The 51,030-nt window shown below is 36.9% G+C and carries 51 protein-coding genes, 2 tRNA genes and 1 rRNA gene; 53 read left to right on the top strand and 1 reads right to left on the bottom strand.

All coding sequences use genetic code 11. From position 1 onward, the window contains the following. Nucleotides 1-382 precede the first annotated feature (382 nt). The 9 genes from ACFQZ1_RS05235 (at nt 383) to rsmI (ending at nt 6,901) form a co-directional block, all read left to right on the top strand. Nucleotides 383-568 carry a sigma factor G inhibitor Gin gene (locus tag ACFQZ1_RS05235; RefSeq protein ID WP_377881055.1) on the top strand — a complete coding sequence of 62 codons (186 nt, stop codon included), beginning with the start codon at nt 383-385 and terminating at the stop codon, nt 566-568. Nucleotides 569-648: 80 nt separating this feature from the next. Further along, nucleotides 649-2,058 carry an aminotransferase class I/II-fold pyridoxal phosphate-dependent enzyme gene (locus ACFQZ1_RS05240; RefSeq protein WP_377881056.1) on the top strand — a complete coding sequence of 470 codons (1,410 nt, stop codon included), beginning with the start codon at nt 649-651 and terminating at the stop codon, nt 2,056-2,058. A gap of 18 nt (nt 2,059-2,076) precedes the next feature. Beyond that, on the top strand, nt 2,077-2,703 hold the full coding sequence (gene tmk / locus ACFQZ1_RS05245; RefSeq protein WP_377881057.1) for a dTMP kinase: 627 nt from the start codon (nt 2,077-2,079) through the stop codon (nt 2,701-2,703). Nucleotides 2,704-2,735: 32 nt separating this feature from the next. Continuing rightward, complete coding sequence (gene holB, locus ACFQZ1_RS05250; RefSeq protein ID WP_377881058.1) at nt 2,736-3,719, top strand: DNA polymerase III subunit delta'; 984 nt, start codon at nt 2,736-2,738, stop codon at nt 3,717-3,719. Nucleotides 3,720-3,723: 4 nt separating this feature from the next. Next, nucleotides 3,724-4,551 (top strand): PSP1 domain-containing protein, encoded by an 828-nt coding sequence (locus ACFQZ1_RS05255; protein WP_377881059.1) that lies wholly within the window; start codon nt 3,724-3,726, stop codon nt 4,549-4,551. Between the two features lie 14 nt (nt 4,552-4,565). Then, nucleotides 4,566-4,916 carry a DNA replication initiation control protein YabA gene (gene yabA, locus ACFQZ1_RS05260; RefSeq protein ID WP_377881060.1) on the top strand — a complete coding sequence of 117 codons (351 nt, stop codon included), beginning with the start codon at nt 4,566-4,568 and terminating at the stop codon, nt 4,914-4,916. A 132-nt stretch (nt 4,917-5,048) separates the two neighbouring features. Beyond that, nucleotides 5,049-5,789: a tRNA1(Val) (adenine(37)-N6)-methyltransferase gene (locus ACFQZ1_RS05265; protein WP_377881061.1), complete on the top strand. Its 741-nt coding sequence runs from the start codon at nt 5,049-5,051 to the stop codon at nt 5,787-5,789. Beyond that, entirely contained in the window at nt 5,776-6,066 is a 291-nt protein-coding gene (locus tag ACFQZ1_RS05270) for a GIY-YIG nuclease family protein (protein ID WP_377881062.1), read from the top strand. Before ACFQZ1_RS05265 ends, ACFQZ1_RS05270 begins: the two co-directional genes overlap by 14 nt. Next, nucleotides 6,035-6,901, top strand: a complete 867-nt coding sequence (rsmI, locus tag ACFQZ1_RS05275; RefSeq protein ID WP_377881063.1) for a 16S rRNA (cytidine(1402)-2'-O)-methyltransferase — start codon at nt 6,035-6,037, stop codon at nt 6,899-6,901. The genes ACFQZ1_RS05270 and rsmI overlap by 32 nt, the downstream gene beginning before the upstream one ends. Before the next feature lie 30 nt (nt 6,902-6,931). On the opposite strand, the gene ACFQZ1_RS05280 is transcribed toward rsmI, so the two are convergent. Then, nucleotides 6,932-7,216 carry a transition state genes transcriptional regulator AbrB gene (locus tag ACFQZ1_RS05280; protein WP_098305010.1) on the bottom strand — a complete coding sequence of 95 codons (285 nt, stop codon included), beginning with the start codon at nt 7,214-7,216 and terminating at the stop codon, nt 6,932-6,934. 367 nt (nt 7,217-7,583) lie between these two features. Here ACFQZ1_RS05280 and metG point away from each other — a divergent pair, with 367 nt between their 5' ends. The 44 genes from metG to ACFQZ1_RS05500 all read left to right on the top strand — a co-directional run. Then, nucleotides 7,584-9,566 (top strand): methionine--tRNA ligase, encoded by a 1,983-nt coding sequence (metG, locus tag ACFQZ1_RS05285; RefSeq protein WP_377881064.1) that lies wholly within the window; start codon nt 7,584-7,586, stop codon nt 9,564-9,566. Between the two features lie 178 nt (nt 9,567-9,744). Continuing rightward, nucleotides 9,745-10,512, top strand: coding sequence for a TatD family hydrolase (locus ACFQZ1_RS05290; RefSeq protein WP_377881065.1), 768 nt, complete (start codon nt 9,745-9,747; stop codon nt 10,510-10,512). A gap of 142 nt (nt 10,513-10,654) precedes the next feature. Continuing rightward, nucleotides 10,655-11,851: a resuscitation-promoting factor gene (locus ACFQZ1_RS05295; RefSeq protein WP_377881066.1), complete on the top strand. Its 1,197-nt coding sequence runs from the start codon at nt 10,655-10,657 to the stop codon at nt 11,849-11,851. 125 nt (nt 11,852-11,976) lie between these two features. Beyond that, nucleotides 11,977-12,534 (top strand): ribonuclease M5, encoded by a 558-nt coding sequence (gene rnmV, locus ACFQZ1_RS05300; protein WP_377881067.1) that lies wholly within the window; start codon nt 11,977-11,979, stop codon nt 12,532-12,534. Then, nucleotides 12,531-13,406: a 16S rRNA (adenine(1518)-N(6)/adenine(1519)-N(6))-dimethyltransferase RsmA gene (rsmA, locus tag ACFQZ1_RS05305; RefSeq protein ID WP_377881068.1), complete on the top strand. Its 876-nt coding sequence runs from the start codon at nt 12,531-12,533 to the stop codon at nt 13,404-13,406. The genes rnmV and rsmA overlap by 4 nt, the downstream gene beginning before the upstream one ends. Before the next feature lie 109 nt (nt 13,407-13,515). Next, nucleotides 13,516-14,379 carry a sporulation peptidase YabG gene (gene yabG / locus ACFQZ1_RS05310; RefSeq protein WP_377881069.1) on the top strand — a complete coding sequence of 288 codons (864 nt, stop codon included), beginning with the start codon at nt 13,516-13,518 and terminating at the stop codon, nt 14,377-14,379. Between the two features lie 139 nt (nt 14,380-14,518). After that, nucleotides 14,519-14,794: a biofilm formation stimulator Veg gene (gene veg, locus ACFQZ1_RS05315; RefSeq protein ID WP_035433605.1), complete on the top strand. Its 276-nt coding sequence runs from the start codon at nt 14,519-14,521 to the stop codon at nt 14,792-14,794. A 95-nt stretch (nt 14,795-14,889) separates the two neighbouring features. Then, nucleotides 14,890-15,069 carry an acid-soluble spore protein SspF gene (sspF, locus tag ACFQZ1_RS05320; RefSeq protein ID WP_371932392.1) on the top strand — a complete coding sequence of 60 codons (180 nt, stop codon included), beginning with the start codon at nt 14,890-14,892 and terminating at the stop codon, nt 15,067-15,069. A gap of 185 nt (nt 15,070-15,254) precedes the next feature. Continuing rightward, complete coding sequence (gene ispE, locus ACFQZ1_RS05325) at nt 15,255-16,124, top strand: 4-(cytidine 5'-diphospho)-2-C-methyl-D-erythritol kinase (RefSeq protein ID WP_377881070.1); 870 nt, start codon at nt 15,255-15,257, stop codon at nt 16,122-16,124. Nucleotides 16,125-16,178: 54 nt separating this feature from the next. Continuing rightward, the gene (purR, locus tag ACFQZ1_RS05330) at nt 16,179-17,027 is read left to right on the top strand and encodes a pur operon repressor (RefSeq protein WP_377881072.1); all 849 of its coding nucleotides are present in this window, start codon (nt 16,179-16,181) and stop codon (nt 17,025-17,027) included. Nucleotides 17,028-17,402: 375 nt separating this feature from the next. Then, entirely contained in the window at nt 17,403-17,780 is a 378-nt protein-coding gene (locus ACFQZ1_RS05335; protein ID WP_377881074.1) for a RidA family protein, read from the top strand. A gap of 153 nt (nt 17,781-17,933) precedes the next feature. Continuing rightward, nucleotides 17,934-18,227: a septation regulator SpoVG gene (gene spoVG, locus ACFQZ1_RS05340; protein WP_000454042.1), complete on the top strand. Its 294-nt coding sequence runs from the start codon at nt 17,934-17,936 to the stop codon at nt 18,225-18,227. A gap of 362 nt (nt 18,228-18,589) precedes the next feature. After that, nucleotides 18,590-19,969 (top strand): bifunctional UDP-N-acetylglucosamine diphosphorylase/glucosamine-1-phosphate N-acetyltransferase GlmU, encoded by a 1,380-nt coding sequence (glmU, locus tag ACFQZ1_RS05345; protein ID WP_377881075.1) that lies wholly within the window; start codon nt 18,590-18,592, stop codon nt 19,967-19,969. A gap of 18 nt (nt 19,970-19,987) precedes the next feature. Then, nucleotides 19,988-20,941, top strand: a complete 954-nt coding sequence (locus ACFQZ1_RS05350) for a ribose-phosphate diphosphokinase (protein WP_377881076.1) — start codon at nt 19,988-19,990, stop codon at nt 20,939-20,941. Nucleotides 20,942-21,010: 69 nt separating this feature from the next. Beyond that, on the top strand, nt 21,011-21,571 hold the full coding sequence (gene pth, locus ACFQZ1_RS05355; RefSeq protein ID WP_377881077.1) for an aminoacyl-tRNA hydrolase: 561 nt from the start codon (nt 21,011-21,013) through the stop codon (nt 21,569-21,571). Between the two features lie 71 nt (nt 21,572-21,642). Further along, nucleotides 21,643-21,867: an anti-sigma-F factor Fin gene (locus ACFQZ1_RS05360; protein ID WP_377881078.1), complete on the top strand. Its 225-nt coding sequence runs from the start codon at nt 21,643-21,645 to the stop codon at nt 21,865-21,867. A gap of 385 nt (nt 21,868-22,252) precedes the next feature. Beyond that, complete coding sequence (gene mfd / locus ACFQZ1_RS05365) at nt 22,253-25,783, top strand: transcription-repair coupling factor (protein ID WP_377881079.1); 3,531 nt, start codon at nt 22,253-22,255, stop codon at nt 25,781-25,783. A gap of 135 nt (nt 25,784-25,918) precedes the next feature. Beyond that, nucleotides 25,919-26,455, top strand: coding sequence for a stage V sporulation protein T (gene spoVT / locus ACFQZ1_RS05370; protein ID WP_377881080.1), 537 nt, complete (start codon nt 25,919-25,921; stop codon nt 26,453-26,455). 226 nt (nt 26,456-26,681) lie between these two features. Next, nucleotides 26,682-28,283, top strand: a complete 1,602-nt coding sequence (locus ACFQZ1_RS05375; RefSeq protein WP_377881081.1) for a putative polysaccharide biosynthesis protein — start codon at nt 26,682-26,684, stop codon at nt 28,281-28,283. Between the two features lie 11 nt (nt 28,284-28,294). Further along, entirely contained in the window at nt 28,295-29,758 is a 1,464-nt protein-coding gene (gene yabN / locus ACFQZ1_RS05380) for a bifunctional methyltransferase/pyrophosphohydrolase YabN (protein ID WP_377881083.1), read from the top strand. Nucleotides 29,759-29,770: 12 nt separating this feature from the next. Further along, on the top strand, nt 29,771-30,052 hold the full coding sequence (locus ACFQZ1_RS05385) for an RNA-binding S4 domain-containing protein (RefSeq protein ID WP_336484613.1): 282 nt from the start codon (nt 29,771-29,773) through the stop codon (nt 30,050-30,052). Nucleotides 30,053-30,124: 72 nt separating this feature from the next. Beyond that, a complete protein-coding gene (gene yabP / locus ACFQZ1_RS05390) occupies nt 30,125-30,415 on the top strand; it encodes a sporulation protein YabP (protein ID WP_377881105.1) in 291 nt (96 codons plus the stop codon). Beyond that, nucleotides 30,412-31,065 (top strand): spore cortex biosynthesis protein YabQ, encoded by a 654-nt coding sequence (yabQ, locus tag ACFQZ1_RS05395; protein WP_377881085.1) that lies wholly within the window; start codon nt 30,412-30,414, stop codon nt 31,063-31,065. Before yabP ends, yabQ begins: the two co-directional genes overlap by 4 nt. Continuing rightward, a complete protein-coding gene (gene divIC, locus ACFQZ1_RS05400; protein ID WP_377881086.1) occupies nt 31,062-31,421 on the top strand; it encodes a cell division protein DivIC in 360 nt (119 codons plus the stop codon). The genes yabQ and divIC overlap by 4 nt, the downstream gene beginning before the upstream one ends. A gap of 87 nt (nt 31,422-31,508) precedes the next feature. Continuing rightward, a complete protein-coding gene (locus ACFQZ1_RS05405) occupies nt 31,509-31,982 on the top strand; it encodes a S1 domain-containing RNA-binding protein (protein ID WP_377881087.1) in 474 nt (157 codons plus the stop codon). 166 nt (nt 31,983-32,148) lie between these two features. Beyond that, nucleotides 32,149-32,222 (top strand) — tRNA-Met (locus ACFQZ1_RS05410). Nucleotides 32,223-32,234: 12 nt separating this feature from the next. Beyond that, a tRNA-Glu gene (locus ACFQZ1_RS05415) sits at nt 32,235-32,306 on the top strand. A 266-nt stretch (nt 32,307-32,572) separates the two neighbouring features. Continuing rightward, complete coding sequence (spoIIE, locus tag ACFQZ1_RS05420) at nt 32,573-35,050, top strand: stage II sporulation protein E (RefSeq protein WP_377881088.1); 2,478 nt, start codon at nt 32,573-32,575, stop codon at nt 35,048-35,050. 613 nt (nt 35,051-35,663) lie between these two features. Then, the gene (tilS, locus tag ACFQZ1_RS05425) at nt 35,664-37,094 is read left to right on the top strand and encodes a tRNA lysidine(34) synthetase TilS (protein WP_377881089.1); all 1,431 of its coding nucleotides are present in this window, start codon (nt 35,664-35,666) and stop codon (nt 37,092-37,094) included. Continuing rightward, the gene (gene hpt / locus ACFQZ1_RS05430) at nt 37,091-37,633 is read left to right on the top strand and encodes a hypoxanthine phosphoribosyltransferase (protein WP_377881090.1); all 543 of its coding nucleotides are present in this window, start codon (nt 37,091-37,093) and stop codon (nt 37,631-37,633) included. The genes tilS and hpt overlap by 4 nt, the downstream gene beginning before the upstream one ends. Before the next feature lie 85 nt (nt 37,634-37,718). Then, nucleotides 37,719-39,638, top strand: a complete 1,920-nt coding sequence (gene ftsH, locus ACFQZ1_RS05435) for an ATP-dependent zinc metalloprotease FtsH (protein ID WP_377881091.1) — start codon at nt 37,719-37,721, stop codon at nt 39,636-39,638. A 275-nt stretch (nt 39,639-39,913) separates the two neighbouring features. Next, entirely contained in the window at nt 39,914-40,702 is a 789-nt protein-coding gene (locus ACFQZ1_RS05440) for a type III pantothenate kinase (protein ID WP_377881092.1), read from the top strand. 6 nt (nt 40,703-40,708) lie between these two features. Then, a complete protein-coding gene (hslO, locus tag ACFQZ1_RS05445; protein ID WP_377881093.1) occupies nt 40,709-41,584 on the top strand; it encodes an Hsp33 family molecular chaperone HslO in 876 nt (291 codons plus the stop codon). Between the two features lie 116 nt (nt 41,585-41,700). Beyond that, on the top strand, nt 41,701-42,624 hold the full coding sequence (gene cysK, locus ACFQZ1_RS05450) for a cysteine synthase A (RefSeq protein WP_377881094.1): 924 nt from the start codon (nt 41,701-41,703) through the stop codon (nt 42,622-42,624). A gap of 189 nt (nt 42,625-42,813) precedes the next feature. Beyond that, nucleotides 42,814-44,211: an anthranilate synthase component I gene (trpE, locus tag ACFQZ1_RS05455; RefSeq protein WP_377881095.1), complete on the top strand. Its 1,398-nt coding sequence runs from the start codon at nt 42,814-42,816 to the stop codon at nt 44,209-44,211. Between the two features lie 5 nt (nt 44,212-44,216). Then, complete coding sequence (gene pabA / locus ACFQZ1_RS05460; protein WP_377881097.1) at nt 44,217-44,804, top strand: aminodeoxychorismate/anthranilate synthase component II; 588 nt, start codon at nt 44,217-44,219, stop codon at nt 44,802-44,804. Beyond that, on the top strand, nt 44,798-45,670 hold the full coding sequence (gene pabC / locus ACFQZ1_RS05465; RefSeq protein ID WP_377881098.1) for an aminodeoxychorismate lyase: 873 nt from the start codon (nt 44,798-44,800) through the stop codon (nt 45,668-45,670). The genes pabA and pabC overlap by 7 nt, the downstream gene beginning before the upstream one ends. Before the next feature lies 1 nt (nt 45,671). Beyond that, nucleotides 45,672-46,496: a dihydropteroate synthase gene (folP, locus tag ACFQZ1_RS05470; protein ID WP_377881099.1), complete on the top strand. Its 825-nt coding sequence runs from the start codon at nt 45,672-45,674 to the stop codon at nt 46,494-46,496. A gap of 5 nt (nt 46,497-46,501) precedes the next feature. Then, complete coding sequence (gene folB, locus ACFQZ1_RS05475; RefSeq protein WP_377881100.1) at nt 46,502-46,864, top strand: dihydroneopterin aldolase; 363 nt, start codon at nt 46,502-46,504, stop codon at nt 46,862-46,864. Beyond that, complete coding sequence (gene folK, locus ACFQZ1_RS05480) at nt 46,861-47,376, top strand: 2-amino-4-hydroxy-6-hydroxymethyldihydropteridine diphosphokinase (RefSeq protein ID WP_377881101.1); 516 nt, start codon at nt 46,861-46,863, stop codon at nt 47,374-47,376. The genes folB and folK overlap by 4 nt, the downstream gene beginning before the upstream one ends. Beyond that, entirely contained in the window at nt 47,328-47,531 is a 204-nt protein-coding gene (locus ACFQZ1_RS05485) for a helix-turn-helix domain-containing protein (RefSeq protein WP_154713024.1), read from the top strand. Before folK ends, ACFQZ1_RS05485 begins: the two co-directional genes overlap by 49 nt. A gap of 23 nt (nt 47,532-47,554) precedes the next feature. After that, on the top strand, nt 47,555-48,553 hold the full coding sequence (gene dusB, locus ACFQZ1_RS05490; protein ID WP_377881102.1) for a tRNA dihydrouridine synthase DusB: 999 nt from the start codon (nt 47,555-47,557) through the stop codon (nt 48,551-48,553). 164 nt (nt 48,554-48,717) lie between these two features. Then, nucleotides 48,718-50,217 (top strand): lysine--tRNA ligase, encoded by a 1,500-nt coding sequence (gene lysS / locus ACFQZ1_RS05495; RefSeq protein WP_377881104.1) that lies wholly within the window; start codon nt 48,718-48,720, stop codon nt 50,215-50,217. A 433-nt stretch (nt 50,218-50,650) separates the two neighbouring features. Beyond that, a 16S ribosomal RNA gene (locus tag ACFQZ1_RS05500) occupies nt 50,651-51,030 on the top strand; the annotation flags it as partial.

Genomic DNA, 51,030 nt, shown 5'->3' on the forward strand with positions numbered 1-51,030 from the left:
ACGGAAGTTAAGCTCTCTAGCGCCGATGGTAGTTGGGACTTTGTCCCTGTGAGAGTAGGACGTTGCCAGGCAAACGAAAGACGAGTCATTGGACTCGTCTTTTTATTTATACTCCGCTATTCTCGGATAGTAAGATTTACTTTTTAAGAAATAGATGGGATGTCGCCTATAAGGGCAGGTTAATTCAACTATTTCTCAGACAGACACTTCGCCTAGAAATGATTCATACACTAAAAGTGTAAAGGATGTATATATTTTTAAAAAATGTTAACGCTTATAAATGTATTGTTTCATTTCGTATAGAGGGGAGGAAAGGCTTAATTATCGTTTGTCTAGTTTTATATAATGATGGTTAGATAGACTACGATAACTAGGCGAATATATGGGATCTGTTACTACAAAAGAAGAGATTTGTATTGTATGTGAGCATAAGAAGGATAGTGGAATTCATTTGTATAGGAATTTCATATGTGAATCATGCGAGCGAGAAATGATAGAAACAAGTACAAATGATCCGAAGTATATGTTTTATTTACAACAACTGCGGAAAATACAAGTATTGCGTTAGAAAATAGGCAGATATGCCTATTATTTTTTTTTTTAATCCCGGTATAATGTAGAGAGAATGAATAGTAAGGAAGAGTGAGTATGGATCAAAGAAAAATGCCCTTATATGAAGCATTAAAAACTTTTGCAAGTAAGAAACCAGTATCCTTTCACGTTCCAGGTCATAAAAATGGAACGAATTTTCCACATGAAGCACAGGAGTATTTTCATGATATACTTTCTATTGACGTAACAGAGCTTACTGGACTTGATGATCTTCATAGTCCATTTGAATGTATAGAAGAAGCGCAACAATTATTAGCGGGGTTATATGAAGTACAAAAAAGCTATTTTTTAATTAATGGTTCAACGGTTGGAAATTTAGCTATGCTGTTAGCATGCTGTAATGAACATGATACCGTTCTTGTACAAAGAAATGCTCATAAATCCATTATGAATGGTCTTAAATTAGCTGGAGCACGTCCTGTCTTTCTAGAGCCGTGGATTGATGAAGAATATGGTGTACCTGTTGGTGTTCCTTATGAAGTGATTGAAGCTGCAATTCAAAAATATCCGCAAGCGAAAGCTCTTATTTTAACGCATCCAAATTACTATGGTATGGGCGTAGATTTAGAAAAGAGCATTACATTAGCACATGCACATCGTATTCCTGTTTTAGTAGATGAGGCGCATGGAGCGCATTTTTGTGTTGGAGAACCTTTTCCCAAATCGGCGCTTGCATATGGAGCTGATATTGTTGTCCATTCGGCACATAAAACGCTACCAGCAATGACAATGGGTTCATATTTACATATAAATAGTTCTATCGTGGATGAAGAAAAAGTTTCTTCTTATTTAAATATATTGCAATCTAGTAGTCCATCTTATCCAATAATGGCTTCATTAGATATAGCTCGTTTTGCATTAGCGAAGATAAAAGAAGAAGGATGTAAGGAACTTGCTGCATTTACTGAGCAGTTTCGTCAAGTGTTACATCGTATTCCACAACTTGCTGTTTTAGACTACCCAATACAAGATGTATTAAAAGTAACCGTACAAACACGGTGTAAGCTCTCTGGATATGAATTGCAACATGTATTTGAAGAAATCGGTATGTATGTTGAAATGGCAGATCCCTATAATGTTTTACTTATCTTACCGCTCCAAGTAAATGAGGATTATATAAAAGTAATCGATAGGCTACAAAGTGCACTATGCTCATATGATGTAGAAGATACTGGGCTGTGTATTCGTTATCCTGATAAAGAAAATTTATCTTCTTTGGCATTTACATATAAGGAATTGGAGAAGTATAAGAAGAAAGTTATACCTTTAGAAGAGGCGTTAGGTATGATTGCGGCCGATATGATTATACCGTATCCACCAGGAATCCCATTGCTCATGTATGGAGAAAAAATTACGTCAGAGCATATAAATCAAATTTCTTATTTAGAAGAGAGCGGCGCACGTTTTCAAGGAAATCCAAAAAATATTACTGTATATGATATATAGAGAAAGAGGTTTTTATAGATGAAGGGATTGTTTGTAACAATTGAAGGACCAGAAGGATCAGGAAAATCTACATTAATTACAAAATTATTGCCGTATTTTGAGAAGAAGGAACAAAAAGTAGTGGCAACACGCGAACCAGGCGGTATTAAGATTTCAGAAGAAATTCGTACCATTTTACATAAAAAAGAACATACAATGATGGAAGCACGTACAGAAGCATTATTATATGCTGCAGCACGCAGACAACATCTAGTAGAAAAAGTCATGCCAGCATTAGAAGATAATTATATTGTAATATGCGATCGTTTTATTGATAGCTCCCTTGCTTATCAAGGATATGCAAGAGGTCTGGGTGTTGATAAAGTATTTGAGATTAATCGTTTTGCGACAGAAGATTGTATGCCGGATATTACAATCTATTTAGATATTGAGCCAGAGGTTGGCTTAGAACGCATTAGAAAAGATGGTAATAGAGAAGTAAATCGCTTAGATTTAGAAAGTATCGAATTTCATAAACGTGTTCATGAAGGATATTTACAATTAGTAGATCGATTTGCAGATCGCATTGTCGTTGTAAATGCAGATCAACCAATGGAAGCCGTTGTAGAAGAAGTTACTCAGCTTATTGAACAAAAGTTGTTATAATAGAAGAAAGTATAAAAAGTGAGGTATGAAACATGACGAAGACGTGGGAACAACTGTCTCTTATACAACCCATTGGTGTAAAAATGTTAATGAATAGTATTGCAAAAGAGCGTATATCCCACGCTTATTTGTTAGAAGGGCCAAAAGGAACAGGGAAGCTTGAAACAGCTGTGCAAATGGCGAAAAGTTTTCTTTGTTTGCAGAGAAATGGTGTAGAGCCTTGTCATACATGTACGAATTGCCGGCGTATTCATTCGGGCAATCACCCAAACGTATATACCGTTACACCAGATGGATTATCAATTAAGAAACAGCAAATCAATGAATTACAAGAAGAATTTTCTAAAACGGGTCTAGAAGCAACTAAAAAAATATATATTATTGAGCATGCAGATAAGATGACGACAAATGCCGCGAATACATTGCTTAAATTTTTAGAAGAACCGAGCAGTGATACAACGGCTATTTTGTTAACTGAGCAAAGCCATCAAATTTTAAGTACCATTTTATCACGATGTCAAATTGTTACATTTCGACCTCTTCCAAAAGATGCCCTGGTAAACCGATTAGAAAGAGAAGAAGTAAGTGTTTCTTTAGGAAATCTTGCGGCTGAACTTACAAATAGTTTTGATGAGGCGTTATCGTTTTGCGGTGATGAATGGTTTGCACAAGCACGAACTTTAGTGATAAAATTATGTGAAGCCCTAGAGAAAGATACCACGTCTCTTTTTTTTGTACAGGAGAAGTGGGTGAAGCATTTTGGAGAGAAAGAACAATTACAGTTAGGATTAGATATGTTGCTCCTTATTTATAAGGATTTATTATATGTTCAATTGGGAGAAGAAGATCGTCTAGTTTTTCAGGACCAAAAAGGGTTATTCCAATCTTTTTCCTATTCTCAAAAGCGCATTGTATCGGCTCTTTTCAATATATTAGAAGCAAAAAATAGAATCAACGCTAATGTAAATGCGCAGCTTGTGTTCGAGCAGTTAGTGTTGCGGTTGCAGGAGGGATGACCGTTTGTATGATGTAGTAGGTGTTCGTTTTAAGAAGGCCGGAAAAGTGTATTACTTTGACCCAAATCAATTTGATATCTCGGAAAATGAATTTGCGATCGTGGAAACAGTACGGGGAATCGAATATGGGAAAGTTGTCATCACTAAGAAACAAGTCGATGAAAATGATGTTGTACTACCACTAAAGAAAGTCATTCGTATCGCAGATGAAAGTGATCGTACAATTGTTGAGGAAAATAAACGCGCAGCAAAAGAAGCATATCAAGTTTGCCAGCAGAAAGTGATCGAGCATGATCTTGATATGAAACTTGTTGACGTGGAATATACATTTGATCGCAATAAGGTTATTTTTTATTTTACGGCGGACGGTCGTATTGATTTTCGTGAGCTTGTAAAAGACTTAGCAGCTATCTTTCGGACAAGAATCGAGTTAAGACAGATTGGTGTTCGTGATGAAGCAAAAATGCTTGGCGGTATTGGTCCATGCGGCCGAATGCTGTGCTGTTCTACTTTTTTAGGGGATTTTGAACCTGTATCCATTAAAATGGCAAAAGATCAAAATTTATCGTTAAACCCTGCGAAAATCTCTGGGTTATGTGGTCGACTGATGTGTTGTTTAAAATATGAAAATGATGAATATGAAGCAGCAAAAGAACAGCTTCCAGATTTAGATGAAAAGATACAAACACCGCATGGTCTTGGTCGTGTAATCGGATTAAATATTTTAGAAAGATTAATTCAAGTGGAATTAGTAGACAAGGAACGGATAGTAGAATATACGTTAGATGAATTAATAAATAAAGGGGTCGTTTCGAGTCAAACCACAGATTAATGAGGTGGGTGCTTGTGGAGAAAAAAGATATTTTTGCAGCAGTTTCCAGTATGGAAGAGCAAATTGGACATCTCTATAAACAGTTGGGAGAATTAAAGCAGCATCTCGCAGAGCTACTTGAAGAAAACCAACATATTAAAATGGAAAATGAAAATTTGCGAAATCGTTTTGAAGAAGTTCAGAATAAGCAGAAACAAAAGTCGACTAAACGGAAAGAGATAAAGCCTAAAATAGATATCGGTGAAGGATATGATAATTTGGCACGCCTGTATCAAGAAGGTTTTCATATTTGCAATTTGCATTATGGAAGTGTACGTAAAGAAGGGGATTGTTTATTCTGTTTATCATTTTTAAATAAAAAATAAAATTACCTTTCCAATAAATTGGAAAGGTAATTTTTTGTACATATACCCAAAATATAAGTAAAGTAGATCAGGGCATAGATTGTCTTAACGTCTGTTAAAATAAGCTTGAATGATAAGGAAGGAAAGAAATATATGCAGTTATATGGAGATGAACGTTTAGATTATTTACTATCAAAAGATATGAAAATTATTCAAAGTCCGTCAGTATTTAATTTTTCATTAGATGCAGTGCTACTGGCGAATTTTGCGTGGATGCCGATTCAGAAAGGAAATATATTAGATTTGTGCACAGGAAATGCAGTGATTCCCCTTTTATTAAGTTCCCGTACGAAAGGAAGGATTACGGGGGTTGAAATACAAGAGCGTATTTACAACATGGGTGTTAGAAGTGTTCAATATAATGATTTAGAAGAGAGAATACGGCTTATTCACGGTGATTTAAAGGATATGCCAGAGCAAATAGGCCGACATCAGTTTGATGCTGTTACATGTAATCCGCCATACTTTCAAACACCAAAACCGTCTGAACAGAATTTAAATGAGCATTTAGCGATTGCTCGTCACGAAATTATGTGTACGCTAGAAGATGTTGTGCGTGTTAGCAGCCAACTTGTTAAGCAGGGAGGGAAGGTTGCCTTTGTACATCGTCCTGGTCGTTTACTTGATATTGTAACACTTATGCGAAAATATAAAATTGAACCAAAACGCCTCCAATTTGTATATCCAAAAGTAGGTAAAGAAGCCAATACGTTATTAATTGAAGGTATTAAAGATGGGAATGCTGATTTGAAAATTTTGCCACCCCTTTTTGTATATGAAGATAATAACGAATATACGAAAGAAATGAACACGATTTTATATGGAGCAGAATAGGCATTATTTTTATGTTGTTGAATGCGTTGATGGGAGCTACTATGCGGGATATACAAACCATTTAGAGAAGCGAATTGAAGCTCATAATAGCGGAAAAGGAGCCCGCTATACAAGAGCAAGGCGTCCTGTTAGGTTAAAATATTTTGAAACTTATGAAGAAAAAAGGACTGCAATGCAGGCAGAATATCGTTTTAAACAGTTAAAACGGAAACAAAAAGATGAGTATATACAAAAAGGAGACTATTATGTGGCAGCAAAAAAGCTTTCAGATGAATGAGAGAGGAACATTATATTTAGTTCCAACTCCAATTGGAAATTTAGAAGACATGACATTTCGCGCGATTCGTATATTAAAAGAAGCAGACTTTATTGCAGCAGAAGATACAAGGCAAACGAAAAAACTATGTAATTATTTTGAAATTGAAACACCAGTAATGAGTTATCATGAACATAATAAAGAAGTGAGTGGTCGAAAAATTTTAGATATGTTAGACCAAGGAAAAACGGTAGCACTTGTTAGTGACGCAGGTATGCCGTGTATCTCGGATCCTGGTTATGACATCGTTGTACAGGCAGTAGCGCAGCAGTATTCAGTTGTGCCCCTTCCTGGTCCAAATGCTGCGCTTACAGCATTAATTGCATCTGGATTAGAGACAAAGCACTTTTATTTCTATGGATTTTTACAGAGACATAAAAAAGAGCGTAAAGCAGAATTGGAGAAGTTGCGTTATATTCCAAATACAATGATGTTTTACGAAGCGCCACATCGATTAGGAGAAACATTAATTTCTATGAAAGATGTGTTAGGGAATAGAAATGTTGCATTGTGTCGCGAGCTTACGAAGAAATTTGAAGAATTTATTCGTGGTTCCTTAGAGGAAGTTATTCATTGGGCAAAGGAAAATGAAGTACGTGGAGAATTTTGTGTTCTAGTAGAAGGTTCTACGGAAGAAGCGGCAGATGAAGAAGTGTGGTGGGAAACGTTAACTGTTGAGGGACATGTCGAATACTACATAGAGGAGAAAGGTCTTTCTTCTAAAGAAGCAATTAAAATGGTTGCAAAAGATCGAAATATGTCGAAACGGGATGTATATCAAGCATACCATGTTTAAAAAATAAAAGCTTCTCTAATAGAGAAGCTTTTATTTTGCTGCTGCGATGAATTGTTGTAACTCTTTTAAGATTTGTTCTGCGCCTTCTGGGCTTAAAATGATTTTACCTTCAGCTAATGAAAGGTTACTATCAGAAACTTCACCAGTTACTTGGCAAGTCATGTTTGGCTTATATTTTTTTAAGATAATCTTCTCATCATCAACATAGATTTCAAGAGCATCCTTTTCTGCAATACCTAGTGTGCGGCGTAATTCAATTGGAATTACAACGCGGCCTAATTCATCAACTTTACGAACGATACCAGTAGATTTCATATTTGTTTCTCCTCCTCATATTTTGCAAGTTTGTACATCTATTTTAATTCGTCATTTTTCGACAAAATACCCTATGCACATATGATACCAATCATTGACATTTCCGTCAATTCCTTAATTGTAAAATTTATAAAAGTTTTGTAGATTTTCGCATCTACTTATTATATATACTAAAAAATAATAGATGTATAGAGAGATTTGTTTTATTATCTTAATTTTATCGACAATTCTGAGGTGCTAAAATGTATATTTTTTCTTAATATGAGTAATAGATGATAAAGATATAGAGCATTCACTCGTTTTTATACGTGAGTTTTTGATATACTGTTTATAAATACATATGAGGTCATTTGGGAGGTTCAAAACAATGACAGAGGAAAATAAGACCTTTTATATTACAACTCCGATTTATTATCCAAGTGGAAAGCTTCACATCGGACATGCTTATACGACGGTAGCGGGAGATGCGATGGCACGCTATAAACGTATGCAAGGATATGACGTTTACTATTTAACAGGCACTGATGAACATGGACAAAAGATTCAAAAAAAAGCAGAAGAATTAAATGTTACACCGCAAGCTTATGTCGATAATATTGTAGCAGGAATCAAAGATTTATGGAATAAAATGGATATTTCTTATGATGATTTTATCCGTACAACAGAAGATCGTCATAAAGAAGTTGTAGAAAAAATCTTTAAGCAACTTGTTGACCAAGGTGATATTTATCTTGATGAATATGAAGGTTGGTATTCTGTACAAGATGAAACATTCTATACAGAGCATCAACTTGTTGATCCAGTGATGGAAAATGGAAAAGTAATTGGTGGAAAGAGCCCAGATAGTGGTCATGCAGTAGAACTTGTTCGTGAAGAATCATATTTCTTTAGAATGGGGAAATATGTAGATCGACTATTAAAGTTTTATGAAGATAATCCACACTTCATTCAACCGGAATCACGCAAAAATGAAATGATTAATAATTTTATTAAACCAGGATTAGAAGATTTAGCTGTTTCTCGTACTTCTTTTGACTGGGGTGTCCGTGTGCCGGGTAATCCGAAGCATGTTATTTACGTATGGGTAGATGCATTATCTAACTATATTACGGCATTAGGCTATGGAACAGCGAATGAAGAAAAGTATAAAAAGTATTGGCCAGCAGATGTGCATTTAGTAGGAAAAGAAATTGTTCGTTTCCATACAATTTATTGGCCAATCATTTTAATGGCCCTTGATTTACCACTTCCGAAAAAAGTGTTTGCGCATGGTTGGATTTTAATGAAAGATGGAAAAATGAGTAAATCAAAAGGGAATGTAGTAGATCCTGTCACATTAATTGATCGCTACGGCTTAGATGCACTTCGTTACTATCTACTTCGTGAAGTACCATTTGGATCAGATGGAGTATTTACACCAGAAGGATTTGTTGAGCGTATTAATTTCGACCTTGCGAATGATTTGGGGAACCTATTAAATCGTACAGTAGCAATGATTGATAAGTATTTTGGCGGCGAAATTCCAGCTTACAAAGCAAATGTAACAGAATTTGATGAAGCTTTAGTAACATTTGCAAAAGATACATTGCAAAAAGTAGAAGCTTCAATGGAAAACATGGAGTTTTCGGTGGCACTAAGTACAATTTGGCAATTTGTTAGTCGTACAAATAAATATATCGATGAAACACAACCATGGGTATTAGCCAAAGATGAAAGTGATCGTGAGAAACTCGCTTCTGTTATGGCGCATCTTGCAGAAGCACTTCGTCAAACAGCGATTATGTTAATGCCATTTTTAACAGAAACACCAGGAAAAATCTTTGAACAAATTGGAATTACAGATGAAGAATATAAAACTTGGAATAGCCTTTCTGCAATTGGTTGTATTCCAACTGGTACCAAAGTTGCTAAGGGGCAGCCTGTATTCCCGCGTTTAGAAGTAGAAGTAGAAGTGGAATATATTAAAGAACAAATGAAGAGCTCTGCTCCAAAAGTAGAAGAAAAGAAAGAAGCGGAGCCAGAGGTAGAAGAAATTACAATTGATGATTTCTTTAAAGTAGATCTACGTGTAGCAGAAGTGTTAGATGCAGAACCTGTGAAAAAAGCAGATAAGTTGTTAAAGATACAACTTGATTTAGGTACAGAAAAAAGACAAGTCGTATCTGGAATTGCCAAATTTTATTCTCCAGAAGAATTAAGAGGGAAAAAGGTCATTTGTGTTACAAACTTAAAGCCAGTAAAATTACGTGGTGAGTTATCACAAGGTATGATTTTGGCAGGCGAAGAAAACGGAAAATTATCGTTAGCAACAGTCGACCAAAACTTACCAAATGGTACAAAAATTAAGTAATAATGACAAAATGAGAGATGTTTCACGTGTAACATTCGTGAAGCATCTTTTTTCTTGTCGAAAATCTTTCTAAAATTTCCTTTTTTGTATCAAAATTGTAATATGGTTGTTATTACGTTGTTAGGAAAGTAATTTTTACCTATGATAGAATTTATTTCAAATAAAAGGAGTTATTGTTATGTTGTTTGATACACATTCACATTTAAATGCAGAACAATTTGAAGAGGATTTACAGGAAGTAATTGCAAGAATGAAAGAAGCTGGCGTTTCTTATACAGTTGTGGTTGGCTTTGATGAAGGGACAATTAAAAAGGCAATTGAATTAGCAGAAACATATGACTTTATTTATGCAGCTGTTGGTTGGCATCCTGTTGATGCAATCGATATGACAGAAGAGCATCTAAAATGGTTAGAAGAATTAGCAAATCATCCAAAAGTTGTTGCACTTGGTGAAATGGGCTTAGATTATCACTGGGACAAATCTCCAAAGGATGTGCAAAAGGAAGTATTTCGTAAACAGATTAGACTAGCGAGAAAGGTGAAATTACCAATCATCATACATAATCGCGATGCAACGCAAGACATCGTAGATATTTTAAAAGAAGAAAACGCATCTGAAGTAGGAGGAATTATGCATTGTTTTAGCGGTAGTGTTGAAGTAGCAAAACAGTGTATTGATATGAATTTCCTTATTTCATTAGGTGGGCCAGTAACTTTTAAAAATGCAAAGAAGCCAAAAGAAGTTGCGATGGAAATTCCAATGGAACAACTTTTAATCGAAACAGATTGTCCGTATTTAACTCCTCATCCGTTTCGTGGCAAACGAAATGAACCAAGCTACGTAAAGCTTGTTGCGGAGGAAATTGCAAATTTAAAAGGACTATCTTATGAAGAAGTAGCAGTAAAAACAACAGAAAATGCAAAAAGACTATTCGGCATTCAATAATGAGAAGTAGAGGAGGAATTCCTCCTCTCACTTTTTCTTCCTTCACCTATGTTTATCTTCAGATGAGTAATACTACTTGAAAGAGTAGGAGAATGAGATTCAGTAATTCTGATCTAGACAGGGACAAAGGGGGCACTTTATTGTGATTGTAAATGCAAGGAACTTATTATCCAGGTTAGAAGCGGGCAAAAAATTAGCAGTGAGAGTTACAAGTGCATTAATTATTTCAGGATCTGTTGGGACCGTAGCTTATGCAGGGACAACGGACAAAATAGTTGTTGAAGTAGATGGAAAGAAACAAGAAATTTATACGCATGCAAATACTGTAAGTGAGTTGTTACAAGACGAAGGAATTCAAGTAACAAAAAAAGATCATATATATCCAGCACTTTCTACAAAAATTAATGGTGAAATGAAGGTAATTGTAGAAAAAGCGAGACCATTTACGATTATGGTGGATGGGAAAGAGAAACAAGTACAATCAACCGTAAAGACAGTAAAGGATTTGTTAGTAGAAGAACATATTGAAATTAATGAACATGATAAAATATATCCTAACTTGCATACAGATTTAGAGGATACGAAAAAAGTCATGATTCAAAAAGCATTCCCAGTTACATTACATGTTGGCGGCCAGGAGCAGCAAGTATGGTCAACTTCGACTACTGTCGCTGACTTTTTGAAAGAACAACAAGTGTCACTAAGTGAAATGGATAAAATAGAACCCGCTTTGCAGGAAGTGATGCAACAAAATATGAAGGTCAAAGTGATTCGAGTAGAAAAAGTCAGCGATGCAGTGGAAGAGCCAATTCCTTTTACGGAAGTGAGACAAGAAGATTCTTCACTCCTAAAAGGAACTGAAAAAGTGATTCAAGAAGGAATAGAAGGAAAAAAGAAGAAAATATTTGAGGTTATAAAAGAGGACGGAAATGAAGTCTCAAGAAACTTGCAAAAAGAAGAAGTGGCACAAGAAGAAAAAAATCGTATTGTAGCTGTTGGTACCAAAGAAGAAGAGGAGAATACTTTGGGTGATGGAGAAGGTGTAGCTGTCAAAGAATTTTATGTACAAGCAACGGCATATTCTCCGTACTGCGGAGGCTGCGAAGGCGTAAGTGCAGGTGGTTATAATTATAAGGCAAATCCCAATATGAAACTAATTGCAGTAGACCCGAATATTATTCCTCTTGGAACAAGAGTATGGGTGGAAGGATACGGATATGCAGTTGCTGGCGATACGGGCGGAGCAATTAAAGGATATCGTATCGATGTTCTTATGCCAACGGAATCACAAGCAGACTCTTGGGGAAGAAAACAGGTGAAAATTAAGGTGTTACAATAATATTGTAAGCAGAGGGATTTTTTCTCCTCTGCTTTTTAAATTGTATTAATAGGAAAATAATAATGGAAAAGTAGGCGTTTTTTTGTTTTACTAATTAGAGATGTGAAATGAGTGTGGAGGAAGTTATGAAGATTAAAGAAATAATTGTTGTAGAAGGTAAGGATGATACAGTTGCCATTAAGCGTGCAGTAGATGCAGATACAATTGAAACGAACGGTTCGGCAATTGGAGATCATGTTATTGAACAGGTAAAATTGGCACAGCAAACACGAGGTGTGATTATTTTTACAGATCCTGATTATCCAGGAGAGCGTATTCGTAAAATTATTTCTGAGAAAGTACCAGGGTGTAAACACGCCTTCTTACCGAAAGAAGAAGCGTTAGCGAAGCGGAAGAAGGGTGTTGGAATTGAGCATGCTTCTAATGAATCCATTCGACGCGCTTTAGAAAATTTACACGGAGAGATGGAAGCATACACGAGTGAAATTGATTGGATTGACTTAGTAGAAGCCGGACTCGTTGGCGGAGAAAAAGCAAAAAGTCGCAGGGAACGAATGGGTAAGCTATTAAAGATTGGTTATACAAATGCAAAACAGTTACATAAACGTTTGCAAATGTTTCAAATTTCAAAGCAGGATTTTGCAAAAGCGTATGAGCAAATATTACAGGAGGAAAAGAAATGAAAGATATTGCAACGCCAAATCGTACGAAAGATATTGTTGAAAAGTATGGGTTTTCATTTAAAAAGAGTTTAGGGCAAAACTTTTTAATTGATACAAATGTGTTAAATCGTATTGTGGATTATGCGGAAATTGGACCCGAGAGTGGGGCAATTGAGATTGGGCCTGGTATTGGAGCGTTAACAGAGCAATTGGCTAAACGTGCTAAGAAAGTTGTAGCGTTTGAAATTGATCAACGTCTTTTACCTATTTTGGAAGAGACATTAGCGCCTTATAATCACGTGACGGTAATTAATAAGGATATTTTAAAAGCTGATGTAATTGGAGTATTTCAAGAGCAGTTTACAGAAGGTCAAGATGTAATGGTTGTAGCAAATTTACCTTACTATGTGACAACACCAATTTTATTTAAGCTATTAGAAGAACAATTACCAGTGCGTGGTTTTGTGGTCATGATGCAAAAAGAAGTAGCAGATCGTTTAGCGGCTCGTCCAGGAACAAAAGATTATGGTTCGTTATCAATTGCGATTCAATATTATACAGAACCTGAAACAGTGATGACAGTTCCTCGTACAGTATTTGTACCACAGCCAAATGTAGATTCAGCAGTTATTCGTTTATTAAGACGTCCAAAGCCACTTGTAGAGGTAAAAGATGAAGCATTCTTCTTTGAAGTGGTGAGAGCTAGCTTTGCGCAGCGACGTAAAACATTAATGAATAACTTATCTAATAACTTAAATGGTTTTCCAAAGGATAAAATATTACTTGAGCGTATATTAGCGGAAGTTGAAATTGATCCGAAACGAAGAGGAGAAACATTATCAATTGAAGAGTTTGCAAAGCTAAGTAATGCTTTATTTTCATATAAAATGTAAAAGGTAGCTCGTTCTGAGCTGCCTTTTTTGTCACCCTTTTTTCTGTAAGTTCATAGGTTAAAACAGAACGTAGTGAGTTATATGTCCCTATGAGTTTGGAGGTAGAAAAATGGCTGTACACGTTGGAGATTTAGTAGAGAGGAAGTCCTATCAGCGCGACCTTCTTTTTCGAGTAACAGAAATAAAAGATACGATAGCGATTTTGTTTGGGGAAGAATTTCGGCTCGTAGCAGATGCACCAATAGACGATTTAGTTCTTGTCGATCAACGGGATTATACGAAAAGGGTGAAGCAGGAACGAGAAACAATGGAAAAGACATATCGTTTATTTCAACAAGATTATGTATTAATGAGACAGCGTCATGAATATCAATCAACAGGTGGTTATACAAATGAGGTAAATTACTTTCAAATGCCAGGTAAAGTGCTCCACCTTGATGGGGATCCTTTATATTTAAGAAAATGTTTAGATTTATATACAAAAATCGGTGTGCCAGTACAGGGGGTTCATTGTAAAGAAACGGAGATGCACGAAAAGGTTCTAGATTTAATTGAACATGTTCGTCCTGATATTTTAGTGATTACTGGGCATGACGCCTATACAAAGTCAAAAGGAGAAATGGGAAATTTAGCAGCCTACCGTCATTCTAAGCACTTTGTACAGGCCGTACGTACAGTACGAAAGAAGTATCCTTCATTAGATAACCTTGTTATTTTTGCCGGGGCGTGTCAATCGCATTTTGAAGCTCTTATTCGCGCTGGAGCCAATTTTGCAAGTTCTCCGTCTCGTATTAATATTCATGCATTAGATCCGGTATATGTTGTAGCAAAAGTGAGCTTTACTTCTTTTATGGAACGGGTCAATGTATGGGATGTAGTGCGTAACACGGTAACTGGCGAGAAGGGACTTGGCGGAGTTGAAACGAAAGGGATTTTGCGAACGGGAATGCCTTTTCAATATTATGAAGAATGAGCAAGGTAAGTATTTGCCTTGCTTTTTACCTGTTTGCTGTTAGGAATTTGGATAAAAAAGTATAAGAACGTACAGACTATACATATATGATTTATATTTTTATACGTTCCATACCAATTACAGCGAGGTGTAACACGATATGTCGAAACGTTTAGACGAAATCAAAAGTGCACTGGACCATCATCTTGGCCAGAGGCTTATGCTCAAAGCGAATAGTGGTCGAAGAAAAACGATAGAACGATCTGGTGTGTTAGCAGAAACATATCGTTCTGTTTTTGTAGTTCAACTTGATCAACAAGAAGATACATTTCAACGTGTTTCTTACAGCTATGCAGACGTATTAACAGAAACAGTTGAACTTACATTTTATGATGCACAAGATAATGAAATCATGTTAGGGGAACAGTCTGTTTAAGGATGATTTTTGCTTGATTACATATATTTTCCGGAATTGAAGAAAGTGGTGAAGTCACATACTAAATGTACCGTAGCTATAAAGGGGGGCTTGCATTGAGTAGACGAAAAGGAGTCATGTCAAACCAATTTAAAGAAGAGCTCGCAAAAGAGCTTGGATTTTATGATGTTGTGCAAAAAGAAGGATGGGGCGGAATTCGTGCGAAAGATGCTGGTAACATGGTTAAGCGTGCAATTGAAATTGCAGAGCAGCAATTGATGAAACAAAACCAGTAACGGTAAGATACTTCTATGCTACGGTGGCCGAGGAGATGCTCCTCGGCTTTTTGCACGCGAAAAAGTGGTATAAGTAGTTTCATTCTTGGTGCTTTTCGTTATAATTAGGGAAGTGTCATCGTTCTACTATAAATTTATGGTAAAATAAACGATAAAAGATTGAGTACATAGAGTAGGTGAATAGATTGAAGCTACTAGTTAAAGCACCAGCAAAAATTAATTTGTCGTTAGATGTACTAGGAAAAAGGTCAGACGGTTATCATGAAGTTAAAATGATTATGACAACAATTGATTTAGCAGATCGGTTAGAACTAACAGATTTATCTGAAGACCGGATTGAAATCGTATCTCATAATCGTTATGTCCCAGACGACCAAAGAAATTTAGCCTATCAAGCGGCAAAGCTGTTAAAGGAACGATTTCAAGTAAAAAGAGGAGTCTCTATTGCAATTGAGAAAACAATTCCAGTTGCAGCAGGACTAGCGGGTGGAAGCAGCGATGCGGCTGCAGCGTTACGCGGTTTGAATAAACTATGGAATCTTGGACTTACAATTGATGAACTTGCAGAATTAGGTGCCGAAATTGGATCAGATGTATCATTTTGTGTATATGGTGGAACTGCCATTGCAACAGGCCGTGGGGAGAAAATTGAACATATTAAGACACCGCCTTCTTTCTGGGTTATTTTAGCAAAACCGCATATTGGTGTATCAACAGCGGATGTATATGGAAATTTACGATTAGATCGTGTAAACCACCCAGATGTAGATTGTATGGTGGAAATGATTCAAACTGGTAACTATGAAGGGATTTGTCAGACGGTTGGTAATGTGTTAGAGGATGTAACATTTTCAATGCATCCTGAAGTTGCACATATTAAAGCGCAGATGAAACGTTTTGGTGCAGATGCAGTTTTAATGAGTGGTAGTGGGCCTACGGTCTTTGGTCTAGTTCGTCACGATTCACGCATGCACCGTATTTATAACGGACTAAAAGGATTTTGTGATCAAGTATATGCAGTACGTTTATTAGGAGAGCGAGAAAGTCTTGAATAAATACGTATAATAAGTTATGATTTGTTTAAAATATTCGTAATTTGAGGTGAGAGCGTGAAAATCAGACGAAGTACAAGGTTGGTCGATATGACTTATTATTTGCTTCAAAATCCTCGTCAGTTAGTTTCTCTCACTTTTTTTGCTGAGCGGTATCAATCTGCTAAATCTTCTATTAGTGAAGACTTAGTCATTATTAAACAAACGTTTGAACAACAAGGAGTCGGCACATTACAAACGGTACCAGGTGCAGCAGGAGGAGTGAAATATATCCCATATATAAGCCAGGAGGAAGCAACGCAAATTATTAATGAGCTTTGTAATTTATTTGAGAATCCTGATCGCATTCTTCCAGGCGGTTATTTATATATGACGGATCTTTTAAGTAACCCGCGCTACATTAATGGTGCAGGGAGACTCTTTGCTTCTGTATTTGCGAGACAGCCAATTGACGCTGTTATGACAGTTGCAACAAAAGGGATTCCTTTGGCATATGCAGTAGCCAATTACTTAGACGTCCCAGTTGTGATTGCTAGAAAAGATAATAAAGTAACAGAAGGCCCAACGGTAAGTATTAATTATGTATCAGGTTCTTCTAAGCGTATACAAACGATGACATTAGCAAAGCGCAGTCTTCCAGAAGGCGCGAATGTATTAATCATTGATGATTTTATGAAGGCTGGCGGAACTGTGCAAGGTATGATGAGCATGCTTGAGGAATTTAATGCTAATGTAGTGGGTATTGGTGTTTTAGTGGAATCAAGTGATATTGAGGAAAGACTTGTTGATAAGTTTGTTTCATTAATTCGCTTGTCTGAAGTAGATGTGAAAGAAAAGACGATTCAAGTGGAAAAAGGGAATTACTCTTTGAGTCCGTTTGCTGATATGATTGTAGATACTGAGTGAGGTAAAGTGAAATTTTTATAAGTAGAGGGTTTTTAGCCCTCACTGACGAAAAACTCTTACCAATCGGGTGGCAAGTAGCAGGATAAATAATCTTCTTAATAGAGTGGTTTAAAAAAGATGCTATGCGCTAGAGTAGAGAAAAGATAAAGCAACTGCTTTATCTTTTTTTATAAAGTGAAACATTTATCCTGCTATTTTAGGGTTGCAAGGCCCTTACCTGATTTTTGGTTTTAGGGATTCCAGATTCATTTCAATAGATATGTTTTAGCAGACGGTAGGCTCTCGATTCTGGGGGGCTTACCGCCTGCTAAAACTGCAGTTTTCCTGTAGGGGTTAGTTTGTAAAAGCGGGATAAAAAATATAAAAGGGTGAAAAATGATGAAAGTAGTTCAAACAAATGAAGCACCACAAGCAATTGGTCCATATTCACAAGGTATTATTGTAAATAATATGTTTTACAGCTCCGGACAAATTCCTTTAACAGTAACTGGTGAACTTTTGACTGGAGATGTAAAGGAACAAACAGAGCAAGTGTTTCGAAATTTACAAGCGGTATTAACGGAAGCTGGAGCATCATTTGAAACAGTTGTAAAAACCACTGTATTTTTAAAAGATATGAATGATTTTGATGCGGTGAATGAAGTATATAGTACATATTTTTCTGTACATAAACCGGCGCGTTCTTGTGTACAAGTAGCAAAGTTACCAAAAGATGTATCAGTTGAAATTGAAGTCATTGCCCTTGTGAAATAAGAATGGATAAGCGATAGCCTCTATATATTTCAATATTCGATTGAATTAAAAAATTTTATCTTAAAAATTTTTAAAAAATTGAAGGAAAAATAGAAAATTTGTGGAATTTATAGAAATATATCGCTTATTTAGAAAAAGGGTGGTGAACACAAGATGGAAGTGACTGACGTAAGATTACGCCGCGTAAACACAGAGGGCCGCATGCGAGCGATTGCTTCTATTACACTAGACCATGAGTTTGTTGTTCATGATATTCGTGTAATTGATGGCAATAATGGGTTATTTGTAGCAATGCCAAGTAAACGTACTCCAGATGGAGAGTTCCGTGATATTGCTCATCCAATTAATTCTAATACTCGTTCTAAAATTCAAGATGCGGTTTTAACTGAGTATCACCGTTTAGGCGAGTTAGAAGAAGTTGAGTTTGAAGAAGCTGGAGCTTCGTAAAATTCGAATAAGGAGGGCTCTATAATAAGAGCTCTATAATTTTGGCAAACTCCTGTAAATGCTTACAGGAGTTTGTTTTTGTTTATTCCACATTAACAAGCAGTTAGACTCCGATTTGTTCAATTCAGCATCAGTGGTGGGTGAAAAAACTCGCTGATGGTTAATTGAACTTTATATACTTTCTTCCTCAATCTCCTCTTAAAAAGAAATAGTATAGCTTATTTCATAAAAAAAGATACTAAATAATAAAACATTACATAAAAGTTATGGTAAAATTTAATAGTTATGCAGTGTTTCTTGAAATATATAATTATTTAAGATAATATCTTTAATGGATAAATAGGTTGCGATGGAGGGTCTATATGTCAAAAAGATTTGCAGTGATTCTTGCTGCAGGAAAAGGTACGCGTATGAAGTCAAGTCTATACAAAGTACTACATCCTGTATGTGGGAAACCGATGGTACAGCATGTAGTTGATCAAGTCTCTCAGCTAGAAGTACAGAAACTTGTTACGGTTGTTGGACACGGCGCTGAAAAGGTACGAGATCAATTAGGAAGTGCAAGTGAATTTGCATTGCAAACAGAGCAGCTAGGAACAGCGCATGCCGTTATGCAAGCAGCTGATGCACTGGGGAATGAAGAAGGAACAACATTAGTAATTTGTGGTGATACGCCTCTTATTACAGCGGAAACAATGGAAGCTCTGTTAAAACAGCATGAAGAAGCAGGTGCAAAGGCAACAGTACTAACAGCCTGCATAGAGGAACCAGCTGGTTATGGACGAATTGTTCGTAATGAAAATGGTCATGTTGAAAAAATTGTCGAACATAAAGATGCAAATGAAGTAGAGAGAGCTATTAAAGAAATAAATACAGGTACGTATTGTTTTGATAATAAAGCGCTATTTGCTTCTCTTTCTAAAGTTTCTAATGAAAATGTACAAGGGGAATATTACCTTCCAGATGTAATTGAGATTTTGAAAAATGAAGGTCATATTGTATCTGCCTATCAAACAGAGCATTTCGATGAAACGTTAGGGGTTAACGACAGAGTCGCTCTATCGCAAGCGGAAGACATTATGAAAAAACGTATTAACCGTAAACACATGGTGAATGGTGTTACAATTATTGATCCGAACAACACGTATATTTCTGTCGATGCAAAAATCGGTAATGATACGGTTATTTATCCGGGGACAATTATTGAAGGTTATACTGTTATTGGGTCAAATTGTGAAGTTGGACCGCATACAGTAATCCGTGATAGTGAAGTGGGAGATAATACAACAATTCGCCAATCTACAGTTCATGATAGTAAGATTGGTACTGATGTTGCAATTGGGCCATTTGCTCATATCCGCCCGCAATCTGTTATTGGTAATGAAGTGCGCGTTGGAAACTTCGTAGAAATTAAAAAGACTGTTTTCGGTAATAGAAGTAAAGCTTCACACTTAAGTTATATCGGAGATGCACAAGTTGGAGAAGACGTGAATCTTGGGTGTGGTTCAATTACAGTGAACTATGATGGCAAGAATAAATTTAAAACAGTTATTGGAGATGGCGTATTTATTGGTTGTAATTCAAACCTTGTTGCTCCTGTAACAGTTGAAGATGGTGCTTATGTTGCGGCAGGCTCTACAATTACAGAGCATGTTCCATCAAAAGCATTATCAATTGCACGTGCACGTCAAGTTAACAAAGAAGACTATGTTGATCAATTGCTGAACAAGAAAAATTCATAATGTGGAGGGTTAATCTAGATGTCTAATCAATATCTAAATTCTAATTTGAAAGTGTTTTCTTTAAATTCTAACAAGGCGCTGGCTGAGCAAATTGCAAAACACATTGGAGTAGAATTAGGAAAATGTTCTGTTGCACGTTTTAGTGATGGAGAAATTCAAATTAACATTGAAGAAAGTATTCGTGGTTGCGATGTATTTATCATCCAATCTACAAGTTTCCCAGTAAACGAGCATATTATGGAATTGCTTATTATGATTGATGCGTTAAAACGTGCATCTGCGAAAACAATTAACATTGTTATTCCTTACTATGGCTATGCACGTCAAGATCGTAAAGCACGTTCTCGTGAGCCGATTACAGCGAAGCTTGTTGCAAACTTACTTGAAACAGCGGGTGCTACTCGTGTAATTACTCTAGATTTACATGCTCCACAAATTCAAGGATTCTTTGATATTCCAATCGACCATTTAATGGGTGTACCTATTCTTTCTGATTACTTTGAGAAGAAAGGTCTTAAGGATATCGTAATTGTATCTCCTGACCACGGTGGTGTAACACGCGCGAGAAAAATGGCAGATCGTTTAAAAGCGCCAATCGCTATTATTGATAAACGCCGTCCGCGTCCAAACGTAGCAGAAGTAATGAATATCGTAGGTAATATCGAAGGTAAAACAGCAATTTTAATTGATGACATCATTGATACAGCTGGTACAATTACATTAGCAGCAAACGCTCTTGTAGAGAACGGTGCTTCTGAGGTATATGCTTGCTGTACACATCCAGTTTTATCTGGTCCAGCAATTGAACGTATTCAAAATTCAAACATTAAAGAGTTAGTTGTAACAAACTCTATCTTATTACCAGAAGAGAAGAAAATTGATAAAGTACAAGAACTTTCTGTTGCTCCATTAATTGGCGAAGCAATTATTCGTGTTTACGAAGAAGAATCTGTAAGTGTACTATTTAATTAATTGGATAGAATGAGACGTAACCAATTTTGGTTACGTCTTTTCGTATCGAAAGAAGAAAGTGGTGTTACAATGAAATTAATAGTAGGACTTGGTAACCCAGGGAGAGAATATGAATTAACAAGGCATAACATTGGATTCATGGCTATCGATGAATTGTCTAAGCGTTGGAATATCCCGTTAAATGAACAGAAGTTTAAAGGGTTATTTGGTGCAGGTTTTGTGAATGGGGAGAAAGTTATTTTATTAAAGCCCCTTACATATATGAATTTATCTGGAGAAAGTATTCGTCCACTTATGGATTACTATAAAATTGATGTTGAAGATTTTGTAGTGATGTACGATGATTTAGATATTCCAGTTGGCAAATTACGACTTCGTATGAAAGGTAGTGCTGGTGGGCATAACGGTGTAAAATCAACGATTGCACATTTAGGAACACAGGAATTTCAACGTATTCGTATGGGGATCGATCGTCCTAAAAATGGGATGAAGGTAGTCGATTATGTGTTAGGGCGTTTTACAGCAGATGAGATGCCAGAAGTAGAGCGAGCAATTGAAAAAAGTGCAGATGCATGTGAAGAATGGCTGAAAACTCCATTTTTACAAGTTATGAATACTTTTAATAATTAACGTTTTGGAAATGGAATATTTTCTTACAGTTATATCCATAATAGTAATAATTGTACGGCTAGGAGGAATTTATGGACGGACATTATTACTGCAGACATTGTGGATGTAAGATAGGTAGTATTACAGCGGAAAAAGTATATGGCTTTGTATTGGGGCAACTAACAGAGCAAGAGCGATTAGAAATGATTCATTTTGATGAAAACGGAAATATATATATAAAAACAATTTGTGAATCGTGTCAAGAAACGCTCGCATCCTATCCTAAGTACTATGAGTATGAACTGTTCTTACAATAAAGTGAAACTTCCATCATTGGGGAGTTCTTCATTCTCTATTGATGGAAAGCTCGCCCAATCGGGCTTTTACGGACAGCTAACACCCACCTGCCTTTTTCGCTTTTTCTGAATCTTGAGGTGGGGATCTCTTACTGCCTGCGAATAGCGGGATAAAAATGAAGTTTTTATCAGAGAATGCTTCCCTACTGATATTTAGTTGGACAATTATGAGTACACGTCTATCCTCCTTTTTTCTAAATATGGAGATAGAATGCTTATTTTTTATAGAGGATGGGATGTAATGTTTTCGCTTTGGCTTGTCCAAAGCATTTTTCTGTTTTCTTTTTCCGAAATATTTGCATAAAATATAGTAGCTTGCTCTTTATGTTGAGAGGAGTTTTGAAAAATGATAGGTTTACTAGAGCAGTTTTATGAAAATAAAGAAATACAATCGATTATAGATGGATTAGAAGAAGGATTAAAAGAACAGCTTATCTCGGGTATGGCAACTTCTTCTCGTTCATTATTAATGGCTAGTTTATATAAAAAAACAAAGCAGTCACAGCTTGTCATAACACATAATTTATACCAAGCGCAAAAAGTATATGAAGATCTAGTTTCATTAATTGGAGAGCAGAATGTTTGGTTATATCCTGTAAATGAATCTATTGCATCAGAAATCGGTGTTGCAAGCCCAGAACTGAAAGCTCAGCGTATTGAAGTATTGAACCGTTTAGCAGCTGGAGAAAAGGGGATTATTGTGGCTCCTGTTGCTGGTTTACGTCGTTTTCTACCAGCAAAAGAGATGTGGAAGAAACAGCAAATTGAATTACATATGGGGCAAGAAATTGATCTTGATGAATTGCTTCGTGTGTTAACGACTATGGGATATGAACGTAAATCTATGGTAGAGGCACCTGGAGAATTTAGTGTTCGCGGTGGGATATTAGATATTTATCCGTTAACGGAAGAACTGCCAATTCGTATTGAGTTTTTTGATACAGAAGTAGATTCTATCCGTTCCTTTACTGTAGAAGAGCAGCGTTCGCAAGAGAAGATAGAGAGTGTATCATTTGGTCCTGCTACGGAATTTGTATTTTCTAAAGATGAACTCGAACTTGGTGTGCAGAAGCTAGAATCAAGCTTAGCTAATACATTAAAAAAAGTATCCGATGAGAAACTAAAAACAACAATATTAGAAACAGTAACATATGAGCTAGAATTACTGAAAAATGGACAGACTATCGAGCAGATGTTTAAGTATTTATCTTTATTTTATAATGAACCTGCTAGTCTAATAGAATATTTACCGGAAAATGGTGTTGTCATTCTAGATGAGATTTCTCGAATTCAAGAAACAGCAGATCATTTAGAAGCAGAAGAGGCGGAATGGTATATATCACTTCTTGGAGATGGTGCAATTGTTCAAGATTTATCTTTTTCTCATGATTTTGCACAATTTTTACATCATAAAAAACGAAGTTTCTTATACTTGAATCTGTTTTTACGCCATATTCCGAACACGCATCCGCAAAATATTGTGAATTTGACATGTAAAACAATGCAAGACTTTCATGGCCAAATGAATTTATTAAAAACAGAAATTGATAGATGGACGAAAAGTCGCTTCACAACGGTTGTACTAGGCGCAAATGAAGAGCGAACGAAGAAATTGCAACACATTTTAAATGATTATGATATTGAAGCAGATATAATTGAAGGAACGGATGTATTGCTTCCGGGGCGTGTCCAGGTTGCGGTAGGTGACTTACATGCAGGCTTTGAAATGCCGATGCAAAAGCTTGCGATTATTACCGAAAAAGAGTTATTTAATAAAAAGGTAAAAAAATCACAGCGTAAACAAAAACTTTCAAATGCAGAGAGAATTAAAAGTTACTCTGAATTAAAAGTTGGTGATTATGTTGTTCATGTAAATCATGGTATTGGTAAATTTTTGGGAATTGAAACACTAGAAATTAATCGTGTTCATAAAGATTATTTGCATATCAAATATCAAGGAAACGATAAATTATACGTTCCAATTGAGCAAATTGACCAAGTTCAGAAGTATGTAGGATCTGAAGGGAAAGATCCGAAAATCTACAAACTTGGTGGGAATGACTGGAAGAAAGTTAAGACGAAGGTAGAAAAATCTGTCCAAGATATTGCAGATGATTTAATTAAATTGTATGCAGAGCGGGAGGCTTCAAAAGGATACGCCTTTACTCCGGATACTTCTGAACAACAGGAATTTGAATCATCTTTCCCTTATCAAGAAACAGAAGATCAGCTACGCTCAATTACGGAAATTAAAAAGGATATGGAGCGCGGTCGCCCAATGGATCGCCTACTTTGCGGTGACGTTGGATACGGAAAAACAGAAGTGGCAATTCGTGCTGCTTTTAAAGCAATTATGGATGAAAAACAAGTTGCAATTTTAGTACCAACGACAATTTTAGCGCAGCAGCATTATGAAACAATTCGAGAGCGTTTTCAAGACTATCCAATTAATATTGGATTATTAAGTCGCTTCCGTACGAGAAAACAGCAAAATGAAACAATTAAAGGATTAAAAGATGGTACTGTTGATATTGTTATCGGCACACACCGCCTTCTATCAAAAGATGTCATATATAAAGACTTGGGATTACTTATTATTGATGAAGAACAACGATTTGGTGTAACACATAAAGAAAAAATTAAACAACTAAAGGCTAATATCGATGTACTAACATTAACAGCAACGCCAATTCCACGTACGCTTCATATGTCTATGTTAGGTGTTCGTGATTTATCTGTTATTGAAACACCGCCAGAAAATCGTTTTCCAGTGCAAACGTACGTTGTAGAATATAATCCAGCGTTAATACGTGAAGCGATTGAACGTGAGCTTGCACGAGGTGGTCAAATATACTTTTTATATAATCGCGTTGAAGATATTGAGCGAAAAGCAGATGAAATTTCGATGCTTGTCCCTGATGCACGGGTAACCTTTGCGCATGGGAAGATGAATGAAAGTGAATTAGAATCTGTTATGCTTTCCTTCTTAGAGGGGCAACATGATGTACTTGTAAGTACAACGATTATTGAAACGGGTGTTGATATTCCGAATGTAAATACATTAATCGTATTTGATGCAGATCGTATGGGATTATCGCAGTTGTATCAATTGCGTGGTCGGGTAGGGCGCTCAAATCGCGTTGCCTATGCATATTTCACTTATAAACGCGATAAAGTGCTATCTGAAGTTGCAGAAAAACGTTTGCAAGCCATTAAGGAATTTACAGAGCTCGGGTCTGGATTTAAAATTGCGATGCGCGATTTATCTATTCGTGGGGCTGGTAATCTATTAGGTGCAGAGCAGCATGGCTTTATTGATTCTGTTGGTTTTGATTTATATTCACAAATGCTAAAAGATGCAATCGAGCAGCGTAGAGGTATGAACATGGAAGAGCAAACGCTTGATGTTGAAATTGACCTAGAAGTAGATGCATACTTACCAGATGCGTATATTTCTGATAGCAAACAAAAAATTATGATGTATAAGCAATTTAGGGGTGTTTCTACTATTGAGGATATTGAGGAATTACAAGAAGAAATGATTGATCGCTTCGGTGATTATCCGCAAGAAGTTGGGTACTTACTTCAAATTGCAAATATTAAAGTGTTAGCGATGCAAGAGAAAATTGAATTAATTAAACAAACGAAACAAGAAGTTACGATGCTATTCTCTGAAAAGGCTAGTCAAAATATTGATGGTGGAAAATTATTTATGCTTGGTAGCAGTTTTGGACGTATGATTGGTCTTGGTATGGAAGGTTCTCGTTTGAAAATTGTGATGAATGTTCGTGAAATAGAAACATCAAAGTGGCTCACAATTGCCGAAAATTTACTAAAAGGCTTAAAAGATGTGAAAAAAGAAGAGATAAATGCCTAAATGAGGGTAAAAAATACAATTCCACGTGTATAGAAGAACTAATGTGTAAAATACTATGCTTAATAGTTGGTGATTTTTACATGAACAGGTAAAATCACGACTTTTATCATCAGTAGAAAGTGAGGCAGCATTAGAATGAAAGCAACTGGAATTGTACGTCGAATTGATGATTTAGGAAGGGTTGTTATCCCGAAAGAAATTCGTAGAACTCTCCGTATTCGGGAAGGCGATCCGTTAGAAATTTTTGTTGATCGCGATGGAGAAGTTATTTTAAAGAAATATTCTCCGATTAGCGAATTAGGTGATTTTGCTAAAGAGTATGCAGATGCTTTATACGATAGCTTAGGACATAACGTGCTTGTTTGTGACCGTGATTCAGTTATTGCTGTCGCTGGCGTGTCAAAAAAAGAATACTTAAATAAAAGCGTTGGAGATTTAGTTGAGAAAGCGATGGAAGAACGTAAATCAGTCGTAATGACAGATGAAAGCGAAATTTCCATTATCGATGGAGTAACAGAAAAAGTACAATCTTACACAATTGGTCCGATTATCGCAAATGGTGACCCGATTGGAGCTGTTATCATTTTTTCAAAAGAAGCCATCATTAGTGACGTAGAACACAAAGCTGTTGATACAGCAGCAAGTTTCTTAGCAAAACAGATGGAGCAATAAAGGGATATTCTTTTTACTTATGATTAGCCCATAAATTGGGCTCATGCAGGCGGTCGTGTTTTGTGATACACGTAAACATACCGCCTGTTGGAATGAAATTATATATTTTTGCAAAGGTAGCATTTTGCTACCTTTTTTACGTGATAGTATTCAAAGTCGAAGGCCGCTTTTTTCTTTGTGATATAATACGTAGGATGAGTATAGAAAAAAGGGAGATTGTATGGTCATGGAGACGAAGAAGTACCACGCTTTTTGGCGCGGAGCGATTATATTAACAATTGCCAGCTTTGTTACAAAAGTATTAAGCGCTTTTTACCGTATTCCATATCAAAATATAGCTGGTGATATTGGTTTTTATATTTATCAGCAAGTTTACCCGTTTTACGGGTTTTGTTTAATTTTAGCGACATATGGTTTTCCAATCATTATTTCAAAAATGATTGCAGAGCGTTTAGAACGAGGAGAACGGAAAGAGGCAGAGTCCATTATATGTGTTTCTTTTTGGTTTTTATTAGCTATCGGAAGTATTGGATGTATTGTATTATTTCTTGGGGCACATACAATTGCATCTTTAATGGGAGATGCTCATTTGGACAAGTTAATTCGTACGATTGCATTTTCTTTTTTATTAATGCCATTTCTCTCTGTAGCACGCGGTTATTTTCAAGGATTTGGGAATATGGTACCGACAGCTGTATCGCAAGTAATAGAACAAACCATTCGTGTATCCATTATTGTATTTTTATCATTATTCCTTATAACAAAAGGATTTGATTTATATACGGTGGGAGCAGGTGCTATGTTTGGTTCCATAGCAGGTGGTTTTATCGGTGTAATTGTATTGTTTTTTTATTTGCGAAATGATTTTCGTGCTATTTTTTTGCAAAGTTTTAAAGCGATTCGCAATAAAAAGGTCATTATTCGTACATTATTTTGGCAAGGAATTGCTATTTGTATTAGTAATTTAGTTTTAATTTTTATGCAAATGGCGGATTCTATTTCATTTTATAGTTTACTTGTTCAGAACGGAGAGCCGGTAGAAATAGCAAAAATGTTAAAAGGTATATACGATCGCGGCATTCCTCTTATGCAGCTTGGGACGGTCGTGACAACGTCATTTTCCCTTTCTTTAATTCCGATGATTACAGCTGCAAAAGAGAGAGGAGATTATGTGTTTATTCGCGAAAAAGTACAGCTAGCAATGAAAATTACATTTGTGATTGGACTTGCTGCATCATTAGGACTCGCGAGTATCATTCGTCCAGCAGATATTATGCTATTTGAGAATAGCGCTGGCTCCGATGTACTAGGGATTTTATCTATTTCTATCTTGTTTAGTTCGCTCGCGATTACAACGGCATCCATTTTGCAAGGAGTGGGACAAACGGTAAAACCAGCTTTATTTGTTGTAATTGGTGCGTGTGTAAAGCTATTACTCAATTGTATACTCATGCCGCATTTTGGTGTAATCGGTGCAGCAATTGCAACTGTGATTGCATTGATGTGCATTGCATTACTGAATAGCATGCTGCTGATTCGAATTGTTAATGATTCACTTATGCAGAGAAAGTCTATTGTAGGTATGATAATTGGCGCTTTAAGTATGGTGTTAGTGCTTGCTGGATTTATGTATATGTTTGAATGGTTTGGCGTGCAAGTTAATGAGGAACATAGAAAAATCGCGATGATTCAAGCTTTATTAGGCGTGAGTGTTGGTGGTTTGCTATATGTATTTTTAATTTTAAAGCTGCGTGTATTTACAGCAAAGGAACTTGGTGCATTTATGAAACATGAAAAAGTACAAAATTCGTTGAAGAAGAGTGGATAGAGGTGGGCTTTATGAGAAGAACAATTACAATTTTAGGATTAGGGGCTGGTGAATTAGATCAGCTTACAATGGGCGTATATCGCAAGGTGAAAGAAGCCGCGCATATGTATGTTCGAACAAAAGAGCATCCAGTTATAAGAGAACTTGAGAAAGAAGGTGTATTATACACATCTTTTGATGATATATATGAAGCGTATGATACGTTTGATGAAGTATATGAAACGATTTCTAACACATTGATTGAAAAAGCTAAGGATGCTGATATTTTATATGCAGTTCCAGGTCATCCACTTGTAGCAGAGCGTACTGTACAGCTTTTGCTCCAAAAAGGGAGAAAAGAGAATATTGATGTACGTATCGAAGGTGGACAAAGCTTTTTAGATCCAATGTTTGCAAGTTTAAAAATTGATCCAATTGAAGGGTTTCAGTTGATTGACGCAACGTCATTCGAACGAGGGCAATTAGAGCTTCGTCAGCACTTGATTTTTTGCCAAGTATACGATGCGTTTATTGCATCTGAAGTCAAACTAACATTAATGGAAATGCTTCCAGATGATTATGAAGTATATATTGTAACTGCAGCTGGAACATCGTTTGAACAAGTGAAAAAAGTACCGCTCTATTTATTAGATCATGAGGCAGAGCTTAATAATTTAACAAGTGTGTACGTGCCGCCTGTACTAAATCGACAGTCGCTATACCAGCAATTTGATGTATTGCGTAATATTATTGCAGAGTTGCGCGGACCAGATGGATGCCCGTGGGATAAAAAACAAACGCATCAATCGTTAAAGAAATATTTAATTGAGGAAGCGTATGAAGTGTTAGAGGCCATCGATGAGGAAGATGATGATCATCTTGTTGAAGAGCTAGGTGATGTTCTTTTACAGGTGATGCTTCATGCACAAATTGGTGAAGATGAAGGTTGGTTCTCGATTGATGATGTAATTCGTACGTTGTCTGAAAAAATGGTGCGTCGTCATCCTCATGTATTTGGAGATGTTAGTGCAGAAACTGCAGCTGATGTTGTTGTGAATTGGGAAGAAATCAAGAAACAGGAAAAAGGGAATATAAAAGAGTCTATTTTATCAGGTATTCCTAAAAGTTTACCTCAGCTAATGCGCGCCTATGAAATTCAAAAAGAAGCAGCGAAGGTTGGCTTTGACTGGGATGATGTCGAGCCAATGATGGAAAAAGTAGGAGAAGAATGGGGAGAATTTCAACGTGAAGTGACAGCTATGGATGAAGAGAAGATGTTAGCGGAATTTGGTGACTTAGTATTTGCGTTTGTAAATATTGCCCGCTACTATAAAATCAATCCGGAAGAAGCGCTTCATAAAACAAATGAAAAATTTATGAATCGTTTTTTATACATGGAAGCAAAGGTTGCTAGTATGGAGAAAGAAATGAAAGATCTTTCTTTAAAAGAGCTCGATGCACTATGGGAAGAGGCAAAACGAATAGAGAACGAATAAGGGGGAGTCGTCATGCGTTTAGATAAATTTCTAAAAGTATCTCGTCTTATCAAAAGAAGAACGTTAGCAAAAGAAGTTGCGGATCAAGGTCGCATTATGATTAATGGCCAGGCTGCAAAAGCTAGTTCAACTGTAAAGGTAGAAGATGAATTAACAATTCGTTTCGGTCAAAAAGTTGTTACTGTGAAAATTAATGAATTAAAAGAAACGACAAAAAAAGAAGATGCTGCAAATTTATACACTATTGTTCGTGAAGAGAAAGTTGAAGTAAAAGCAGAAGATAGCTTGTTCTAAAAAAAATTGTCCCCTCATACATTGGTACTAGTATAAAGTTATGGGGGGATGGACGTGAACAAAGGGTATTCAATGTCGTCTTCTAATCAGCAAAATGTTACTGTCGAACATGATATCGTCATGAGAGGAAGACGCATTCTCGATATTACGGGGGTTAAGCAAGTAGAAAGCTTTGATAGCGAAGAATTTTTATTAGAAACAGTTATGGGTTTTTTAACAATACGTGGTCAAAATCTGCAAATGAAAAACCTTGATGTTGAAAAAGGGCTTGTATCCATTAAAGGGAAAATATATGAGATGGCCTACATTGATGAGCATCAAGGGGAGAAAGCTAAAGGGTTCTTTAGCAAGTTATTTAAATGAGCCTAACTATTCAATTATATACAATGCTTTCAATGATTGGAATGGGTGCTTCGCTTGGAGCAGCTTTAGATACGTATCATCGTTTTTTGAAGCGCCGAGAGCGAAAGCGTTGGCTTGTATTTATTTATGATATTTTATTTTGGATTGTCCAAGCTCTTTTTGTATTTTATGTGCTATTGCTTGTAAATGAAGCAGAGCTACGTATGTACGTATTTTTAGCATTGCTTTGTGGATTTGCTGCATATCAAAGTTTGTTAAAGGCAATGTACATGAAAGTGTTGAATTTTCTGATTCACATTTTTGTTCAAACATTTTATTTTTGTGTTCGTGTTTTCCAATTATTTATTGTTAAGCCAATTACAATTTCTATCCATTTAATTATAGCGCTTGCGTTATTTTTATTTCGCCTTTTGGTTGGATTTGGAATGGGATTGTGGCGGTTTATTATGGCGATATTACGTTTAATATGGAAAATTATTTTTATTCCTGTTCGATTTGTTTTTTTTGTTATATGGAAACTTCTCCCTAACCGTGTTAAAATTTTTATAAAGAGACAAGCAGGACTTTTAAAATATGTCAAGAAAATGAAAAAGCATATATCCCTGATTTGGGAGCTTATAAAAAAGAAGTTAGGGGGACCTCGGAAATGAGGGAACTAAGGCAAAGATATGTATCGGAACAGAATCCAATTTCTGCTAAGGAACATATAATACAATCGAACGAAAGCAGAAAGCGCTTGTATCGTCGATTAGCTTTATTTTTTGTGTTTGCTTTTGTAATTATTGCAAGTATCAGTGTGACGTTCTATAAACAAAATAGTTCGCTTGATGCTAAAGAAGCAAAAGTGAAGGAGCTAAAAAAAGAAACGGATACGTTAACGACGAAAGAAAAGAAGCTGAAAGATGAGATTCAAAAGTTACATGACGAGGACTACGTTTTAGAGATTGCTAGAAGAGATTATTACTTCTCAAAGCCTGAAGAGATAATTTTTCCTATTTCTAAGTAGTGGGTGTTGTATTGACACTATATTTTAAGATTATATATAATGAAGTAAAATTTGACTTTTTAACCACTAAGGAGGAGCGTTTTTTTTATGTCAATCGAGGTAGGCAGCAAGTTACAGGGTAAAGTAACAGGTATTACAAATTTTGGGGCTTTTGTAGAGCTGCCAGAAGGATTAACAGGTCTTGTTCATATTAGTGAAGTTGCTGATAATTATGTAAAAGATATTAATGATCACTTAAAAGTGGGTGATCAAGTAGAAGTAAAAGTTATTAACGTTGAGAAAGACGGTAAAATTGGTTTATCTATTAAAAAAGCGAAAGAACGTGAAAGAGCAGAAGGTGAGCAACGCGATAATCAACGCGATAATCAACGCGCTGGACGCCCTGGTGGGCGTAATCGCTCTTTTAACAGAGACAATCGTGGTGGCAATGATAACCGCAACCAAAAAGAAACATTTGAGCAAAAGATGGCTCGCTTTTTAAAAGACAGTGAAGACCGTTTAACTTCTTTAAAGCGTAATACGGAGTCAAAACGTGGCGGCCGTGGCGCTCGTCGCGGATAAAACTTGCTGTTTATTTTAAAATAAAGAGAAGCACCCGGAGTGTTTACTTAGGGTGCTTTTTTATGGTGAAAACAGTGTGTAGAAAAAAAGAATAAAAAATACTTAAAACATGTTGACTTAAAATGATATTTAAGATATTATACTAATTGTCCGTTAAATACGACATGGCGGTGTAGCTCAGCTGGCTAGAGCGTACGGTTCATACCCGTGAGGTCGGGGGTTCGATCCCCTCCGCCGCTATATATTTTTGACGGCCCGTTGGTCAAGTGGTTAAGACACCGCCCTTTCACGGCGGTAACACGGGTTCGAATCCCGTACGGGTCATAAATGAAGAGATCATGCAAATATGCATGATCTTTTTTTTGTGTTAAGAAATTACAAATGTATGTGTTTCTTCTACAAAAATAACTATTATTTTCCGAATATTCAATTACCTTATGAGATCTTTAGGGATAAGCCTGTATATATATGGTGCTATTTTGTATAAAAAGTCGAACAATTATTGTACTACAAACTGTTATTTTGACAAAAATTCCGCAAAATGCCTTTTATAATTAAAAATAATAAAATATGCAGGTGGTGTTCAAAGTATGCCAAGAGCAGGAAGGAATACTGTCAATTCAAATTCTAGTACGCTTGCTATAGGTCGTGGGCAAATGCCAATTGTAAAGTGGACAAGCAAATTAAGATTGAAACTGGAACAAATTTTCTTTCGATGGGGATTTGTGGTTGCGTTGGTTGGTTTTCTTTTAGGAAGAGCATATATTTTAACGAACATTTTACCTTTTGCCTTGCCGTTTTTCGCTGCTGTGTATGTGATGAAACGCGATAAAATGGCTCTTGCATTCCTTGCCCTAATGGCTGGTGCGTTTTCGGTTTCATTAGAAAATTTATTCTTTGCCTTTGCATCTATATTTACATTCTTCATCTATAATATTTTCTTTAGTCGTTTTACAAGTAAGACGATTGGCCTTGTACCATTTCAAGTATTTATTTCTGCATTAACGGCCCATCTTATCGTTGTCTATTTTGCACAAGGTGCAATTGGTATGTATGATCTGCTGGTCAGTACAATAGAAGCAGGATTAAGCTTCGTACTAACAATGATTTTCTTGCAAAGTGTTCCGCTTTTAATAGAACGAAAAGGAAAACAACAATCATTAGAAACAGAAGAAATTGTTTGTTTAATTATATTGCTCGCATCTGTACTAACAGGTACAACAGATTGGTTTATTTATGATTTATCAGTTCAGCATATTTTTACGAGATATTTAGTATTAGTGTTTGCCTTTGTAGCGGGAGCGGCAACAGGCTCTACAGTGGGCGTTGTAACAGGTTTAATTTTAAGTTTAGCGAATGTAGCAAGTTTATATCAATTGAGTTTATTGGCGTTTTCTGGGTTGTTAGGGGGGCTATTGAAAGAAGGAAGGCGAATAGGTGTAAGTTTAGGTTTGTTAATTGGTACAAGTTTAATTACGTTATACGTAGATAAACAAACAAGTATTGTGACGACTTTGTTAGAATCCGGTGTAGCCATTGCTTTATTTTTATTAATGCCTAAATTTCTCATTGAACGTCTTTCTAAGTATATGCCGGGAACACAGGAGCATTCTAATGACCAACAGCAATATTTGCGAAGAATGCGTGATGTAACAGCAAATAAAATTAATCAATTTGCCAATGTATTTGAAGCATTATCTAATAGTTTTTCTGTATACGGATATGTAGAAGATGAGGATAAGGATACGGAGACTGATTTGTTTTTAAGTACAATTACTGCTAAGACATGTCAAACATGTTTTAAGAAGGATCAATGCTGGGTTGTGAATTTTGATAAAACATACGAGTATATGAGGCAACTTATGGATGAAACAGAGGAAGGGACATTACAGAATAATCGTAAACTACTTCGTGATTTTGAAAAATATTGCGTGAGAGGAGCGAAAGTAACGGGTTTAATAGAAGGTGAATTAGGACATTTTTATGAAGGACAAAAGCTAAAGAAACAGATGCGGGATAATCGTAAAATTGTCGCGGAACAACTTATGGGTGTTTCGAAGGTTATGGAAGATTTTTCTAAGGAGATTCAAAAGGAAAGGGAAAATCATCAAGTACAAGAGGAACAAATTTTACAAGCATTTCGTGATTTCGGAGTGGAAGTTGAACATGTTGATATTTATTGTTTAGATCGAGGGAGCATTGATATTGAGATGCTGATTCCTGCTGCATGTAATCAGCATGGGGAATGTGAAAAGCTTGTTGCTCCGATGTTGTCTGATATTTTACGAGAAACAGTTGTTGTGAAACATGAAGACCGATCGGCATATCCGAATGGTTACAGTACAGTATCATTTGGTTCGGCGAAAACATTTTCTGTAGATACAGGGCTTGCTACAGCGGCTAAAGGAGGAGGGTTTGTATCTGGTGATTCCTATGCCATGATGGAATTAAGTGTAGGGAAATACGCGCTTGCTATTAGTGATGGGATGGGAAATGGAAAGCGAGCGCATATGGAAAGTAAAGAAACGGTTAAGTTACTACAAAAGATATTACAATCAGGTATTGATGAGGAAATCGCAATTAAATCGATTAATTCTATTCTTTCATTGCGAACGACGGAAGAAATGTTTACAACATTAGATTTAGCGATGATTGATTTACGTGATGCAAATGCTAAATTTCTAAAGATTGGTTCTACTCCAAGTTTTGTAAAACGTGGCAATCAAGTATTTAAAATAGAAGCAAGCAACTTACCGATGGGGATTATTGAGGATTTTGAAGTAGATGTTGTTGGTGAACAATTGAAATCTGGTGATATTTTAGTAATGATGAGTGATGGGATTTTTGAAGGTGCAAAACATGTAGAGAATCATGAAGTATGGATGAAGCGGAAGATTAAAGAATTGGAAACGGAAGATCCGCAAGAAATTGCTGATATTATTATGGAAGACGTAATTCGCACTGACAATGGATATATTAATGATGATATGACAATTGTGGTAGCAAAGATAAAAAAGAATATGCCAAAATGGGCGACGATTCCTATCGTTAGTAAACAAGCGCAATAAAGTGAAGCAACCATCAGTAGGAGGGTTACCTCTACTGATGGTTAGTTGAACTAAGCGGGTACATGTCAGCGGTTATCCCCTACCTATCTTATCTGATTTCCCATACTATTGAGTTGGAAGTCTTATTGTTTATTGGAGCAGGGCTCAGGAATATATCCGAGCCCTGTTTATTATATATTCATATGTTTAATTTTCCTTATTTCTGAATCAGAAGAAAAAAATTATCCCGCATTAACGGGCAGTAATACTCCCACCTTAAAATTTGGTGAAAGCATTGTCTAGCTCTAGCAGCTAGAATCTCCGGTCGTTTCGCCCCCTCGGACGAGGCGAAAAGCACCTCTCTGTCGAGGCTCCAAAGTCATGCGATTCTGAGCGAGCCGCTTCCGCTTTTCTAAAGAAGTTAGGTGGGAGATAAACTGCCCGTAAAAGCCCGATTAGTGAGGGCTGATAATCAGTGGGGGATGAAGAACCTCCCCACTGATTAAAGTTTCACTTTATATGTAAGATAAATTGTGAAATTTATACATCTTTGTTTTGCAGAAAGTTTGTAAAAGTTGTACCATTATAATTAAGGGATGCTATCGTTTTAGCTCAATGAAAGGTGATTGCAGCATTGAAAGATGAATTCGTTAAAAAGGTAGATGCTTTTGTAGAAAGGCATAATTTGTTAGAGGCACATTCTACTGTTGTTGTGGGTGTATCAGGAGGGCCAGATTCTTTAGCGCTTTTCTTCTATTTGTTGGAGAAGTGTGAAGAGAAGCAGTTGCAAATTGTGGTCGCTCACGTTGATCATATGTTCCGCGGTGAGGAATCACAGCAAGATTTACAGTTTGTGAAACGGTTGTGTGATGAATTTCATGTTACCTGTGAAACAATACAAATTGATGTGACGCGATATCAAAAACAAAACCAAATGAGTGCACAAGTTGCGGCAAGAGAATGTCGATATGCATTTTTGGAAAGAATAATGAGAAAGTATAATGCACAGTATTTAGCTCTTGGCCATCATGGTGATGATCAGGTTGAGACAATTTTAATGCGTCTTGTACGTGGAAGTACTCCGCAAGGTTATGCTGGAATTCTTGCAAAGCGCGCTTTTAATAAAGGTTTTTTGATTCGGCCTTTGCTAGCAGTAACGAAAGAAGAAATTCTTGATTATTGCAACAGAAAAGATGTTGAACCTCGCATTGACCCTAGCAATATAAAGGAAACGTACACACGGAATCGATTGCGAAAGCACGTTCTTCCTCATTTAAAGCAGGAGAATCCAAATGTTCATGAACGTTTTCAGGCTTTTAGTACGTTTATGCAAGAGGATGAAGCATATTTGCAGGAATTAGCTTTTAAAAAAATGAATAAAGTAATTAAGAAAAAAGATGCAAAAAGAATAGTCTTATCAATTCCTGCATTTGAATCTATGCCTATACCTTTACAAAGGAGAGGGATTCAACTAATATTAAACTATCTTTATGAATATAAGGTTCCACCTTCTCTTTCTTCTGTACATATTGACAAGGTGATTGAGTTTTTCAAACGAACCCATCCTTCTGGTATGCTTCATTTTCCTGGCGGATTGGAGATTGTTCGTACATATGAAGAATGTAGTTTCCGATTTGGAGAAGAAAAAGTTACTTTCTCTCCTTGTGTGTTACAAGTGCCGGGAAAGGTAACATTAGTAAATGGTGATGAGCTCGAAGCGGAGATTAGCAATTGTGTACCTACTATGGTGAATGATATGACATTTATTGCAAAACATAATGAAATAGCATATCCACTTATTGTTCGTTCGAGAGAAAACGGGGATCGAATGTCGATTCAAGGTATGAATGGTACAAAGAAGATAAAGTCCATTTTTATTGAGGCGAAAGTACCGAAGGAAAAAAGGGCAGACTGGCCAATTGTTTGTGATGCCAGCGGAAATATTATTTGGGTTCCATTGTTGAAACGATCCGCATTTGCTATTTCGCAAGAAACAGTAAATAAGGATACATATATTATTATTCATTACAAAAGCAAGGAGTCTTCCGGGAGGATAATCAAATGATGAATCAAGATATTGAAAAAGTATTAATTTCTGAAGAGCAAATACAAGACAAGGTAAAAGAACTAGGTGCAATTCTTGCAGAGGATTATAAAAATACAGTACCTCTTGCAATCGGTGTATTAAAGGGTGCAATGCCATTTATGGCAGATTTATTAAAACGAACAGATACATATCTTGAAATGGATTTTATGGCTGTATCTAGCTACGGTCATTCTACTGTTTCAACTGGTGAAGTAAAAATTTTAAAAGATCTAGATACTTCCGTAGAAGGACGCGACATTTTAATTGTAGAAGATATTATCGACAGCGGTCTTACATTAAGCTACTTAGTGGATTTGTTTAAATATCGTAAAGCAAAATCTGTGAAGATTGTAACATTATTAGATAAGCCGTCTGGTCGAAAAGTTGATCTTCAAGCAGACTATGTTGGATTTACTGTTCCACATGAATTTGTTGTGGGATATGGATTAGACTATAAGGAGCAATATCGCAACCTTCCTTATGTTGGAGTATTAAAACCAAGCGTATATTCAAATTAATAATATAAGCTTACAATTGGATAGGAATGTTTTTCTATGGTACTATTTACTATTATAGTTTGTATGCTGTGAGAGGAGGTTAGGGATGAATCGGATCTTCCGTAATACCATCTTTTATTTACTGATATTTTTAGTGGTAATTGGTATTGTGAGCTATTTTAATGGTTCAACGCAAAAAACAAAACCAATTAGCTACGATAAATTCATTGCTAAACTTGAAAAGGGTGAAGTTCGTAATGTGCAACTTCAACCAAAAAATGGTGTATTTGAAGTAAAAGGACAATTCAGTACTGACAATCAAGGACAACAATTTGTAACTTATGCACCTAATACTGAAGAATTACAAAAGAAAATCAATGACAAAGCACAAGGTACTGAAGTGAAATATCAACCAGCAGAAGAAACAAGTGCTTGGGTAACATTCTTCACTTCCATCATTCCTTTTGTAATTATCTTCATTCTATTCTTCTTCCTACTTAACCAAGCGCAAGGCGGCGGTAGCCGTGTTATGAACTTCGGTAAAAGTAAGGCGAAGTTATACAATGATGATAAGAAAAAAGTCCGTTTTAGAGATGTAGCTGGAGCGGATGAAGAGAAGCAAGAACTTGTTGAGGTTGTAGAGTTCTTAAAAGACCCTCGTAAGTTTGCTGAGGTTGGTGCTCGTATTCCGAAGGGTGTTTTATTAGTTGGACCTCCGGGGACAGGTAAAACATTGCTCGCGCGTGCTGTTGCAGGTGAAGCTGGCGTTCCATTCTTCTCTATTAGTGGTTCTGATTTCGTAGAGATGTTCGTCGGTGTCGGTGCTTCTCGTGTGCGTGACTTATTTGAAAATGCAAAGAAAAACGCACCTTGTATCATTTTTATTGATGAAATTGATGCAGTAGGTCGTCAACGTGGAGCTGGTCTTGGTGGTGGTCACGATGAGCGTGAGCAAACATTAAACCAACTTCTTGTAGAAATGGATGGTTTCGGAGCAAATGAAGGTATTATTATCATTGCTGCAACAAACCGACCTGATATTCTTGACCCAGCGTTATTACGTCCAGGACGCTTTGACCGTCAAATTACAGTAGATCGTCCAGATGTAAACGGTCGTGAAGCGGTGCTTAAAGTACATGCCCGCAACAAACCGCTTGATGAAAATATTGATTTACGTGCTATAGCAACACGTACACCAGGCTTTTCCGGTGCCGATCTTGAAAACTTATTAAACGAAGCGGCTCTTGTAGCAGCGCGACAAGATAAGAAGAAAATTGATATGAGTGACATTGATGAAGCAACTGACCGTGTTATTGCTGGTCCAGCTAAGAAAAGTCGTGTTATCTCTGAGAAAGAACGAAATATCGTTGCATTCCATGAGGCAGGACATACTGTAATTGGTGTAGTACTTGACGAAGCGGATGTAGTTCATAAAGTAACAATTGTGCCACGTGGCCAAGCTGGTGGATATGCAGTAATGCTTCCGAAAGAAGATCGTTACTTCATGACAAAACCAGAATTGCTTGATAAAATTACTGGTCTACTTGGTGGACGAGTGGCTGAGGAAATTGTATTTGGAGAAGTAAGTACAGGCGCTCACAATGACTTCCAACGTGCAACAGGAATAGCTAGACGTATGGTAACAGAGTTTGGTATGAGTGATAAGCTTGGACCGATGCAATTTGGTAGCTCACAAGGTGGTCAAGTATTCTTAGGAAGAGACTTCCATTCTGAGCAAAACTATAGTGATGCAATCGCGCATGAAATCGACATGGAAATGCAAAGCATTATGAAAGAATGTTATGCTCGTGCAAAAGAAATTCTTACTGAAAACCGTGATAAGCTTGATATTATCGCAAAAACGTTACTTGAAGTGGAAACGTTAGATGCAGAGCAAATCAACCATTTATATGAACATGGCACATTACCAGAGCGTAAAACATCTTCTGAAAGTGATGTAAAAGTGAACATCTCAATGAAAAAGGAAGATGAAGCGTCAGAAGATAACAAAGAAACGAAGGAGTGACAATTGTCACTCCTTTTTTCTTTGTTATCCCACTATTTTTGAGCAGTAAGCCTCCGCTTCAAGAGTGAGAGAAAAACGAAGGAGGGTAGGTGGGAGATAAAGAAAGCAGAATTTTTACCTTATGTAACTGAACTTAAAAATTGAAAAAGGGAAATGGATTTTTGTAAAATGGTGAGGATAGGAAAGCTGAACATGTATATAAATATGGTATGATGAGGTTATAAGTTCTGTACATATTGCGCAAATATACATTAAATAAGATAAGTGGTGAGAATATGATTTTCGTATTGGATGTAGGAAATACAAATGCAGTACTTGGTGTGTTTGAAAATGGTAAGCTTCTTCAACATTGGCGTATGGAAACAGATCGTCATAAGACGGAAGATGAATATGGGATGCTTGTGAAGCAATTACTTGAACACGAAGGAATTACTTTTCATGATATAAAAGGAATTATTATTTCTTCTGTTGTACCGCCTATTATGTTTGCTTTAGAACGTATGTGTGAAAAATATTTTAAAATTAAGCCTCTTGTAGTGGGGCCTGGTATTAAAACAGGTTTAAATATTAAGTATGAAAATCCGCGCGAAGTAGGTGCTGACCGCATTGTAAATGCGGTAGCGGGTATTCAAATGTATGATAGCCCGCTTATTATAGTCGATTTTGGAACAGCGACAACATATTGTTATATTGATGAACATAAACAGTATATGGGTGGTGTCATTACACCAGGTATTATGATTTCAGCTGAAGCTTTATATAATAGAGCAGCGAAACTTCCGCGTATTGAAATTACAAGACCAAGTAGTATTATTGGAAAAAATACAGTAAGTGCAATGCAAGCTGGTATTTTATATGGTTATGTTGGACAGGTAGAAGGTATTGTAAAGCGAATGAAAGAGGAAGCTAAACAAGAACCGACTGTTATCGCTACAGGTGGATTAGCAAAATTGATTGCAGAGGAATCGAATGTTATTGATATTGTCGATCCATTCTTAACACTTAAAGGTCTATACATGTTATATGAGCGTAATGCAAATTTACAACATGAGAAAGGTGAATAAATGCCAATGAAAGATTATTTAGTAAAGGCGCTAGCGTTTAATGGAGAAGTTCGTGCTTATAGTGTGCACACAACAAATACGGTGAGTGAAGCGCAAAGACGTCACGATACATGGAGAACTGCTTCTGCGGCACTTGGTCGTTCTTTAACGGCGGGTACAATGATGGGTGCAATGCTTAAAGGTGATCAGAAACTTACAATTAAAGTAGAGGGTAATGGTCCTATTGGTCCGATCTTAGTAGACGCACATGCGAATGGAGATGTACGTGGTTATGTAACGAATCCGCATGTTGATTTTGAAGCGACAGAGCAAGGGAAACTACGTGTATACCAAGCTGTAGGAACAGAGGGTTTTTTAACGGTTATTAAAGATATTGGTATGCGTGAACCATTTATTGGTCAAGTTCCACTTGTTTCTGGTGAATTAGGAGAAGATTTCACATATTATTTCGCTGTTTCTGAACAAACGCCGTCTTCTGTTGGTGTTGGAGTTCTTGTTAATGGTGATGATAGTATTTTAGCTGCGGGTGGATTTATTCTACAAATTATGCCTGATGCACAAGAAGAGACAATTTCAGCTCTTGAAGAACGTCTGAAAAAAATTCCACCTGTTTCTAAGCTTGTTGAACAAGGTTTAACTCCAGAAGAGTTGCTATACGAGCTATTAGGCAAAGATAATGTGAAGATTTTAGAGACGATGGATGTACAATTTAACTGTACATGTTCTCGTGAACGTATTGAAGGCGTATTAATGAGTTTAGGGAAAACAGAATTAACGCAAGTGCGTGATGAAGAAGAAAAAACAGAAGTGCATTGTCATTTTTGTAACGAACGATACAACTTTTCTAAGGAAGATATAACAAAATTAATAGAAAGTTTGTAAGGGAGAAAAAGGTTATTTGTCTATTTGAAATCATCTAAATAGATTGACAAATAACCTTTTCTTTGACAATATGTATATAAATCCAATAAAAATACTTGGTGTTGGGAGTGACGGAGATGCGAGTGGCACAATCAGTTTCAGATTTAATCGGAAAAACGCCAATTGTTAAATTGAACCGCATCGTAGAAGAAGGCAGTGCAGATATTTATTTAAAACTAGAGTTCATGAATCCTGGAAGCAGTGTAAAAGATCGAATTGCATTAGCGATGATTGAAGATGCTGAGAAAAAAGGACTATTAAAAGAAGGCGATACAATTATTGAACCTACAAGTGGAAACACTGGGATTGGTTTAGCGATGGTAGCGGCGGCCAAAGGATATAAGGCAATTCTGGTTATGCCGGAAACGATGAGTGTTGAACGCCGTAATTTATTGCGTGCTTATGGAGCAGAATTAGTGTTAACGCCAGGATCAGAAGGAATGGGCGGTGCAATTCGTAAGGCAACAGAGTTATCAAAAGAACATGGCTACTTTATACCTCAACAGTTTCAAAACGATGCAAATCCAGAGATCCATCGTTTAACTACAGGTCCAGAAATTGTGGAACAGATGGGTGATCAATTAGATGCATTCATTTCAGGAGTTGGTACAGGCGGAACGATTACAGGTGCTGGTGAAGTGTTAAAAGAGAAGTATAAAGACATCAAAGTTTATGCAGTAGAACCTGCTGATTCCCCGGTACTATCAGGTGGAAAACCGGGTCCTCATAAAATTCAAGGAATTGGTGCTGGATTTGTTCCTGGAACGTTAGATACAGATGTGTATGATGAAGTGATTCAGGTAAAAACAGAACAAGCATTTGAATATGCAAGAAGAGTAGCTCGTGAAGAAGGTATTTTAGTGGGTATCTCTTCTGGAGCAGCTATCTATGCAGCGACAGAAGTTGCGAAAAAACTTGGACAAGGAAAGAAAGTACTTGTTATTATTCCAAGTAATGGTGAGCGTTACTTAAGTACGCCACTTTATCAATTTGAATCATAAGCTTAATGTATGAAAAGCATCCCTCGAAAAAGGGATGCTTTTTCTTTTTTCGTTTGAAAATAGGAAAAGGGTGAATGACTAGAAAACTTCATGTAAAATAAGTGTTAGTTGAACTAAATGGGCTTATATGGACGGTTCAATGTTTTTAAACGACCGTTAGAGCGGGATAAAATAAAACGAGGTGTTTGTATGCAGCGACGAAAATCTTTAGCTATTTCAGTTCCGTATCAGTTAGACTTTTTTAAACAGTATAAATTTCTTTCGCAAAGTAAACCTCATCATATCATTTTAGAAAGTGGTCGCGGAGGACGTTATAGTATTGCTGGGCTTGATCCAGTAGCAATCGTTCGTGGGAAAGAGGAAACCTTACATATATGGGGAAATGGAGAGGGAACAATAGAAAAGGGGAATCCGTTGCACCTTATGCAAAGATATATGGAACAATGGAAAACGGAACATAATGACGCATATCCGCCGTTTCAAGGTGGTGCGATTGGTTATTTTAGTTATGATTGCATCCGCTATATAGAGAAAATTCCTTCTCTTGCAGAAGATGATGTAAATGTACCAGATATATTCTTCTTATTGTTTGATGATGTATTTGTTTATGATCAAAAAGAACAAGTGTTATGGATTATTACGCATTATATAAATGACGAGAAACAAGCTGAACAACATTTGAATGAATTAAAAGGGCTTTGGTTACAAGAAGTGCCAGAAGTGACGATGCCGTTTATTCGTCCTGAAATAAATAAAGAGGCAGTTTCCTTTACAGAAAAAGAGTTTATGGAAGCTGTTCAAAGAATTCAAGAGTATATTGGTGCGGGAGATGTGTTTCAAGTAAATTTGTCTACAAGACAAGAAAAAACATTGCAAACGCATCCGTTGGAGGTTTATACGAAGCTTCGTGAAATTAATCCATCACCATACATGGGTTATTTAGAACTTGGAGATTTCCAAATTGTAAGTGCTTCACCAGAGTTGTTGATTAAAAAACAAGGTAATGAAATGAGTACGCGTCCAATTGCGGGTACGCGCTCTCGCGGAAAAGATGAGCAAGAAGATCAAGAGCTTGCAAAAGAGTTAATTGAAAATGAAAAAGAGCGTGCAGAACACGTTATGCTTGTTGATTTAGAGCGAAATGATTTAGGGCGTGTTTGTGAGTATGGAACGGTAGAAGTAGATGAATTTATGGTGATTGAGAAATATTCCCATGTTATGCACATCGTTTCAAATGTACGCGGACAATTGCAGGAAGGAAAAGATGCCTTTGATGGTGTAAAGGCTGTATTTCCGGGTGGGACGATTACCGGAGCACCGAAAATTCGCACGATGGAAATTATTGAAGAGTTAGAGCCGGTTCGCCGTGGTATTTATACAGGTTCAATTGGTTGGATTGGTTATTCAGGGGATATGGAATTAAATATTGTCATTCGTACGTTGCTTGCGAAAGATGGGCAAGCATATGTACAGGCAGGGGCAGGGATTGTTATTGATTCTAATCCGAAAAACGAGTATAAAGAGTCATTAAAGAAAGCGATAGCTTTATGGCGAGCAAAAGAAAGTAGCGAAGAAACGGTTAGGTGAGATAAATGATATTAATGATTGATAACTATGATTCCTTTACGTTTAATTTAGTGCAATTTCTTGGAGAGTTAGGACAAGAACTTATCGTCAAGCGTAACGACGAAATTACAATTAAAGATATTGAACAAATGCATCCGGATTTTTTAATGATTTCTCCAGGACCGTGCAGCCCGAATGAGGCTGGGGTAAGTATGGATGTGATTCGCCATTTCGCAGGACAAATCCCGATTTTTGGTGTTTGTTTAGGACATCAATCGATTGCTCAAGTGTTTGGGGGAGATGTTGTTCGTGCAGATCGTTTAATGCATGGGAAAACATCTTTAATGCATCATGATGAGAAAACAATCTTTACCGATATTCCCAATCCGTTTACAGCAACGCGTTACCATTCTCTAATTGTCAAAAAAGAAACATTACCAGAGTGCCTAGAAGTAACATCTTGGACAGAAGAAGGAGAAATTATGGCCCTTCGTCATAAAACATTACCGATTGAAGGGGTACAGTTTCATCCGGAATCTATTATGACTTCCCATGGTAAGGAATTGCTGCAAAACTTTATTCGTAATTATAGCCGGAGTGCTGCTACATGCTAATTTATGTGAACGGTTCATTTGTTGAGGCGAGTGAAGCTAAAATTTCTCCGTACGATCATGGATATTTATATGGTCTTGGCGTATTTGAGACATTTCGTATCTACAACGGACATCCGTTCTTATTCGATGATCATTATGAGCGGCTTATGACCGCTCTTTCGTCGTTGCATATTGCATGGGAAATGACAAAAGACGATGTAAAAAGCATCTTAAAAGAGTTAATTGTAAGGAATCATTTGCAAAATGCATATGTTCGTTTGAATGTGTCTGCTGGTGTGGGTGAAATCGGCTTACAGACGGAGATTTACGAAGAACCTTCTATTGTCGTTTTTATAAAGCCTTTACAAGCTCCGGGAGATGTAGTGGAAAAAGAAGGGGTAATTTTAAGGCAAACTCGTAATACACCAGAAGGAGAGTTTCGTTTAAAGTCACATCATTATTTAAATAATATTTTAGGGAAACGTGAGATTGGGAATACAACTGTGAAAGAAGGGATTTTTCTTACGAAAGAGGGGTATGTTGCGGAAGGGATTGTTTCGAACCTCTTTTTTGTGAAAAATGACATATTGTATACACCATCATTACAGACTGGGATTTTAAATGGGATTACTCGCGCTTTTATATTAGCTGCCGCTGAAATGTTAGAGCTTGAGATGAGAGAGGGATTATTCTTAAAAGAAGAGTTACTTTCGGCTGATGAAGTGTTTGTTACAAATTCTATCCAGGAAATTGTGCCGCTTTGTTGTATCGGAGAAGTGCATTTTCCAGGTAAAGAGGGATTTGTTACAAACCAGCTTATACGTGTATATGAAACATGCCGTGAAAGACTTTGGAGTCGAAATGAATTGTTAAGAGGAGATGGCTGATATGCAACGGAGTTATAAGATGCAATGTGGTGAATATGCATTGAATTTAAATGAAAAGACGCTCATTATGGGGATTTTGAATGTTACACCTGACTCTTTCTCTGATGGCGGTAATTATAATGAAGTGGAAGCGGCTGTCCGCCATGCAAAAGAGATGGTAATCGATGGAGCACATATTATTGATATTGGCGGAGAGTCTACTCGTCCTGGTTTTGCTAAAGTGTCAGCAGAAGAAGAATTGCGACGTGTTTTACCAATGATTCGAGCTGTATCGGAAGCGGTAGATGTACCTATATCTATTGATACGTACAAAGCGGAGGTTGCAAAACAAGCTATTGAAGCCGGAGCACATATTATTAATGATATTTGGGGTGCGAAAGCAGAGCCGGAAATTGCAAAAGTAGCAGCACATTACGACGTGCCAATTATTCTAATGCATAATCGTGATAATACAAACTATCGAAATCTTATGGCAGATATGATTGCTGATCTGTATGAAAGTATTACAATTGCGAAACATGCAGGGGTGCGCGATGAGAATATTATTTTAGATCCGGGTATTGGATTTGCGAAAACATTTGAGCAAAATTTAGAAGTAATGCGAAATCTAGAACAGTTGAAAGTGTTAGGATATCCGCTTCTTCTCGCAACTTCTCGAAAATCGTTTATTGGCCATGCGTTAGATTTGCCGGTAGAGGAACGTTTAGAAGGGACTTGTGCGACGGTTTGTCTTGGTATTCAAAAAGGTTGTGAAATCGTACGCGTGCATGATGTGAAAGAGATGTCCCGCATGGCGAAGATGATGGATGCTATGGTAAGGGGGTAAAAGATTTGGATAAAATTTTTGTGCATGATATGGAGTTCTACGGTTACCATGGTGTGTTTCCGGAAGAAAATAAGTTAGGACAGCGATTTAAGGTAGATCTAACTGTGGAGTTAGATTTAAAGCGAGCGGGAACAACTGATAACTTAGAGCATTCCGTAAATTATGGAGAGTTATACGAGTTATGTAGAAGTGTTGTAGAAGAGAAAACATATAAGCTTGTGGAAAGTATTGCAGAAAATATTGCAGGGGATATATTAGAGCGGTACGATTGCATTATGAATTGTATTGTAAAAGTTATTAAACCAGATCCGCCAATTCCAGGACATTATCGTGCGGTGGCGGTTGAGATTGAGAGAGGGCGCTCATGAATAATGTAGTTTATATTGCTTTGGGTTCGAACATGGATGATCGCTATACATATTTATCACAAGCGATAGAGTTGTTGCGTAAGCATCCGGCTGTTGAAGTTGAGGATGTATCATCTGTTTATGAAACGGATCCAGTTGGGTATACAGAACAAGGGCAATTTTTGAACTTAGTTGTAAAAATTTCTACCAATTTATTGCCTCAAGAATTATTGATGGTGACGCAAAAAGTGGAGAATGAACTAGGAAGAAAAAGGGGAATTAAATGGGGGCCCCGTACCATTGACCTTGACATTTTGCTCTATAATCACGAAAATATTGAAGCAGAGAATCTTATTGTTCCGCATCCGCGGATGTTTGAAAGAGCTTTTGTTATCGTTCCGTTGATGGAAATTAATCAAGAAATGAACCGAAACATTTCACGTTCACAAGTAGAAGAAATGAAAAGGCGAGAGGGAGTAACGGTATGGAAGCAGAGAAATGGGGAAGACGCATTCGCGCTTTTCGTAAATTAAAAGGCTATACACAAGAAGGATTTGCGAAAGAATTAGGGGTATCTGTATCTGTTTTAGGTGAAGTAGAGAGAGGGAATCGAGTTCCGTCTCAGGATTTTGTTATAGAAGTTGCGAAGACATTGAAAGTTTCAATAGAAGAATTAATGCCGAAGTAGGAATAACGAAGGGAGGGGATCAAGTGTTAAAGATTGCAAACATTGAAATGAAAAATCCGGTTGTGCTAGCGCCAATGGCAGGAGTATGTAACTCTGCATTCCGTTTAACGGTAAAAGAATTTGGTGCAGGATTAGTGTGTGCGGAAATGGTAAGTGATAAGGCGATCTTATTTAACAATCAAAAAACGCTGGACATGTTATATATTGATGAGAGAGAAAAGCCATTAAGTCTGCAAATTTTTGGCGGAGAAAAAGAAACGCTTGTAGAAGCGGCAAAATATGTAGATAAAAATACAACAGCAGATATTATTGATATAAATATGGGATGTCCAGTACCGAAAATCACAAAATGTGATGCAGGTGCAAAGTGGTTGCTTGATCCAAACAAAGTGTACGAAATGGTAGCCGCGGTAGTAGATGCGGTCGAGAAGCCAGTTACAGTAAAAATGCGTATCGGATGGGATGAAGACCACATTTTTGCGATTGAGAATGCGCAGGCGGTTGAACGTGCGGGTGGTCAGGCGGTCGCTGTTCACGGTCGTACTCGTGTTCAAATGTATGAAGGGAAAGCGGATTGGAATATCATTAAGCAAGTAAAACAAGCTGTCAATATTCCTGTTATCGGAAATGGTGATGTAGAAACGCCGCAAGATGCAAAGCGCATGTTAGATGAAGTGGGTGTAGACGGTGTAATGATTGGTCGTGCAGCACTTGGTAATCCATGGATGATTTACCGTACAGTAAAATATTTAGAAACTGGTGAATTAATGCCGGAGCCATCTGTGCGTGAAAAGATTGATGTATGTATGCTGCATTTAGATCGTCTTATTGATTTAAAGAATGAAGACATTGCAGTTCGAGAAATGCGTAAACATGCTGCGTGGTATTTAAAGAGTGTTCGCGGTAATGCAAGAGTACGTAATGAAATTAATAGTTGTAATACTCGTGCAGACCTTGCCTCTTTACTGACAGCATTTGTAGAAGAGGTAGAAGTGAAACAAAAATCCATTCAAGTTGGATAATAAGAGTGATTAAAAGGGTGTTTGACATTCCTTTTCTCACTACCTATAATTACGTCTAAGAAAGAAGAACTGCCAGCTTGTTGCTGGCAGTTTTTCTAGTTGGATAGAAAATGCTATACTATATATATTATAAAATTTAATAGAGCTGGAGTGATATCAATACCATGGATAACATGAACCACGAAGAATTAAATGACCAATTGCTCGTTCGTCGCGAGAAGCTACATAACTTACGAGAACAAGGAATGGATCCGTTTGGTAAACGTTTTGAACGTACACATTCAACAAAAGAATTATTAAGCTTGTACGGAGAAATTTCTAAAGAAGAATTAGAAGAGAAAGAAATCCCTGTTTCTATAGCTGGTCGTATTATGACAAAACGCGGTAAAGGAAAAGCTGGTTTTGCGCATATTCAAGATTTACATGGACAAGTTCAAATTTACGTTCGTAAAGATGCGGTTGGTGATGAGCAGTACGAACTATTTAACACAGCGGATTTAGGTGACTTAGTAGGAATTGAAGGTAAAGTATTTAAGACAAAAGTTGGAGAACTTTCAGTTAAGGCAACTGGCTTTACTTTATTAACGAAATCTCTTCGTCCACTTCCAGATAAATATCATGGATTAAAAGACGTTGAACAACGCTACCGTCAACGTTACTTAGATTTAATTACGAGCATGGAAAGTCGTGAAACGTTTGTAACTCGTAGTAAAATTATTCGTGAGATGAGAAGATATTTAGATAACAATGGTTATCTTGAAGTAGAAACACCGATGTTGCATGCTATTGCAGGTGGAGCATCTGCACGTCCGTTTATTACACACCATAATGCATTAGATATGGAATTTTATATGCGTATTGCAATTGAATTGCATTTAAAACGTTTAATTGTGGGTGGATTAGAGAAAGTATACGAAATTGGGCGCGTATTCCGTAATGAAGGTGTATCAACTCGTCATAATCCAGAATTTACGATGATTGAATTATATGAAGCGTATGCAGATTATAAGGATATCATGAAGCTAACAGAAAATATGGTTGCTCATATTGCGAAAGAAGTTTTAGGTACAACGATGGTTCAATATGGTGAGTATGAAATTAACTTAGAACCAGAGTGGACAAGACTGCACATGGTGGATGCAATCAAACAATATTGTGGAGCGGATTTCTGGAGTCCAATGAGTGTAGAAGAAGCTCGTGCATTAGCGAAAGAGCATGGTGTAGAAATTAAGGATACAATGGAAGTTGGACATATTATTAATGAGTTCTTTGAGCAAAAAGTAGAAGAACATTTAATTCAGCCTACATTTATTTATGGTCATCCAGTGGAAATTTCTCCTCTTGCGAAAAAGAATGAAGAAGACCCACGCTTTACAGATCGCTTTGAGTTATTTATTGTGGCTCGTGAACACGCGAATGCATTTACAGAATTAAATGATCCGATTGATCAAAAAGAACGTTTCGAAGCGCAGTTAAAAGAGCGTGAACAAGGTAATGATGAAGCGCACATGATGGATGATGATTATATTGAAGCGCTTGAGTATGGTATGCCTCCTACAGGTGGACTAGGAATTGGTATTGATCGTCTTGTTATGTTATTAACAAATTCACCTTCTATTCGTGATGTATTACTATTCCCTGCGATGAGACATAAACAAGACTAAGCTTTGGAGAAACTCCAAAGCTTTTCTTTTTTATCTTGTTATTTGTGGGCAGTAAGCCCCCGCCTCAAGGTTTAGAGAGAAATAAAGAATGCAGGCGTGAGGTAATTACTGCTATGTGTCTAGTTGAACGGGGTTTCCATCAATGGGAAGACCGCCCGCTGATGGGAATTCCGCTTTATTTTTATACTATTTTATAAGGTGAAAAATTTTATTAAAAAAACTATTGCAATTTAATTTGTGAGCTGATATATTTATATTCGTTGTCACGAACGGCAACGAGGAAAACAACTTCGAAAGAAAAAAGTTGTTGACAGAAAAGAAACGAAATGTTATATTGATAAAGTCGCTTCGAGCGGCAAACAAGTTCTTTGAAAACTGAACGAAACAAACAACGTGAAACGTCAATTTTTATTTATGATGCTAGACAAACACTTTATTGGAGAGTTTGATCCTGGCTCAGGATGAACGCTGGCGGCGTGCCTAATACATGCAAGTCGAGCGAACCGATTAAGAGCTTGCTCTTAAGAAGTTAGCGGCGGACGGGTGAGTAACACGTAGGTAACCTGCCTATAAGACTGGGATAACTCCGGGAAACCGGGGCTAATACCGGATAACATTTTGCACCGCATGGTGCGAAATTGAAAGGTGGCTTCGGCTGTCACTTATAGATGGACCTGCGGCGCATTAGCTAGTTGGTGAGGTAACGGCCCACCAAGGCGACGATGCGTAGCCGACCTGAGAGGGTGATCGGCCACACTGGGACTGAGACACGGCCCAGACTCCTACGGGAGGCAGCAGTAGGGAATCTTCCGC

It is taken from the genome of Bacillus sp. CGMCC 1.60114 (assembly GCF_042676365.1).
GTDB classification, from domain to species: Bacteria; Bacillota; Bacilli; order Bacillales; family Bacillaceae_G; genus Bacillus_A; species Bacillus_A rhizoplanae_A.

Excerpts from the sequence above, each read along its gene's own strand:
- ACFQZ1_RS05235 (WP_377881055.1), top strand. The coding sequence starts at position 383 with ATGGGATCTGTTACTACAAAAGAAGAGATTTGTATTGTATGTGAGCAT.
- ACFQZ1_RS05240 (WP_377881056.1), top strand. The coding sequence starts at position 649 with ATGGATCAAAGAAAAATGCCCTTATATGAAGCATTAAAAACTTTTGCA.
- tmk (WP_377881057.1), top strand. The coding sequence starts at position 2,077 with ATGAAGGGATTGTTTGTAACAATTGAAGGACCAGAAGGATCAGGAAAA.
- holB (WP_377881058.1), top strand. The coding sequence starts at position 2,736 with ATGACGAAGACGTGGGAACAACTGTCTCTTATACAACCCATTGGTGTA.
- ACFQZ1_RS05265 (WP_377881061.1), top strand. The coding sequence starts at position 5,049 with ATGCAGTTATATGGAGATGAACGTTTAGATTATTTACTATCAAAAGAT.
- ACFQZ1_RS05270 (WP_377881062.1), top strand. The coding sequence starts at position 5,776 with ATGGAGCAGAATAGGCATTATTTTTATGTTGTTGAATGCGTTGATGGG.
- rsmI (WP_377881063.1), top strand. The coding sequence starts at position 6,035 with ATGTGGCAGCAAAAAAGCTTTCAGATGAATGAGAGAGGAACATTATAT.
- ACFQZ1_RS05280 (WP_098305010.1), bottom strand. The coding sequence starts at position 7,216 with ATGAAATCTACTGGTATCGTTCGTAAAGTTGATGAATTAGGCCGCGTT.
- metG (WP_377881064.1), top strand. The coding sequence starts at position 7,584 with ATGACAGAGGAAAATAAGACCTTTTATATTACAACTCCGATTTATTAT.
- ACFQZ1_RS05290 (WP_377881065.1), top strand. The coding sequence starts at position 9,745 with ATGTTGTTTGATACACATTCACATTTAAATGCAGAACAATTTGAAGAG.
- rnmV (WP_377881067.1), top strand. The coding sequence starts at position 11,977 with ATGAAGATTAAAGAAATAATTGTTGTAGAAGGTAAGGATGATACAGTT.
- rsmA (WP_377881068.1), top strand. The coding sequence starts at position 12,531 with ATGAAAGATATTGCAACGCCAAATCGTACGAAAGATATTGTTGAAAAG.
- yabG (WP_377881069.1), top strand. The coding sequence starts at position 13,516 with ATGGCTGTACACGTTGGAGATTTAGTAGAGAGGAAGTCCTATCAGCGC.
- veg (WP_035433605.1), top strand. The coding sequence starts at position 14,519 with ATGTCGAAACGTTTAGACGAAATCAAAAGTGCACTGGACCATCATCTT.
- ACFQZ1_RS05335 (WP_377881074.1), top strand. The coding sequence starts at position 17,403 with ATGATGAAAGTAGTTCAAACAAATGAAGCACCACAAGCAATTGGTCCA.
- spoVG (WP_000454042.1), top strand. The coding sequence starts at position 17,934 with ATGGAAGTGACTGACGTAAGATTACGCCGCGTAAACACAGAGGGCCGC.
- glmU (WP_377881075.1), top strand. The coding sequence starts at position 18,590 with ATGTCAAAAAGATTTGCAGTGATTCTTGCTGCAGGAAAAGGTACGCGT.
- ACFQZ1_RS05350 (WP_377881076.1), top strand. The coding sequence starts at position 19,988 with ATGTCTAATCAATATCTAAATTCTAATTTGAAAGTGTTTTCTTTAAAT.
- pth (WP_377881077.1), top strand. The coding sequence starts at position 21,011 with ATGAAATTAATAGTAGGACTTGGTAACCCAGGGAGAGAATATGAATTA.
- ACFQZ1_RS05360 (WP_377881078.1), top strand. The coding sequence starts at position 21,643 with ATGGACGGACATTATTACTGCAGACATTGTGGATGTAAGATAGGTAGT.
- mfd (WP_377881079.1), top strand. The coding sequence starts at position 22,253 with ATGATAGGTTTACTAGAGCAGTTTTATGAAAATAAAGAAATACAATCG.
- spoVT (WP_377881080.1), top strand. The coding sequence starts at position 25,919 with ATGAAAGCAACTGGAATTGTACGTCGAATTGATGATTTAGGAAGGGTT.
- ACFQZ1_RS05375 (WP_377881081.1), top strand. The coding sequence starts at position 26,682 with ATGGAGACGAAGAAGTACCACGCTTTTTGGCGCGGAGCGATTATATTA.
- yabN (WP_377881083.1), top strand. The coding sequence starts at position 28,295 with ATGAGAAGAACAATTACAATTTTAGGATTAGGGGCTGGTGAATTAGAT.
- ACFQZ1_RS05385 (WP_336484613.1), top strand. The coding sequence starts at position 29,771 with ATGCGTTTAGATAAATTTCTAAAAGTATCTCGTCTTATCAAAAGAAGA.
- yabP (WP_377881105.1), top strand. The coding sequence starts at position 30,125 with ATGTCGTCTTCTAATCAGCAAAATGTTACTGTCGAACATGATATCGTC.
- yabQ (WP_377881085.1), top strand. The coding sequence starts at position 30,412 with ATGAGCCTAACTATTCAATTATATACAATGCTTTCAATGATTGGAATG.
- divIC (WP_377881086.1), top strand. The coding sequence starts at position 31,062 with ATGAGGGAACTAAGGCAAAGATATGTATCGGAACAGAATCCAATTTCT.
- ACFQZ1_RS05405 (WP_377881087.1), top strand. The coding sequence starts at position 31,509 with ATGTCAATCGAGGTAGGCAGCAAGTTACAGGGTAAAGTAACAGGTATT.
- spoIIE (WP_377881088.1), top strand. The coding sequence starts at position 32,573 with ATGCCAAGAGCAGGAAGGAATACTGTCAATTCAAATTCTAGTACGCTT.
- hpt (WP_377881090.1), top strand. The coding sequence starts at position 37,091 with ATGATGAATCAAGATATTGAAAAAGTATTAATTTCTGAAGAGCAAATA.
- ftsH (WP_377881091.1), top strand. The coding sequence starts at position 37,719 with ATGAATCGGATCTTCCGTAATACCATCTTTTATTTACTGATATTTTTA.
- ACFQZ1_RS05440 (WP_377881092.1), top strand. The coding sequence starts at position 39,914 with ATGATTTTCGTATTGGATGTAGGAAATACAAATGCAGTACTTGGTGTG.
- hslO (WP_377881093.1), top strand. The coding sequence starts at position 40,709 with ATGAAAGATTATTTAGTAAAGGCGCTAGCGTTTAATGGAGAAGTTCGT.
- cysK (WP_377881094.1), top strand. The coding sequence starts at position 41,701 with ATGCGAGTGGCACAATCAGTTTCAGATTTAATCGGAAAAACGCCAATT.
- trpE (WP_377881095.1), top strand. The coding sequence starts at position 42,814 with ATGCAGCGACGAAAATCTTTAGCTATTTCAGTTCCGTATCAGTTAGAC.
- pabA (WP_377881097.1), top strand. The coding sequence starts at position 44,217 with ATGATATTAATGATTGATAACTATGATTCCTTTACGTTTAATTTAGTG.
- pabC (WP_377881098.1), top strand. The coding sequence starts at position 44,798 with ATGCTAATTTATGTGAACGGTTCATTTGTTGAGGCGAGTGAAGCTAAA.
- folP (WP_377881099.1), top strand. The coding sequence starts at position 45,672 with ATGCAACGGAGTTATAAGATGCAATGTGGTGAATATGCATTGAATTTA.
- folK (WP_377881101.1), top strand. The coding sequence starts at position 46,861 with ATGAATAATGTAGTTTATATTGCTTTGGGTTCGAACATGGATGATCGC.
- ACFQZ1_RS05485 (WP_154713024.1), top strand. The coding sequence starts at position 47,328 with ATGGAAGCAGAGAAATGGGGAAGACGCATTCGCGCTTTTCGTAAATTA.
- lysS (WP_377881104.1), top strand. The coding sequence starts at position 48,718 with ATGGATAACATGAACCACGAAGAATTAAATGACCAATTGCTCGTTCGT.